The 55,011-nt window shown below is 69.6% G+C and carries 37 protein-coding genes (1 of these 37 only partly in view); 23 read left to right on the top strand and 14 right to left on the bottom strand.

What is annotated here, in order from left to right:
• The coding region (locus TSH20_RS15375) for a tetratricopeptide repeat protein (protein ID WP_247874476.1) at nt 1-1,675 on the bottom strand (1,675 nt) is incomplete at its 3' end.
• 185 nt (nt 1,676-1,860) lie between these two features.
• Here TSH20_RS15375 and lptF point away from each other — a divergent pair.
• The 3 genes from lptF to TSH20_RS15360 all read left to right on the top strand — a co-directional run bounded on the left by lptF (nt 1,861) and on the right by TSH20_RS15360 (nt 4,661).
• The gene (gene lptF, locus TSH20_RS15370; protein WP_109075560.1) at nt 1,861-3,018 is read left to right on the top strand and encodes an LPS export ABC transporter permease LptF; all 1,158 of its coding nucleotides are present in this window, start codon (nt 1,861-1,863) and stop codon (nt 3,016-3,018) included.
• Nucleotides 3,015-4,025 (top strand): glycosyltransferase family 9 protein, encoded by a 1,011-nt coding sequence (locus TSH20_RS15365; RefSeq protein WP_109075559.1) that lies wholly within the window; start codon nt 3,015-3,017, stop codon nt 4,023-4,025. Before lptF ends, TSH20_RS15365 begins: the two co-directional genes overlap by 4 nt.
• Before the next feature lie 87 nt (nt 4,026-4,112).
• A complete protein-coding gene (locus TSH20_RS15360) occupies nt 4,113-4,661 on the top strand; it encodes a flagellar biosynthesis regulator FlaF (RefSeq protein ID WP_109075558.1) in 549 nt (182 codons plus the stop codon).
• 152 nt (nt 4,662-4,813) lie between these two features.
• Here the strand turns inward: TSH20_RS15360 and TSH20_RS15355 are convergent, their stop codons facing one another.
• Nucleotides 4,814-6,859, bottom strand: coding sequence for an NAD(+) synthase (locus TSH20_RS15355; RefSeq protein ID WP_109075557.1), 2,046 nt, complete (start codon nt 6,857-6,859; stop codon nt 4,814-4,816).
• Nucleotides 6,860-7,301: 442 nt separating this feature from the next.
• Between TSH20_RS15355 and TSH20_RS15350 the strand changes: the two genes are divergently transcribed.
• From TSH20_RS15350 to TSH20_RS15335, 4 genes are all read left to right on the top strand, one after another.
• Complete coding sequence (locus tag TSH20_RS15350) at nt 7,302-10,241, top strand: chemotaxis protein CheB (protein ID WP_109075556.1); 2,940 nt, start codon at nt 7,302-7,304, stop codon at nt 10,239-10,241.
• Nucleotides 10,238-12,835 (top strand): PAS domain S-box protein, encoded by a 2,598-nt coding sequence (locus tag TSH20_RS15345; RefSeq protein WP_109075555.1) that lies wholly within the window; start codon nt 10,238-10,240, stop codon nt 12,833-12,835. Before TSH20_RS15350 ends, TSH20_RS15345 begins: the two co-directional genes overlap by 4 nt.
• Nucleotides 12,836-12,983: 148 nt before the next feature.
• The gene (locus TSH20_RS15340) at nt 12,984-14,312 is read left to right on the top strand and encodes a CHASE3 domain-containing protein (RefSeq protein ID WP_109075554.1); all 1,329 of its coding nucleotides are present in this window, start codon (nt 12,984-12,986) and stop codon (nt 14,310-14,312) included.
• Nucleotides 14,313-14,349: 37 nt separating this feature from the next.
• Nucleotides 14,350-14,748, top strand: a complete 399-nt coding sequence (locus tag TSH20_RS15335) for a response regulator (protein WP_109075553.1) — start codon at nt 14,350-14,352, stop codon at nt 14,746-14,748.
• 12 nt (nt 14,749-14,760) lie between these two features.
• On the opposite strand, the gene TSH20_RS15330 is transcribed toward TSH20_RS15335, so the two are convergent.
• From TSH20_RS15330 to TSH20_RS15320, 3 genes are read right to left on the bottom strand one after another with little or no spacing between them, the layout of a single operon-like run.
• Nucleotides 14,761-15,447, bottom strand: coding sequence for a nitroreductase (locus TSH20_RS15330; protein WP_109075552.1), 687 nt, complete (start codon nt 15,445-15,447; stop codon nt 14,761-14,763).
• Nucleotides 15,444-15,920, bottom strand: a complete 477-nt coding sequence (locus TSH20_RS15325) for an OsmC family protein (RefSeq protein WP_109075551.1) — start codon at nt 15,918-15,920, stop codon at nt 15,444-15,446. Before TSH20_RS15325 ends, TSH20_RS15330 begins: the two co-directional genes overlap by 4 nt.
• A gap of 15 nt (nt 15,921-15,935) precedes the next feature.
• Complete coding sequence (locus TSH20_RS15320; RefSeq protein ID WP_247871221.1) at nt 15,936-16,886, bottom strand: AEC family transporter; 951 nt, start codon at nt 16,884-16,886, stop codon at nt 15,936-15,938.
• Between the two features lie 285 nt (nt 16,887-17,171).
• Between TSH20_RS15320 and bcsA the strand changes: the two genes are divergently transcribed.
• From bcsA to TSH20_RS15290, 6 genes are read left to right on the top strand one after another with little or no spacing between them, the layout of a single operon-like run.
• Nucleotides 17,172-19,457 (top strand): UDP-forming cellulose synthase catalytic subunit, encoded by a 2,286-nt coding sequence (gene bcsA / locus TSH20_RS15315; protein WP_109075550.1) that lies wholly within the window; start codon nt 17,172-17,174, stop codon nt 19,455-19,457.
• A 14-nt stretch (nt 19,458-19,471) separates the two neighbouring features.
• A complete protein-coding gene (locus tag TSH20_RS15310) occupies nt 19,472-22,027 on the top strand; it encodes a cellulose biosynthesis cyclic di-GMP-binding regulatory protein BcsB (protein ID WP_247871223.1) in 2,556 nt (851 codons plus the stop codon).
• Nucleotides 22,024-23,070: a glycosyl hydrolase family 8 gene (locus TSH20_RS15305; RefSeq protein WP_109075548.1), complete on the top strand. Its 1,047-nt coding sequence runs from the start codon at nt 22,024-22,026 to the stop codon at nt 23,068-23,070. Before TSH20_RS15310 ends, TSH20_RS15305 begins: the two co-directional genes overlap by 4 nt.
• Entirely contained in the window at nt 23,067-24,866 is a 1,800-nt protein-coding gene (locus TSH20_RS15300; RefSeq protein WP_109075547.1) for a hypothetical protein, read from the top strand. Before TSH20_RS15305 ends, TSH20_RS15300 begins: the two co-directional genes overlap by 4 nt.
• 25 nt (nt 24,867-24,891) lie before the next feature.
• Nucleotides 24,892-25,602, top strand: coding sequence for a cellulose biosynthesis protein BcsN (gene bcsN, locus TSH20_RS15295; protein ID WP_247871224.1), 711 nt, complete (start codon nt 24,892-24,894; stop codon nt 25,600-25,602).
• A gap of 51 nt (nt 25,603-25,653) precedes the next feature.
• Nucleotides 25,654-27,330 carry a tetratricopeptide repeat protein gene (locus tag TSH20_RS15290; protein ID WP_109075545.1) on the top strand — a complete coding sequence of 559 codons (1,677 nt, stop codon included), beginning with the start codon at nt 25,654-25,656 and terminating at the stop codon, nt 27,328-27,330.
• A gap of 21 nt (nt 27,331-27,351) precedes the next feature.
• Here the strand turns inward: TSH20_RS15290 and TSH20_RS15285 are convergent, their stop codons facing one another.
• The 4 genes from TSH20_RS15285 to TSH20_RS15270 all read right to left on the bottom strand — a co-directional run bounded on the left by TSH20_RS15285 (nt 27,352) and on the right by TSH20_RS15270 (nt 36,184).
• Nucleotides 27,352-30,828 (bottom strand): indolepyruvate ferredoxin oxidoreductase family protein, encoded by a 3,477-nt coding sequence (locus TSH20_RS15285; protein ID WP_247871225.1) that lies wholly within the window; start codon nt 30,826-30,828, stop codon nt 27,352-27,354.
• A 173-nt stretch (nt 30,829-31,001) separates the two neighbouring features.
• Nucleotides 31,002-32,639: a GMC family oxidoreductase N-terminal domain-containing protein gene (locus TSH20_RS15280; RefSeq protein WP_109075543.1), complete on the bottom strand. Its 1,638-nt coding sequence runs from the start codon at nt 32,637-32,639 to the stop codon at nt 31,002-31,004.
• A gap of 122 nt (nt 32,640-32,761) precedes the next feature.
• Nucleotides 32,762-33,643, bottom strand: a complete 882-nt coding sequence (locus tag TSH20_RS15275; protein WP_109075542.1) for a DMT family transporter — start codon at nt 33,641-33,643, stop codon at nt 32,762-32,764.
• 24 nt (nt 33,644-33,667) lie between these two features.
• Complete coding sequence (locus tag TSH20_RS15270; protein WP_109075541.1) at nt 33,668-36,184, bottom strand: cation:proton antiporter; 2,517 nt, start codon at nt 36,182-36,184, stop codon at nt 33,668-33,670.
• Nucleotides 36,185-36,424: 240 nt separating this feature from the next.
• Here TSH20_RS15270 and TSH20_RS15265 point away from each other — a divergent pair, with 240 nt between their 5' ends.
• Nucleotides 36,425-37,054, top strand: a complete 630-nt coding sequence (locus TSH20_RS15265; protein ID WP_109075540.1) for an OmpA family protein — start codon at nt 36,425-36,427, stop codon at nt 37,052-37,054.
• Between the two features lie 8 nt (nt 37,055-37,062).
• On the opposite strand, the gene TSH20_RS15260 is transcribed toward TSH20_RS15265, so the two are convergent.
• The 3 genes from TSH20_RS15260 to TSH20_RS15250 all read right to left on the bottom strand — a co-directional run bounded on the left by TSH20_RS15260 (nt 37,063) and on the right by TSH20_RS15250 (nt 38,957).
• A complete protein-coding gene (locus TSH20_RS15260; RefSeq protein ID WP_109075539.1) occupies nt 37,063-37,977 on the bottom strand; it encodes a LysR substrate-binding domain-containing protein in 915 nt (304 codons plus the stop codon).
• A gap of 101 nt (nt 37,978-38,078) precedes the next feature.
• Nucleotides 38,079-38,702, bottom strand: a complete 624-nt coding sequence (locus tag TSH20_RS15255) for a hypothetical protein (protein ID WP_109075538.1) — start codon at nt 38,700-38,702, stop codon at nt 38,079-38,081.
• A gap of 9 nt (nt 38,703-38,711) precedes the next feature.
• A complete protein-coding gene (locus TSH20_RS15250) occupies nt 38,712-38,957 on the bottom strand; it encodes a hypothetical protein (RefSeq protein ID WP_199231923.1) in 246 nt (81 codons plus the stop codon).
• 311 nt (nt 38,958-39,268) lie between these two features.
• Here TSH20_RS15250 and clpB point away from each other — a divergent pair, with 311 nt between their 5' ends.
• On the top strand, nt 39,269-41,953 hold the full coding sequence (gene clpB / locus TSH20_RS15245) for an ATP-dependent chaperone ClpB (protein ID WP_109075536.1): 2,685 nt from the start codon (nt 39,269-39,271) through the stop codon (nt 41,951-41,953).
• Between the two features lie 92 nt (nt 41,954-42,045).
• Here the strand turns inward: clpB and TSH20_RS15240 are convergent, their stop codons facing one another.
• Nucleotides 42,046-42,735, bottom strand: a complete 690-nt coding sequence (locus tag TSH20_RS15240) for a hypothetical protein (RefSeq protein WP_247871226.1) — start codon at nt 42,733-42,735, stop codon at nt 42,046-42,048.
• Nucleotides 42,736-42,912: 177 nt separating this feature from the next.
• Between TSH20_RS15240 and TSH20_RS15235 the strand changes: the two genes are divergently transcribed.
• From TSH20_RS15235 to TSH20_RS15220, 4 genes are read left to right on the top strand one after another with little or no spacing between them, the layout of a single operon-like run.
• Nucleotides 42,913-43,698, top strand: a complete 786-nt coding sequence (locus TSH20_RS15235) for an SDR family oxidoreductase (RefSeq protein ID WP_109075535.1) — start codon at nt 42,913-42,915, stop codon at nt 43,696-43,698.
• Between the two features lie 23 nt (nt 43,699-43,721).
• Nucleotides 43,722-45,101, top strand: a complete 1,380-nt coding sequence (pabB, locus tag TSH20_RS15230; protein WP_109075534.1) for an aminodeoxychorismate synthase component I — start codon at nt 43,722-43,724, stop codon at nt 45,099-45,101.
• A complete protein-coding gene (locus TSH20_RS15225; RefSeq protein WP_109075533.1) occupies nt 45,098-45,904 on the top strand; it encodes an aminotransferase class IV in 807 nt (268 codons plus the stop codon). The genes pabB and TSH20_RS15225 overlap by 4 nt, the downstream gene beginning before the upstream one ends.
• Nucleotides 45,905-45,949: 45 nt before the next feature.
• Nucleotides 45,950-46,393, top strand: a complete 444-nt coding sequence (locus TSH20_RS15220) for a GyrI-like domain-containing protein (RefSeq protein ID WP_109075565.1) — start codon at nt 45,950-45,952, stop codon at nt 46,391-46,393.
• 18 nt (nt 46,394-46,411) lie between these two features.
• Here the strand turns inward: TSH20_RS15220 and TSH20_RS15215 are convergent, their stop codons facing one another.
• The gene (locus tag TSH20_RS15215; protein WP_247871227.1) at nt 46,412-47,959 is read right to left on the bottom strand and encodes a caspase family protein; all 1,548 of its coding nucleotides are present in this window, start codon (nt 47,957-47,959) and stop codon (nt 46,412-46,414) included.
• Nucleotides 47,960-48,276: 317 nt separating this feature from the next.
• Between TSH20_RS15215 and TSH20_RS15210 the strand changes: the two genes are divergently transcribed.
• The 4 genes from TSH20_RS15210 to tssM all read left to right on the top strand — a co-directional run.
• Complete coding sequence (locus TSH20_RS15210; protein ID WP_109075532.1) at nt 48,277-49,098, top strand: YMGG-like glycine zipper-containing protein; 822 nt, start codon at nt 48,277-48,279, stop codon at nt 49,096-49,098.
• 31 nt (nt 49,099-49,129) lie between these two features.
• Nucleotides 49,130-52,579 carry a caspase family protein gene (locus tag TSH20_RS15205; RefSeq protein WP_247871228.1) on the top strand — a complete coding sequence of 1,150 codons (3,450 nt, stop codon included), beginning with the start codon at nt 49,130-49,132 and terminating at the stop codon, nt 52,577-52,579.
• A 163-nt stretch (nt 52,580-52,742) separates the two neighbouring features.
• A complete protein-coding gene (gene tssL / locus TSH20_RS15200) occupies nt 52,743-54,134 on the top strand; it encodes a type VI secretion system protein TssL, long form (protein ID WP_109075531.1) in 1,392 nt (463 codons plus the stop codon).
• Between the two features lie 92 nt (nt 54,135-54,226).
• On the top strand, nt 54,227-55,011 hold the 5' end (the start) of the coding sequence (tssM, locus tag TSH20_RS15195; RefSeq protein ID WP_109075530.1) for a type VI secretion system membrane subunit TssM. Its footprint extends 2,725 nt past the window's final position; only the first 785 of its 3,510 coding nucleotides appear in the window; it begins with the start codon at nt 54,227-54,229; the stop codon falls past the right edge of the window.

The following is a 55,011-nucleotide window of genomic DNA, read 5'->3' as shown; positions in this document are numbered from 1 at the left end:
CCCGCCGCAGGATGGCGGCCCAGGCCGCCAGCACATCGTCGTTCAGCTTGGTCAGGATGTTGAAGCTGCCGAAGGTGACCGGCCCGCCCGACAGGCAGGGCGGCGGCGTCAGCGGAAGCTCCGTATCATCGCCGGGCGGATCATAGGCGATGAAGGCGTCGGGCATGCGCAGCACCCGCTCCGTATAGAAGGCCTCCATCCCGTCGGGCACATGGTGGCGGTCGGCGACCAGCGCATCCATGGCGGCGAGCCCGGTGGTCGCCATATAGCCGGACCACGCGACCTGCACCGGCGCCGGCTTGCGCGCGAAGACGCCGGGCCGGCCGCGGGCGTTGTGGCCGGCGAGGTCGATCAGCACGTCCGGCCGGTCATGGCGGATCCGGCTCGCCACCTCGGCGTCCGGCAGCCCGGCGACCGGGACCCACCGCGCCGCCGCCTTGCGGAAGCGGTCGGTCACGTCGTCGGACTCGGTCTGGTTGGCGTAGAGCAGCAGGCGGATGTCGTGGGCGGGCAGCGCCTCCACCGTGCGGACGGCGAACAGGCCGGCGGGGTGGCGGCGGAAATCGCCGGACAGGATGGCCACCGTCAGCGGCCCCTTGCCGGAGGTCGCCTTGCCGGGCTTGACCCAGCGCCCGCGATGGGGCGCGCCATGGACTCGGTCCCAGTCCCGATGCGCCTCAAGCACCGCCGCCGCCGTCACCCCTGGCCGGAACAGCAGGAGATAGGCTTGGTTGGAGCGCACGTCGGCCAGCGACGGATCGAGCGCCAGCGCCCGCCGGTTGCCCAGTTCCGCCGCGTCGAGCAGCCCCTGGCCCTGCCGCACCAGCGCGAGGTTGGCATGCGCCTCCGCCAGGGCCGGGTTCAGCGCCAGCGCCGTGCGGTAAGCGTCGGCCGCCGCGCCCAGCCGGTCGGCGCGCTGGCGCACCTCGCCCAGGCGCAGCAGGCAGTCGGCCAGATCCGGGCGGGATGCAATGGCATGGCGGGCGGCGCTTTCCGCGCAATCGCGGTCGCCCAGCGCCAGACGGGCGGCGGCGAGGTTGGACAGGGCCGGGGCATGGTCGGGGCGCAGGGCCAGCGCGCGGGTCAATGCCGCCGCCGCGTCCTGCGGCCGGTCCAGCGCCAGCAGCAGCGACCCTCGGTTGGCGTGCGCCTCGACGAAGGTCGGATCGTCGGCCAGGGCGGCGCGATAGGCGTCGTCGGCGTCGGCCCGCTGGCCGAGGGCGGCCAGCACGTTGCCCAGGTTGAAGCGGGCGCGGGCGTAGCCGGGACGGCGCGCCGCCGCCTGCCGGAAGGCGGTCGCCGCCTCCTCCAGCCGGCCGAGCGCCTCCAGCGCGTTCCCCAGATTGTAGAGCGCTTGGGCGAATTCCGGCCGCAGGCGGACCGCCTGCCGGTGGGCCGCCACCGCCTCCTCCAGCCGGCCGAGCGCCTTCAGCGCGCTGCCCAAATTGTCGTGATAGTCGGCGACCCGATGATTCTGCTGGATGGCGCCGCGGATCAGGGTGACGGCGCGCTCGGGCTGGCCCGACTGCAGATGGACGACCCCCAGCAGGTGGGCGGCGTCGGCATGGCCGGGCATGGCGTCGAGCACGGCATGGTAGAGGGCCGCCGCCTGGGCAAGCCGGCCGGCCTGATGATGCGCCACCGCGGCCGCCATCGCTTCCTGGATCGTCGCCATGACGACCGTCATACCGGTTGGCGGGGGCCGGTGCCAGCCCTTTCCCGGTATAGTGTGCCAAGGTGTGATGGGGGCGGGATGGCGGCGGATGGACCACCCGTATCGCCGCCGCCGGTTTTCAACACTTGACCCGGCGGGCCGGGGCGGTCAGCTTGCCGGCCTTATACAGATCTCGGCCGATCTCCATGAACCGACTGCAACGGTACCTGTTCCGCAACCTGCTGATCGCCACGCTCTATTCGACCGCCGGCCTGACGCTGACCATCTGGCTCAGCCAGTCGCTGCGCCTGATCGAGATCGTGGTCAGCGCCGGCGCGCCGATGGGCATGTTCCTGTGGCTGCTGCTGCTGACCGTGCCGACCTTCCTCGGCATCGTGCTGCCGCTGGCGCTGGTCGGGGCCGTCCTGTTCACCTACAACAAGATGGCGACGGACAGCGAGCTGGTGGTGATGCGCGCGGCCGGCGTCGGTCCCTTCTCGCTGTCGAAGCCGGCGCTGGTGCTGGCGGTGGGGGTGATGGCCGTCGTCTTCACGCTGAACATCTGGATCACCCCGGCCGCCCACCGCGAGCTGGTTCGGATGGAATACACGGTGCGCAGCGACTATTCGCAGCTGTTCCTGCGCGAAGGCGTGTTCAACGAGGTCGGCGACCGTTTCAGCGTCTTCCTGCGCGACCGCGACGCCGACGGCAACCTGCACAAGGTGCTGATCCATGACGGCCGCCAGCCGGACAAGCCGGTGACGATCATGGGCGACCGCGCGGTGATGCAGACCGGGCCGGAGGGCACGCGCTTCGTCGTCTATGACGGCAACCGGCAGGAGCTGGACCGCAAGACCAACCGGCTGTCCCAGCTGTTCTTCGACCGCTATGCCGTCGACCTGAAGGCGGTGGCTCCCCAGGCGGCGGAGCGCTGGCCGGACGCCCGCGAACGCACCACGGCGGAACTGATGGACGGCAACGTCCCGGCCCAGGACGACCGCATGCGCCGCGGCCTGATCGCCGAGCTGCACCATCGCTTCTCCTCGCCGCTGCTGGCCCTGACCTATGCGCTGGTGGCGCTGTCGGCGCTGCTGTCGGGCGAGTTCAACCGGCGCGGCCAGTCGTCCCGCGTCACCATCGCCGTGCTGCTGGTGATGGGGTTGCAGGCGGCGGCGCTGGGGCTGACCAGCCTCGCCGGCAAGGCGACGGTCTTCGTGCCGCTGATGTACGCCATGCCGCTGGTGGCGCTGCTGCCGGCCCTGTGGGTGATGTCGCGCGGCCTGAGCCTGCGGCCCGGTCGGCGGAACGGCGCACCGGATGGGACCACTTCCGGAAACGATGCGGCGGCCGGACCCGCGTCATGAGCCGCATCCTCTTCATCACCTCCAACCGTCTGGGCGACGCGGTGCTGTCGACCGGACTGCTCGACCATCTGACCCGGACCTATCCGGAGGCCCGGCTGACCATCGCCTGCGGGCCGCTGCCGGCGCCGCTGTTCCGCGCCGTGCCGGGGCTGGAGCGGCTGATCCCGCTGGCCAAACGCTCCTACGCCCGGCATTGGCTGCGGCTGTGGCTGGAGTGCGTGGGCACGCGCTGGGATCTGGTGGTCGATCTGCGCAACTCGGCGGTCGGGCGGCTGGTGCCGGCCCGGCGCCGCGCCTTCCACGCCAAGGCCGCCCGCCCGATGCACAAGGTGGAGGAGAATGCCGCCGTGCTGGGCCTGTCGCCGCCGCCGGCCCCGCGTCTGTGGATCGACGCGGCGGCGAGGGAGCAGGCCGACGCCCTGATCCCCGCCGGCACCGGCCCCTTCCTCGCCATCGGGCCGACGGCCAACTGGCTGGGCAAGGAATGGCCGGCCGACCGCTTCGCCCGGCTGGCGCTGCGCCTGACCGGGGAGGGCGGGCCGCTGGCCGGTGCCCGGGTGGCGGTGCTGGCCGCTCCGCCGGAGCGCGAGCGGGCGCGGCCGGTGCTGGACGCGCTGGGATCGAAGGCCATCGACCTGACCGGCCGCACCGACCCGATGGCTGCCGCCGCCTGCCTGGAGCGGGCGGCGCTCTATGTCGGCAACGACAGCGGGCTGATGCACATCGCGGCGGCGGCGGGCGTGCCGACCGTCGGGCTGTTCGGCCCCGGCTATCCCGCCATCTACGGTCCTTGGGGCCCGCGCGGCCGGGTGGTGACCAGCAGCGTGCCGCAGGCGGATTTGCTGGCCCGGGTGGCCGCCGACCCCGACGACCGCGGCCTGATGGACGGCATCGGCGAGGAGCGGGTGGTGGAAACCGCAATCGAACTCCTGTCCGAAGCGCATAAGACTTGTGACCAGTTTGCGGCAAGGGCCTGCGGACCGGCCGAAGTACCCCCGTTGCGTTGACAAAGCCCGTCGGATAACCGACACTTCCGCGACGAAGCAAAGGGGCAGGTCCGCCCCACCGGATGGGTTTTCCCCCGAGGGTTTGGAATGAAGCCGACTCCCACCTACGCCAACAAGCCGACCTCGGACAATCCGCGCGACGTCGAGGCTTGGGCCCTGGCGGAAGCGGCGCGCCGTATCATCGCCGCCAGCCATGCCAAGGACGAAAAGGCCTTTCGCGAGGCTCTTCAGCTGAATCAGCGCCTGTGGACGATCTTCCAGGCCGCGATCACCGAAGAGGATTGCGGCCATCCGCCGGAGGTCCGTACGAACATCGCGGCCCTGTCGCTGCTGGTCGACCGCGAGACGACCAACCGTCTGGTCGACCTGGATTTCGCCAAGATCGACACGTTGGTCAACATCAACCGCAACGTCGCCAGCGGCCTGACCGCCCAGGGGCAGTTCATCGCCGCCCAGCAGGCGACCCAGCCGCATCCGGAAACGCCGCAGACCGCCGCTCTGCAGGCGCCTGCCGCCCAGGCCGCTCCGGCGCCGGGCCAGCCGCCCGCCGCCATGCGCCCGGCCGTGCCGCCGCGCCCGATGACGGCCCCCGATGCCGCCCCGGTCAACCGCGAGTCCCTGCGCATTTCGATCTGAGCGGTATCGGGATCGACAAGAGAAAGGCCGGCGCTCCGATGGGGCGCCGGCCTTTTTGATTCTTTCCAGACTTCTGAAGCATCAGAGCGTTTTTCGGCCGTCATCCCCGCGAAGGCGGGGATGACGGCCGAGGAGAGGGGTGGGAACTGCCCTCACTCCGCCGGAACCTCGCGTTCCAGTTCCTCCAGCCAGATGCGGGCGTTGCCGTCGGACGGGGCGCGCCAGTCGCCGCGGGGCGACAGCGAGCCGCCGGCCGACACCTTCGGGCCGTTCGGCATGGCGGAGCGCTTGAACTGGCTGAAGCCGAAGAAGCGGCGCAGGAACACGCGCAGCCAGTCGCGAATCTCGGCCGGGCTGTAGGCGCGGCGTTTCTCCAGCGGATAACCCTCCGGCCAGTCGCCCTTGGCGACGTCGCCCCAGGCATGGCGGGCCAGGAAGGCGATCTTCGACGGGCGGAAGCCGTAGCGCAGCACGTAGAACAGGTTGAAATCCTGCAGATCATACGGCCCGACCACGGATTCGGAGCTTTGCAGCGCCTTGTCCGACCCGGCCGGCACCAGTTCCGGCGAGATCTCCGTCTTCAGGATGGCGTCCAGCGTCTCCGACACCTCCTGCTGGAACTGGCCGGTGCGGCTGACCCAGCGGATCAGGTGCTGGATCAGCGTCTTGGGCACGCCGGCATTGACGTTGTAGTGGGACATCTGGTCGCCGACGCCATAGGTGCACCAGCCCAGCGCCAGTTCCGACAGGTCGCCGGTGCCGAGCACGAGGCCGTTGTTGTGGTTGGCGAGGCGGAACAGGTAATCGGTGCGCAGGCCGGCCTGGACATTCTCGAAGGTAACGTCATACACCGCCTCGCCGCGGGCGAAGGGATGCTCCATGTCCTTCAGCATCTGGTTGGCGGCCGGCCGGATGTCGAGTTCCTTGGCCGTCACCCCCAGCGCCGTCATCAGCCGCCAGGCGTTGGACTTGGTGCCCTCGCTGGTGCCGAAGCCGGGCATGGTGTAGGCGAGGATGCCCGAGCGCGGCAGGCCCAGCCGGTCCATGGCGCGGGCGGCGACGATCAGGGCGTGGGTGCTGTCCAGACCGCCCGACACGCCGATCACCACCGTGCCGATGCCGGTGGCGCGCAGCCGCTGTACCAGCCCGGCGACCTGGATGTTGTAGGCCTCGTAGCAGTCCTGCTCCAGCCGTTCGGCGGCGGCCGGAACGAAGGGCAGGCGCGGCACCACGCGCAACAGCCCGACATCCGCCTCCGGCGCGTCCAGGCGGAAGGCGACCGTGCGGAAGCCTCCGGACGCTTCGCCGAACAGGCGCCGGTTGTCGTCGAAGGTGCCCTGGCGCAGCCGTTCCTGGCGCAGCAGGTCGAGATCGACATCGGCCACCGCCATCTGGGCGCCGTCCGGGAAGCGGTCGGTCTCCGCCAGCATCTCGCCGTTCTCGAAGATCGAGGTCTGGCCGTCCCAGGCAAGGTCGGTGGTCGATTCGCCGGTCCCGGCCGACGAATAGAGATAGGCGGCGAGGCAGCGCGCCGATTGCGACTTGGCCAGCAGGCGGCGGGTGTCGGACTTGCCGATGGTGATGTTGCTGGCCGACAAATTGGCCAGCACGGTGGCGCCGGCGAGCGCGGCCATGGTGCTGGGCGGCGCCGGGACCCACAGATCCTCGCAGATCTCGGCATGGACGACCAGACCGGGCTGATCCTCGGCGGAGAACAGCAGGTCGGGTCCGAAGGGGGCGGTCAGGTCGCCGATGCGGATCGTCCCGCCTTCGGTGCCGGCGCCGGAGGCGAATTGCCGCCGCTCGTAGAATTCGCGGTAGTTCGGCAAATGCTGCTTCGGCACCACGCCCAGCAGCTCGCCGCGCTGGATCGCCACCGCCGTGTTGTAGAGCCGCCCGTCATAGAGCAGCGGCGCGCCGACCAGCAGCAGCGGCATCAGCCCGGTCGAAGCCTGGACCAGATCGAGGATCGCCTGTTCCACTGCGTCGATCAGCGGGTCCTGCATCAGCAAATCGTCGATGGCATAGCCGGACAGCGCCAGTTCGGGAAACAGGGCCACCGCCACCGACTTGTCGTGGCAGGTGCGCGCGGCCTCCAGCACGGCGGCGGCGTTGGCCGACGGATCGGCCGGGGTGCAGCGCGTGGTACAGGCGGCAACCCGCGCGAATCCGTGGCGATAGATCGAGGTGAAGCTCATGACCCGTTCCTGCTGCCTTGCATGCCCGTGACGCTCCCGGATGTGGCGCCCCGGATGTGGTGCCTGGGGAAGCAAACATAGCAGGAATTTCGCGCGCGTCAGGTCTCCCGTCCCGATGGTGCGCGGCTTTCGGTCCAATCGGACGCCGCCGGCTTGGCCTTCCGCACAAGATGCTTCAGACACGATACATTCGTTATAAAACCAAAGTCAAATCGATACCTCATAGGATGCATTCCAATTAAAATGATGACGGTGGAGGAGAAGACCTGCGACAGCCAAGTTGACCAAACCAAGTGCGGCGGATATAGCCAAAGGCTCGCCTGCGCCAATAACCGACGGCCCACCCTGGAAGGACTTGTTTATCGCCGTGTCGACGGAAACACCGGTCACGCAACCCGACGTGAACAAAACAACACCGCAGGAGAATGCGGAGGTTGCGATCATGCCGGCGGAAAATGGCGCGCCGCCGGAGCAGGCCTGCTGTATCGTCGGCATCGGTGCCTCGGCTGGCGGGCTGGAGGCGTTGCAGCGTTTCTTCGATGCGGTGCCGGGCGACAGCGACCTCGCCTATGTCGTGGTCCAGCACCTGTCGCCGGTGCACAAGAGCCTGATGGTCGATCTGCTCGCCAAGCACACCGAGATGGAGGTTGTGCAGGCGACCGACGGCGTGCCGGTCCAGCGCAACACCGTCTATCTGTTGCCGCCGGGCAAGCATTTGACCATCGACGACGGCCGCCTGCGGCTGACCACCAAGGATGCCGGCAGCGGCATGAGCCTGCCGATCGACATCTTCCTGACCGCGCTCGCCCGCGACCAGGGGCCGTTCGCCATCGGGCTGATCCTGTCGGGCACTGGGTCGGACGGCACGCGCGGCCTGATGGCGATCAAGTCGGCGGGCGGCTTCACCGCGGTCCAGCAGCCGGAGACGGCGCAGTTCGACGGCATGCCGCGCAGCGCGCTCGCCACCGGGCAGATCGACGCCACTTTGCCGCCGGAAGACCTGCCGGCCCGGCTGATCGAGCATGCGCGCAAGGCACTGACCCGCGCCCGTCCCATGCCCGCCCGCCAGCGGCGCGAGGACGGCGACGATCCGCTTGCCCAGATCATCGCGGTCATCCGCTCCGTCACCGGGGTCGATTTCTCGCATTACAAGCTGGCGACGCTGCTGCGGCGGATCGAACGGCGCATGCAGGGCGCCGGGCTGGAGTCGATGGAGGAGTATGCCGCCCTGCTGCGGCGGAACAGTGCCGAAGCGGTCAATCTCTACAAGGAGATGCTGATCGGCGTTACCCGCTTCTTCCGCGACGACGCGGCCTTCCGCGTCCTGGCCGACCGGGTGATCCCCGGCCTGCTCGCAAACCGCAGCCCGACCGACATGGTCCGCGTCTGGGTCTGCGGCTGCGCCAGCGGGGAGGAGGCCTATTCCCTCGCCATCCTGTTCGCCGAGGCGCAGGAACGGCTGGGACGCAGTTTCGACGTCAAGATCTTCGCCACCGACATCGACCAGGACAGCATCGAGGCGGCGAGCCTGGGCGAGTATCCGCGCGCCATCGCCGAAGACGTGTCGCAGGAACGGCTCGCCCGCTTCTTCACCGCGCAGGGCGAGAGCTATGTGGTGGCGCGCGACATCCGCCGCATGGTGGTGTTCGCCGCCCACAACATCATGCGCGACCCGCCCTTCACCAAGATCGACCTGCTGAGCTGCCGCAACCTGCTGATCTATATGGACCAGCCGCTGCAGCGCAAGGTGCTCAGCCTGTTCCAGTACGCGCTGCGCCAGGGCGGTTTCCTGTTTCTGGGCACCAGCGAGACGCTGGGCGACCTGCAAGGCGATTTCCACACGGTGGACAGCCGCAACAAGGTCTTCCAGAGCCTGCGCGCCGGGTCGTTCCGGCTGTCGCGGCTGCTGGTGCCCACCGTTTCGGCCCCGCTGGCGCGGCATGGCGAGGACGGCGGATCCCACGCGATGGAGGAGGGGGCCGCCATCGACGAGGCGATGGCCGCGCTGATGAAGGCCTATGTGCCGCCCTGCCTGCTGGTCAACGAACAGATGACGATCATGCATGTGTTCGGCGACGCCTCCTCGCTGCTGAAGGTGCCGCCGGGCGAGGCGACGCTGAACGTGCTGAAGCTGCTGCCGTCGTCGGTCGCCATGGTGACGGGCACCGCGCTGAACCGCGCCTTCCGCTCCGGCGAGGAGTTCGCGCTGTCCAACATCCCGGTGAAGGACCGCGAAGGCGTGGCGGCGATCAGCCTGCGCGTCCAGCCCTATGTCGCGCGCAAGACCGGGCGCCGCTTTGCCCTGGTGGTGCTGGACCGCGCCAACCTGCGGCCGCTGTCGGTGCCGGATTCCGACTTCGACCTGAATGCCGACGCCGCCGAACGCATCCGCGGGCTGGAGCAGGAGCTGCTGTCGCGCGGCGAGAACCTGCAGGCGACCATTGAGGAGCTTGAAACCGCCAACGAGGAACTGCAGGCGACGAACGAGGAACTGCTGGCCTCCAACGAGGAATTGCAGAGCACCAACGAGGAACTGCAGTCGGTCAACGAGGAGCTTTACTCCGTCAACGCCGAATATCAGGCGAAGGTGGAGGAGCTGACGGAGATCACCAACGACCTGGACAATCTGCTGCGCTCGACCGAGATCGGCACGGTGTTCCTGGACGGCGACTTCGTCATCCGCCGCTTCACCCCGGCGGCGGCCGGCTTCATCAACATCATCCCGCGCGACATCGGCCGCTCCATCGCGCACCTGTCGACCAACATCGACTATCCGAACTTTCTGGGCGACATCCGCAAGGTGTTCGACGGGCACGAGGCGATGGAGCGCCATGTCCGCGTCCATGACGGCCGCTGGGTGCTGACCCGCATCCTGCCCTACCTGACCGACAAGAATCAGGTCGGCGGCGTGGTGGTGACCTTCGTCGACGTGACCGACACCAAGCTGGCGGAAGAGCGGCTGCAGAAGGTGCTGGACAGCCTGCCGGAGCATATCGCCGTCACCGACCGCGAGGGCCGGATCGTCATGGTGAACGCCGCGTGGCAGAGCTTCGCCCAGCGCAACGGCGCCCCGGCGATGGAGCGTTGCGGCGTCGGCAGCAACTATCTCGACGTCTGCCTCACTCCGGAGGAGCGGGAAAAGGACGGCATCGGCCGCGCGGTGCATGACGGTCTGCGCCGCATCCTGGACGGCGAAGCCGACCACTTCACCATCGAATATCCCTGCCATTCGCCCGACGAGCAACGCTGGTTCCTGATGCACGCCACCCGCCTGAACGACCATGGCGGCGGCATCGTCGTCAGCCACATCAACATCACCAACCGCAGGCTGATGGAGTTGCAACTGGACGGGGCCGGTAAGGCCGGCGGAGGCGAGAAATGAGCGAGGACTCCTCCGGCCGCCTGCGGCGCCGTGCCGAAACCATCCTCAGCGGCGGAAATTTCGAGGCGGCGGACGTCACCGCCACCTCGATGAAGGAACTGCTGCACGAACTGTACGTCCATCAGGCCGAACTGGAGATCCAGAACGAGGAGTTGCGCGGCGCCCAGCAGGCGCTGGAGGCGTCGCGCCTGCAATATCTCCAGCTTTTCCAGTCGGTGCCGCTGGCCTGTCTGGCCGTCAACGCCGCCGGCATCGTCGGTGAGGCCAACGGTGCCGCCGAACGGCAGTTCGGCCTGCCGATGCTGCGGCTGAAGGGGCGGCCGCTGACGCTGCTGGTCGACAGTGTCGATCATGGCCGGCTGTTCACCGCCCTCGGCCGGCTGCGCGACGGCGGCGAGTGGATCCGGCAGGAGTTCCGCTTCCTCGGGCCGCAGGGCACGATCATGGACGGGCTGACCGACGCCCGCCGGGTCACGCTGGACGACAGCGACCGCGGCGACGTGCTGTTGACCATCACCGACCTGACCGAGCGCAACGCCTGGCTGCGCGAGGTGCAGCAGGCCCGCGACGACGCCGAGCGGGCGCGCGCCGACTATCACCACATCCTGCAATCGGTCGGCGACGGCATCCTGGGGGTCGACGCCGACGGCCGCATCCGTTTCGTCAACGCTGCGGCGACGGCGATGACCGGGCATCTCGATCTCGACCTGATCGGCCGGCCGCCGTCGGACCTGCTGGCCGGCCCGGCGCCGGAGACCGAGGCAGGGTTGCCGGTCGGGGAGGGCGACGCGGTTCCGACCGGCGGGGCGGCCCGCGCGCTGGCTCTGTCGCTGACCGATGGCCGGCCCCGCCGGGTCGCCTGTGAAAAGCTGCGTCGCGAGGATGGCGGCACGCTGCTGGTGGAAATCTCCATCTCGCCGATGCTGGCGTCGGGCAAGCGCCTCGCCCCGATGGAGGAGCGCATCCAGGGCGCCGTCGTCGCCTTCCGCGACGTCACCGCGCGACGGACGGCGGAAGCGGCGCTGAACCTCAGCGAACGGCGGCACCGGGTGCTGGTGCAGTCGCTGCACGACGCGCTGGCGATGACCGCTGCCGACGGCCGCAACCTGCTGGCGAATGCCATGGCGGAGCGGCTGCTGGACGGCCCGGCCCGCGCGCTGCTCGACCCCACCGCGTCCGCCTATGACGCGGCGGACGGGCAGCCGGCGCCGACCACCGCCGGCCGCCGCTTCATCGACGCCAACGGCAACCGCCTGCACGGGCTTCCTCCCGCGGCGGAGGCGGCGCGCAGCGGCAAGCCGGTGGTCGAACGCATCATCGGCGTGGTCGAGGGGGAGGAGGCGACCGCGCCCACCCGCTGGCTGCGGGTGTCGAGCCATCCCGTCGCCGATCAGGCCGGCGGGGTGGAGGCCGTGGTGTCCAGCGTCGCCGACATCACCGCGGTGAAGGCGCTGGAGCGCGACCTGAACGTGGCGCTGGACGCCCGCGAACGCTTCCTGGCGGCGGCGAGCCACGATCTGCGCCAGCCGGTGCAGGCCTTGCTGCTGCTGTCCGACCTGCTGCTGAGGGAAAGCCTTCCCACCGGGGCACGGCGGATGGCGGAGCAGATCCAGTCGTCGCTTGGCGGACTGGGCGGCATGCTGGACGGGATGCTCGACATCTCCAAGCTGGAAGCCGGGCTGGTGGCCCCCAATCCGGAACCCGTCGACATCGCCGCCCTGCTGGCCCGGCTGCATGGCGAATTCGCTCACGCGGCCGAAAAGGGCGGGCAGAGCCTGCGTCTGGTGGCTCCGCCGCTGACGACGCGGACCGATCCGGGACTGCTGGAGCGGGTGCTGCGCAACCTGCTGACCAACGCGCTGCGCTACGCCCCCGGCGGCCGGGTGCTGCTCGGCGCCCGTCGGCGCGGCGACCGCCTGCAGATCGAGGTGTGGGACAACGGCATCGGCATCGCCGACCAGCATATCGGCCGGATCTTCCAGGACTTCTTCCAGGTCGGCAACGCCGCCCGCGACCGGCGGGAAGGGCTGGGGCTGGGGCTGAGCATCGCCCGGCGGCTGGTCACCATGCTGGGCGGGGTCATCGACGTGACCTCCTCGCTCGGCCGCGGCAGCCGCTTCACCGTCAGCCTGCCGCTGACGGAACCCAAGGCGGAAGGCAGGGAGTGGGCCGATGCCGAGGGGAGCGCTGCGGACAGCCTCGCCGGCGACGGCACCGACCGTCTGGTCATGCTGGTGGAGGACGACGCCGTCATCCGCATGGCGCTGGTCCTGATGCTGGAGGATTGGGGCTATCGCGTGTTGGAGGCGGGCAGCGGGGCGGAGGCGGAACAGCTTCTGGACAGCCTGATCGACGCGGGCGAAACGCCCGACCTGATCCTCGCCGACTATCGCCTGCCGGAAGGGACCACGGGGCTGATGGTGATGGACATGGTCCGCCGCCGCCTGTCGCGCGACGTTCCCGGCGTTCTGCTGACCGGCGACACCTCGGCCGACCGTCTGCGCGAAGCGGCCGGCGCGCAGTGCGCTCTGCTGCACAAGCCGATCCAGCCCGCCCGCCTGCAGGACACGCTGGCGTCGGCGCTGGGCCGGTGACGGTGGAGTCCTGTCATATTGGGGGTAGTGCCCATAGCCTTTTTCCAGCGCCGTTTCATTTGACTCACGTCAATGCCGCCACTGCGAGAAGATACAGACTGCTCGGGCTACGGATCGGGCAGTCGTCGGCGTGAAGCGGGAACGGGCCATGTCCATCAACACGGATGCCAGCATTGCGCGCCGGATGGTGCGCGCCCGTGCCGCCAGAGTATCGGCATTGCTGCTCGGCGGCCTGTTCGTCGGCTTCCTGCTGCTTGTCACCGTGTTCATCGAGTATCGGCGCGCCATCGACTGGGTCGACCACACCCGCGAGGTGATCTCTGCCGTCGAGGCTTTGCAATCCGCTCTCTCGGACACGGAATCCGGCGAGCGGGGATACCTGCTGCTGCGGGACCCTGGTCATCTCGCCGCCTACGAGGAGGCGAGGGAGCACAGCCGTCGATTGTTGGACAGCGTCGGGTCGCTGACCGCCGACAACCCGGTTCAGCAGGACACGTTGAAGGCCTTGCGTGCCCTGACCGCCCAAAGGCTGGACCAGATCGGCGAGGTGCTGCGGCAGGCCGCCGAAAGCGGGCTGGAGCAGGCACTGGCGACCATCCGTGAGGGGAAGGGCGCCAGCACGATGGCCGAGATTCGCCGCCTGACCGCCACCATGCGGGCGGAGGAGGACATGCTGCTCGCCCGCCGCAGCCGCCACGCCACCATCCTCGAACTGCTGATGATCGCCTATGGGCTGCTGTTCGTGACGGTCACCGGCTGGCTCGGCTACACGACCGTCCGGCGGCTGGAGCTGGACTATCAGGCGGAACGGGCGGAGGGGCAGGCGCTGGCCCTGGCGCTGCAGGAGAACCGCATCTTGCTGGACGAGGTGAACCACCGGGTGAAGAACTCGCTGCAGATCGTCGCCAACCTGCTGCGGACACAGGCGCTCCGTCATCGCAGCCAGGAGGTGCGGCAGGAATTGCTGGACAGCAGCAGCCGCGTGCTGGCGATCGCCGAGGTCCATCGCCGCCTCTACGGCGACGGTGCGGTGTATGACACGGTCGAACTGTCGGACCTGATCCGCAGCATCGCCGAGAACGCGGTCCCGTCCAGCGGCGCTGGCGGCGGCGAGCCGGCGATGAGTGTGGCGGTGGGCACGCCGCTGGCGGCGCCGGTCGACACCGCGGTCCCGGTGGCGCTGATCGTCAACGAACTGCTGACCAACAGCTACAAGCACGCCTTCCCCGATGGGCGGACCGGCACCGTCAGGCTGGACATGGAGGTGGAGGGGAACGAGGTCCGCATCGACGTCGCCGACGACGGCATCGGCCTGCCCGACGAGGTCGCCAGCAGCAGCGGTGGTGGCTTCGGGCTCAACACGGTCCGCAATCTGACGCGGCAGATAAGGGGGCGGCTGGAGATCGAACGTTTGACTCCGGGCACGCGCTTCCTTTTAACTTTCCCCATGAAGCCGGGAACGCCAACCCAGGCGTGACGTTTCCGGACATTGTGCAAAAATTACAAGAAAAACAATGAAGATACTGATCATAGAAGACGAATTTCTGATCGCCGAGGGCGTGGCGCTGACGCTTCAGTCCGCCGGCCACGAGGTGACGGGGATCGCCGAGGATCTGCCCTCCGCCCTCGCCCTGGCCGGGAAGGAGAGGCCCGACATGGCCTTCGTCGACATCAAGCTGGCCAACGGATCGAACGGGCTGGACGTCGCCCGCGAACTGAAGGCGCTGGGGATTCCGTGCGTCTTCGCCACCGGGAACCCGCCCAGCAAGGCCCAGGCCGGCGGCATCGGGCTCGGCTATATCGCCAAGCCGTTCTCGCCGCGCGTCCTGGTGCAGACCGCCGCCTTCGTCTCCCGGCTGCTGTCGCCCTGCGCCCCGTCGGCGGCGGCGCCCAGCGGGTTCGTCACCCTCTAAGAAGCGACGTTTTCAGAAGCCGGTGAAGCGGGTGAACGCCTCGGCCGGTTCCCGCTCGGTCGGGAAGTTGTTTTCCGGGGCCGACCAGTTGGCGAAGCCCAGCGCCATGCCGCTGGCGATGATTTCCGTGTCGGGCAGCCCCAGATGGCGGGCGGTGATGGCGTGGCGGTAGCAGAAGGCCGCCTGCGGGCAGGTCTCCAGCCCGAAGCCGCGGGCGACGATCATGACATTCTGCATGAACATGCCGAGATCGAGCCAGGCACCCTTGCCCATGTCGCGGTCGATGGAGAAGAACAGGCCAACCGGCGCGCCGAAGAACAGCCAGTTGCGGCCATGCTGACGCGCCATCCGCTCGCGGTCGCCCTTGCCGATGCCGATCGAACCGTAGAGCGCCCATCCCACCGCCCGGCGGCGGCCGAGATAGGGCTCCCGCCAGTTCTCCGGGTAATAGGGATATTCCGGCACCTCCGGCTCCCCCGCTTCATGGGCGGCCAGCAGGTCCGCCGACAGGGCGGCGCGCGCCTCCCCGGCGATGGCATGGACCTTCCAGGGCTGGATGTTGGAACCGCTCGGCGCGCGGGCGGCGAGGTCGAGGATGCGCAGCACCGTCTCCCGCTCCACCGGCGTTGGCAGGAAGGCGCGGATGCTGCGCCGGCCGGCGACGGCATCGAGTGCGGAGAGGGGAGGGGCGTCGCTCATCCCTCGATCTCCACCGTCGGCTCGTGCCGGACCGGGAAGTTGACGGAGCGGGCGATGAAGCATTTCTGCGCGGCGTCATGGTGCAGGGCCAGCGCCTTGCCGGCATCCGATCCCGGCGCCAGGGTCACCCGCGGCCGCAGCACGACGGTGGTGAACTGGCCGGCGCCGTCGGCCTCCTCTTCCATCACCCCCTCGGCATCGTCGCTGTAGGCGGTGACGACGATTCCGGCGACCGAGCAGAGATGCAGGTACCAGAGCTGATGGCATGAGGACAGGGCGCCGACCAGCATCTCCTCCGGGTTCCAGCGCGCCGGATCGCCGCGGAAGGCCGGATCGGAGGTGGCGGGAATGGCCGGCTTGGTCCCGGCGGTCAGCTCGTGGTCGCGGCTGTAGGCTTTGTAGGCAGAGGTGCCGGTGCCGAGATTGCCGGTCCAGCCCAGCCGGACGGCATAGCGGTGTTGCCTGTTCGCCATGAACTTCCTCCCTTCCTACTGCATCACGATCATCAGAAGCGCCGGCAGTCCGACGAAGGCCATGGCGGTGGACCCCAGCACCATGCCGGCGACATCCTCCGGCGAATTGCCGTAGCGCAGCGCCCATAGATAGTTGAAGACCGCCACCGGCATCGAGCTTTGCACCAGCACCACGCCGCGCGTCGTCCCGGTCAGCCCCAGCGCCCAGGCCACCAGCAGCCCCATGGCGAAGCCCACAGCCAGCCGGAAGGCCGACATCGACAGCGCCCGCACCGCCCCCGACAGCCGCAGCTTCGACAGCGCCACCCCCAGCGAGAACAGCATCAGCGGCACGGCGCAGTTGCCCAGCAGCGTGGTGGTGTTGCCGATCCACACCGGCAGCGGCAGCCCGGCCAGCTGGATCGCCACCGCCAGCGCCACCGCGTAGATCGTCGGCGTGCGCGCCATCTGCCCCAGGTCGAACCGCCCGGCGGCCAGCGCCGGCCCCAGCGTGAACTGGCCGACCGCCATCACCGCATAGAACAGCACGGCAAGGCTGAGGCCGTTCTCGCCGAAGGCGAACAGGCAGACCGGCAACCCAAGGTTGCCGGCGTTGGGAAAGGCCATCGCCGGCACATAGACCCGCAGCGACAGCCCGCTCGCCAGCAGCACCGGGATCGACGCCAGCGCGGTCAGCGCCATGCAGGCGGTCGCCGCCAGCGCCATCTCCCCCATCACGTCGGCCGACAGGTGCAGCCGGGTCAGGGCGGAAAAGACCAGGCAGGGCGACGACACGTTGATCGCGAAGGTGGTGATGAAGGCGCTGTCGTAGGGAAGCTTTCGACGGGTCCAGCCATAGCCCAGCGCCGCCACAAGGAAGACCGGGGCCAGCACCGCGAAGGCGTCGGACAGAAGGGCGAAGGCGGGCATGGAGGCGGTCGGGATCCCGTGCTGCAACCGGTGGGTGGACGAATTGTCCGTCACCATGGCGGCATTCCCGCGCTGCGTCATCCCCCCAAGCCCAAGCCGCCGCGCAAGGCAGCCGCGCAAAGGATCAGTTTGCGCGTCGGGGCCGGTGTCCATCCCGAGTCGTGACACTGTGGGCGGGCGATGGCGGCGTCCCTCACGGCCGGAAGGGGTGTCGGGAAGGCCCCGGCCGGACAAGCATGGCTTTTGAGCAACCTTTATCACGAGTCAGTAACGATTTGTAACGAAGCTTGAGCCATAAGGGGGCACCCACTAAGGTGGAATGGCCCCATTCCGCGGATCCGCATGACAACTTCGTCCGGCGCCAAGACCGTTGTTCGCCCTCTGAACAATAAGGCGCAGCAAGCCAAACGACAGTCGAGCCTGAAGAGTCGCCGGTTCTCGCTGCGGTCGGTTCTGCTCTGGATTCTGTTGTTGCTGTCGGCGGGTTTGTTTCTTGCGCTGGCGGCCCTGCCCGTTGGAAGATTTGCCAGTGCCGCCATTTCCGCCGGCGTGGTTGCGGCGGCCTTCGTGCTGGGGCGCTTCGCCCAGCGCTTCTGGCATGCCCGCACGCTGACCGTGCTGCTGCTGGCCTTCGTCACCTTCCGCTATTTCTTCTGGCGGCTGACCGGCACGATGCCGCCGGTGGACGATCTGGTGAACTTCATCCCCGGCGTGACGCTGTTCGCGGCCGAGGCGCTGTCCTTCGTGCTGTTCCTGACCTCGCTGTTCGTCATCATCGATCCAGTCGCCCGCGAACCGTCGGAGCCGACGGGCGATCCCGCCCTCTGGCCCAGCGTCGACGTCTACATCCCCTCCTACAACGAGGAGCCGGAGCTGCTGGAGACGACGCTGGCCGCCGCGGTCTGCATCGACTACCCGCGCGACAAGCTGCACGTCTATCTGCTGGACGACGGCGGCACCGACCAGAAGCTGGCCCACGCCAACCCGGAACAGGCCGCAGCCGCCAAGGCGCGGCGCGAGACGTTGCAGGCGCTGTGCGAGCGGCTGCAGGTCACCTACATGACCCGGCCGCGCAACGAGCATGCCAAGGCCGGCAACATCAACCACGCCTTTCACAAGACGTCGGGCGACCTGCTGCTGATCCTGGATGCCGACCATGTGCCGACGGTCGGCATCCTGAAAGCGACGGTGGGATTCTTCCAGCAGGACGCCGGCCTGTTCCTGGTGCAGACGCCGCATTTCTTCGTCAATCCCGACCCGGTCGAATACAACCTCGGCACCTTCGAGCGGATGCCGAGCGAGAACGAGATGTTCTATTACTCGATCCAGCCAGGGCTCGACCGCTGGAACGGCTCCTTCTTCTGCGGGTCGGCCGCCATCCTGCGCCGCGCCGCGCTGGAGGAGGTCGGCGGCTTCAGCGGCGACACGGTGACGGAGGATTGCGAGACCGCGCTGGAGCTGCATTCGCGCGGCTGGCGCAGCGTCTATCTGCCGCGCCCGCTGATCGCCGGGCTGCAGCCGGAAACCTTCGACAGCTTCATCGCCCAGCGCTCGCGCTGGACCCAGGGCATGATCCAGCTGTTCCTGCTGAAGAACCCGCTGTTCAAGCGCGGGCTGACCATGTCGCAGCGGCTCTGCTACACCAGCACCATGCTTTACTGGTTCTTCTGGTTCTGGCGGCCGATCTTCCTGCTGTCGCCGCTGTGCTACGCGCTGTTCGGGCTGGAGATCTACCGCATCAACCTGCCGGACTTCGCCTGCTTCGTCATTCCGCACGTCTTCGCCGCCGCCTTCCTGTCGCAGTTTCTGCACGGGCGGATGCGCTGGCCGCTGTTCTCGGAACTGTACGAATACCTGCAGTCCTTCCACGTCTCCCGCGCGGCGCTGGCGACGATGATCCGGCCGCGCGACCCGGTGTTCAAGGTGACCGCAAAGGGCCAGTCGGTGGACGAGGACGGCTTCTCGCCGCTCGCCACGCCCTTCATCGTCACCACGCTGCTGCTGGCCGCCGGTCTGGGCGCCTGCGCCTGGCGCTATTCGATCTTCCCGGAACACCGCGCCGCCATCGTGCCGGTGGCGGTGTGGTGTTCGCTGAGCTTCCTGCTGGCGCTGGGCGGCCTCGCCGTCGTCTATGAGCGCAAGCGCGTCCGCCGGCAGGAGCGTTTCACCGTCGACCGCCCGGCGGCGCTGAAATTCGAGGACGGGACCAGCATCGACCTGACGGTCGCCGACGTGTCGGCCGGCGGCGTCGGGCTGGTGGTCGATCCGCAATGGCGCGATCTGCTGGCCCAGCCCGACCGCACGCCGGTCCTGACCATCGCCGCGACGGAGACGGAGGCGGCGACCACCACCGGCGTGCGCATTTTCCGCATCGAGATGCGCGGCGGCGAGCTGGCGGTCGGCGCCGGATTCGCCCCGCGCGACCGCCAGGACATCGTGGAGATGGCGCGCTTCGTCTTCGGCAACAGCGTCGGCTGGGACATCTTCCTGGACCGCAAGCGGGTGGCCGCGCCGACCTTCTTCGGCGGGTTGCTCTTCTTCGCCACTCGGGTGGTGCCGCGGCTGGGGCATGTGCTGCTGGCTCTGCCCGGCGCGCTGCGGCGTATCGTGACCTTCCAGGCTCCGTAACGGCGATGGCGGGCATGCGCAATCATACCGGTGTTCGCCGGGCCGGCTGGATGCTGCTGGCTCTGCTGTCCCTGTGGATCGGCTGGGCGCCGCCGGTGCTGGCGGCTGACAAGCGGGTGATCCCGCTGTCGAACCTGCGCGACGACCAGCCGGACGTCACCCTCAACGGCGAGACGGAGACGGTGGTCCTGCGCGCCGTCCTGCCGCCGGTGGTCGGGCTGACCTCCGCCGTGCTGGCGCTGACCTACGAGAACGGCATCGACATCCTGCCCGAGAAGGGGGCGATGTCGGTCTTCATCAACGGCTCGCCGGTGGCCGACCTGCCGCTTTCCGCCTTCCGGGGACCGGTCAACGCCTCCATCACCCTGCCGGGCAGCCTGATTCGTCCCGGCGAGAACCAGATCGTCTTCCAGACCAGCGCCCAGCACCGCGCCATCTGCACGGTCCGCGGCACCTACGACCTGTGGGCGCGGGTCAATCTGGCGGCGTCCTCACTGACCCTCCTGTCGGACGGCGGCGTGCCGGAACCGGACCTCGCGATGATGCGCCAGCTGCTGGCCTCCGTCGACCGGGCGCGCGAACCGCTGGCGATCCTCTATCCCGGCAGCGAGATCGACGCCGACCATCTCGGCTGGGGCTCCATGGTGGCGCAGTCCTATGGCCTGCTGCTGGGCGACCGGACCCCGCGCGTTGTGGCGGTGCCGGTGCCGGCCAAGCCCGCCGGCGGTGCGGCGCCGACGCTGGAAAGCCTGCCGCTGCCCGGCGGCAAGAACATCCTGATCGGCACCCGCGACCGCATCGCGCCGATCCTGGGGGAAGCGCGCGCCGCCGCCATCACCGGCCCGTTCCTGGCGGTCTATCCCCTGCCGGCCGCAGGCGACGGGACCGGCGGCGGCTTCGTCGCCGTCGCGTCGGGCCGGACGCAGCAGGAGGTCGATCAGGCGGTGATGCGGCTGTCCGACGTCACCCGGCCGCTGCCGACCCAGACCGCGATGATCGTCGCCGACGCGCCCGCGCCCGCGCCCGCCGCCCCGCCGCCCGCGCCGGTGCAGGCGGAGGGGCGCTATCGCCTGTCGGAGCTGGGCTTCCAGACGGTGCAGCACAGCGGCTACCGCTACACCGGCCATTTCGGCCTGACGCTGCCGGCCGGCTTCGCCCCGGTCAGCGACCGTTCCATCCTGTTCCACGTCAATGGCGCCTTCGAAGGCAATCTCGGGCCGGGTGCGGTGCTGAACGTCCGGGTGAACGGCAAGTCGGCCGGCGCCATGGAGGTCGACAAGCGGTCCAGCGGCGTGATCGAGAATGGCGAGATGCCGCTGGCGATGGCGCTGTTCCGCCCCGGTCCCAACCTGATCGAGGTGGAGGCGGAACTGCCGCCGGCCGGCGGCACCGACTGCGTCTTCGCGGTGCGGCGCCCGACCTTCACCCTGCTGGACAGCTCCAGCATCGAGATCCCCGGCTTCGCCCGTCTGGTCACCCTGCCCAACCTGCGCGGCTTCGCCAGCACCGCCTACCCCTATGGCGGCGTCGCCGGGGGCGAGCCGGCGCCGCCCTTCGACCTCGTGGTCGTCGGGCGCGATCCCGCCTGGTCCGGCGCCGCCTGGAGCCTGACCGCCAAGCTGGCGCAAAGGGCGGGCGACCTGATGGCGGTGGTGCCCTACACCGGCTGGGACGGCGCGCCGAACGACAACGCGCTGATCGTCGGCCCGGTCGCGGCGCTGCCGCAGGCGGTCTTCGCCACCGCGCCGCTTCCCGCCGACCGTCTGGCCGGACTGCTGGAGGCGGGATCGCTGATCGCCCAGGCCAAGGCGCGGGGCGAGCCGATGGCGGCGGCCGACCGCCGTGCCTTGGCCGACCGGCTGCGGCTGGGCTGGTCGGGCAACGCCGCCCGCACCGGTGCGGCACGGCCGGGAGCAACGGCGCAGACGTCGGGGCAGATCGGCCTGATGGGGTCGGCGATGGCGGCAGACGGCGGAACGGCGAACCGCTGGCAGCGGATGGCCGGCGACGCCAGGGAACCGGCCGCCGGACATGGCTGGCTGCCCGATTGGGCGCGGCGGGTGGTGGCGGCCGCCGCGCGCTACATCAACCACTGGACGGTGGAGGATGCCCCGGTCGACGTCGTGGCGCTGACCGAGACCGCCGAGACGCTGCCGGAGGCGGCCCTGCTGCAATACCGGGCTCCCGGCAACGATCCGCTGACCTGGACCCTGCTGACCGCTTCGGACCCGCGCGCCATCGACCGCGCCATGCGCAGCCTGGGCGAGGCGGGCCAGGGGGAGAAGCAGTGGGACAAGCTGCGCGGCGGCGGGGCGCTGTGGAGCAGCGCGGCGCCGGCCGTCACCACGCTGGAGGCGTCGCGCCCCTACCAGATCATTCTCAATCCCTTTGACATCGGCAACCTGATCCTGATTCTGGCCCGCAACCTGTCGCAGCGGATCGAGGTCCTGTTCGCCCTGCTGCTGGGCACGGCGGTGGTGCTGACGGTCAGCATGCGCCTGCTGCTGAAGGGCGGGCATCGTGAACGCAGCGGGGGCGAAAGCAGCGTGGGGGAGGGAAGCGGATCATGACGGCATCGCGGCGCGACCTGCTGATCGGATCGGCCGCCCTCGGGCTGGCGGCGGCCTTGCCGGGAAACCTGCGCGCGGCGCCCTTCGACGCGGCGGCGTGGCGCCGCTATGCCGAGCGCTTCCTGCTGCCGGAAGGTCGGATCGTCGACACCGGCAACAAGGGCATCAGCCATTCCGAAGGGCAGGGCTACGGCATGCTGCTGGCGGTGGCGGCGGGTGACCGCGCCGCCTTCGACCGGCTGTGGGGCTGGACCCAGCGCGTGCTGATGGTGCGCGGCGACGGGCTGGCCGCCTGGCGCTGGACGCCCGACGGCGGCGTTGCCGATCGCAACAACGCGTCGGACGGCGACATGCTGATCGCCTGGGCGCTGCTGCGCGCCGCCGAGGTCTGGCAGGCGGAGGCCTACCGCACCGCCGCCGCCGCCATCGTCAAGGCGCTGGCCTCCGGCCTGCTGGTGGAGCAGGCCGGGCTGACCGTGCTGCTGCCGGGACGCGACGGCTTCCGCAAGGGCGACACGCTGGTCCTCAACCCCAGCTACTGGATCTTTCCGGCCATCCGCGCCTTCGCCGCCCTTCCCGGCGGAGAACGCTGGAGCAAGCTGTCGGATGCCGGGCTGGTGCTGCTGTCGAAGGCGCGCTTCGGCGGGTTCCAACTGCCGCCGGACTGGATGACGCTGGATGCCGCCGGGGCGGTGGGCATCGCCGACGGATTCAAGAAACAGTACGGCTACGACGCCGTGCGGGTGCCGCTCTATCTGGCGTGGGACGGCTACCGCGATCCCTATTATTTCCGGCCCTTCGCGACGCTGGCGACGAAATACGGCGGCGCGACGGTGCCCGCCACCGTCTCGCTTCCGGGCGGCACCACCACACAGGTGGCGGCATCGGTCGGCATGCTGGCGGTCTACCGCTTGGCCTGCCGTCTTGCCGGCGCGGGTGATCCTGTGACGGTGCCGCCGCTGGCGCCTGACGAAGACTATTACTCCACCACCTTGGCCCATCTGTCCGCGCTGGCGGCGCAAAGCCTGGGGATCGATCCGTGACCCGTCCTGTCCTTCTTTCGGCCCTTCTTCTCGCCGGCATCGCCACCGCCGCTGCCGGAACCGGTGCATGGGCGCAGTCGAACGGCGGCGGCCGCGCGCTCGCCCCCGGCGTGAAGGTGGAGGTGGCGCCGGCTCCCGGCAGCGGCTCGGCCCCCGCCGCCGGCAAGGTGGACGAGACGGCGCTGCGCTATTACGCCCGCATCGGCGACGGCGAGCGGCTGGAGGCCGAGATCGCCCGGCTGCGCGCGCTCGACCCGGGCTGGGAACCGCCCAAGGACCTGTTCGCGCCGCAGCCGACCACCCCGGGCGTCGACGAGACGCCGTTCTGGAACCTGATGTCCGCCGGCAAGGTGGCGGAGGCGCGGGCGGCCATCGCCGAGCAGCGGCGCAAGTCGCCGTCCTGGCAGCCGTCGGACAAGCTTCTGCAGGAACTCGACACCGCCGAAAGCGCCGGCCGCATCCGCTCGGCCAGCGACACCAAGCGCTGGCAGGAGGTGGTCGATGCCGCCGCCGCCCATCCGGAGGCGGTGGCCTGCAACCGGCTGGACAATGCGTGGCGGCTGGCCGAGGCCTATGCCGAGCTGAAGCAGGCCGACCGCGCCTTCGACACCTACCGGACCATCGTCAGCACCTGCCCCAAGGCGAAGGAGCGGCGCGACACCATCTTCAAGGCGTCGCGCTATCTCAGCCCGGACCAGCTGCGCGAACTGACCGCGCTGGGCGCCACCGCCAACCCGGCGAAGGGGGAGGATTACTCCACCGTCCGCACCGCGGAGGCCGAGCTTGAGACCGGCCGGCTGCTGGAGCGTCTCGGCAATGCCAAGCCCGGCGCGCTGACGGCGGGTGACCTGTCGCGCATCCAGGGCATCGTCCGCGACAAGCAGGACGCCGACGGCGCCATCGCGCTCGGCTGGTATTTCCAGAAGCAGAAGAACTTCGCCGAGGCGCAGAGCTGGTTCTCGCAGGCCAACGGCTGGGTGCCGTCCGACAAGGCGGCGGAAGGGCTGGTGCTGGCCTACAACGGCTTGGGTGAGAAGGCGCAGGCCCGCGCCGCCGCCGCACCGTGGAAGGGCAAGTCGAGCCGGATCGATCAGGCGCTAAAGGCGGTGGATCCGCCGCGCGGGGCCGGCGGCGGGCGCAGCGGCCCGCAGGGGCCGAGCGAGCTTGACCGGGCGCTGGCCCGCCAGGACTTCGCCGAGTGCCTCAGCATCATCCGCAACAGCATCGCCAAAAGCGGTCCGACCGCCGCCCTTCTGCAGCAGCGCGGCTGGTGCCTGCTGGAGATGAAGCGCCCGTCGGAGGCCGAGGCCGCCTTCGCCGAGGCGCAGGCGATGGCCGCGCGCGAACCGGCGAAGGGCGGCGCATCCACCGGGACGACGCGCACGCCGGCAGCGGCCGGCCTGCCGCAGAAGGCGACGCTGGCGCAGGAGAACGCCTATGGTCAGGCGGTGGCGCGGCTGGCCACCGGCGACACGGTCGGCCTGACCCGTGACCTGCCGCGCGCCAACATGACCCCGGCGCAGAAGGCGGAAATCCGCGCGTCGCTGATGGCGACGGAGGCGAACCGGGCGCTGGAGGACAAGCGCTACAACGACGTGCTGCGCCTGCTCGACGCCCGCAAGGAGCTGACGCCGGAGCCGCGGAACCTCGGGATCCTGCGCGGCTGGGCGCTCTACAACCTGATGCGCTTCGACGAGGCCTATGCCCAGTTCAAGTCCGTAGACGACCGGCTGAGCACCGAGGAATCACGCGAAGGCGTGAGCATCACCTGGAAGACCATTTATCATGACTGGTAAGGGCATGACTGGTAAGGGAGCCCTGATGCCCGAGAGTCAAATTTCCGACACTTCGATTTCCGGTATGGCCCGGACCGGCTGGAAGCGCGCGGCGCTGTTGGCTGCTTTGGCGGCGGCGACGCTGCTGACCTCCGGCTGCGCCGGCTGGGTCCGCGACAACCTGACCCAGGCGCCCACCCCGTGGCGGCGCGTGCAGCCGACTGCGCTGCCGGTGACCATGCCGGACAGCCGCGACTTCCCCATCGTTGCCGCCCGCATGCGCGACACCGGCGCCGTCTACAAATCCTACATCGTCGTGCTGGGCAACCCGACGGTTCTGCCGGGGGAGAACCGCCTGACCGTCGACGTGCAGACCCTGCCCGACAGCCTGTTCGGCGCCCTGGTCCAGCCGCCGCGCGTCTTCCCGGTGCCGCTCTACACCATGGAAACGCTGCTGGCGACGACCAGGCGCGAGTTCCCGGAGATGACCGTCAAGGTCGCCGACGCCGCCCGCCGCAACCGCTACGGCGACTACGACTATGTCACCGCCCAGGATGGGGAGAACAGCTGCGTCCTGGCGTGGCAGCTGATCACCGACCACAAGCGGATGCTGCCGGAACGGATCGAGGCGGTGCGCCTGGAATACCGGGCCTGCGGCGTCGGCTCCAACGTCCGCGCCTTGCTGGCACCCTTCGACGGGCTGTCGCTGACCTTGCCGGAAACGGTGCTGGAGGCGCAGGATCTGGGCGCGATGTAGCCCAAAGATCCCCTCTCCGACGAAAGATCCCACATCGGAAGTCCGCCCGCCATGACCACCGTATCCGAAGCGCTGCGCATGGCCGTCGGGCTGCACCAGGGCAATCGCCTGGCCGAGGCGGCGGACATCTACCGGAAGATCATCCAGACGGCCCCCGAGGTCGCTGATGCGTGGCACCTGCTGGGCGTGCTGCATCACCAGTCCGGCCAGTCCGCCGAAGCCGTGCGGCTGATCGGCGAGGCGATCCGGCGGGATACCCTCTGCGCCGCCTATCACGACAATCTCGGATCGGCGCTGCGGGCGGCGGGTCAGGCGGATCGGGCCGCCGCTCATCACCGGGTGGCGACCGCCATCGATCCGGGGTGGGTCAAACCCTTCGGCAATCTGGCCGGCGCCCTGACCGATCTGGACGACGGCGCCGGTGCCGCCGTCGCGCTGCGCCGGGCCTTGCGGCTGGCGCCCGAGTCCGACGCCTATCTGCTGCGGCTCGGCGATTGCCTCTATGCCCAGGAGCGGACGGACGAGGCGGAGGAGTGTTACCGGCGGTTGGACGCGCTCTATCCCGGCCGGGCCGACTGCCGGTACCGGCTGGGCCTGTGCCGGCTGGCGGCGAGCCGGCTGATGGCGGCGGTGCTCGCCACCGCCGGAAAGACCGTCGACCGGATCGCCCTGGGGGAGGCGGTCGCCGCCTTCGCCGATGCCGCGGCGGACGGCCATGCCGATGCCGTGAAGAACCTGTTCGGCACAGCGGTGGTGGCGATTCAGACCGGGGTGATGGACGACGCGATGCTGGACCGGATCACCGCCGCGGCGCGTCGGCGGCTGATGGCGGAGCCGCGGGACAGCGTCGCCCTGTCGGTGGTCTGCTATCGCCTGTATCGCCGGGGTCGGCTCGACCTCGCCAGCCGCTATTTCCGCAAACACGCCCGCCATTGGACGCCGCAGGACATCTCCGCCGATTTCGAGATGCTGCTGTGGTCGATGGTGCGCGGCGAGCCGGCCTTCTTCGACGGTCTGGCCGCCGAACCCCCTGCATGCTTTGGGCGCGCCGTCCGCCGCATGCCGGTCCCGCCTAACGCCGATGGCCGGCCGATCCTGCTGGTGGGCTGCGACGAGACCTATTGGCGCCGCTTCGGCGCCGGCTTCCTCGCCACCCGGCTGGAGAAGGCGCCGTCCTGCGCCCTGCATGTCCATGTCGTCAACCCGTCGGACGACACCGAGGCGGAGCTGATGCGGCTGGCCGCCGACGGCGACGCCCCGCTCTCCGTCTCCTTCGAGACCATCGACCTCGCCGCCCTGCCGGACCCGGTGCGGCTGACCTATTTCGCCTCCGCCCGTTTCGCGGTGACGCAGCAGCTTCTGCGGCAGGGCACCGGGCCGGTGATCCAGGTCGATGTCGATGCGCTGCTGCTCAGCGATCCGGGGCTTGCGATGGCCGATTGGCAGGCGTGGGACGTGGCGGTGATGCAGGACCGGCGGGGGCGCGGCCCGACCCGTGATTTCCTCGCCGGCTTCCTGGCCTTCAACCGTACGCCGGCGGCCCAGCGATACCTCGACTTCGTCGTCGCCTATATCGGCCGGCATTTCGACGAGGGCCGGGCTTTCTGGGGGCTGGATCAGGCGGCGCCCTACTGCACATACGACCATCTGGTCCGCAGCGGCGGGGCGCCGGCCCTGATCCGTTTCGACTTCGAAGCCTTCCCCTTCCTTCACTTCCTGGCGAAGTGAGGCCGCCTCACGCCGTCTCCCTCACGCCGCCTGAGCAGTCCGCTCCCGCAACCGCTGTTCCAGCGCCCGCCAGCGCGGCTCGACCGCCTCCAGCGCGCGGTGCTTGACCGGGCCGAAGCCGCGGATTTCCTGCGGCAAGGCCGCCAGCTCCACCGCGGTGGCAAGCCGGTCGGCCGACAGCCGCTCGGCGATCTCCGCCACCGTCGCCTCATAACGGGCGATCAGGGCGCGTTCCATCTTCCGCTCCGCCGTGTAGCCGAACGGGTCGAGCGCGGTGCCGCGCAGCTTCTTCATCGCCGACAGACCGCGGAACACCGGCAGGATCCAGGCACCCAGCGCCATCTTGCGCGGCTCGCCATAGCCGTTGGTGTCGCGCGACAGCAGAGGCGGGGCGAGGTGGAAGAGCGGCTTCCAGTCGCCTTCGAAGCGCTCCTCCAGGCTTTTGCGGAAGGCCGGGTCGCTGTGCAGGCGGGCGACCTCATACTCGTCCTTGTAGGCCATCAGCTTGAAGGCGCTGCGCGCCACCGCTTCGGCCAGGGCGGTGGAGCCGGGGGCAACGCGGGCCTCCGCCTGCCGCGCCCGCTCCACCAGCGCGCGGTAGCGGTCGGCATAGGCGCGGTCCTGATAGTCGGCGAGGAAGGCGGCGCGGCGCTCGACGATGGTAGCGAGATCTGTCGCGGGCGCTTCCTCCTCCGCCCCCAGCGTCGCCAGCAACTCCGGCCGGTGCGCGGCGAGGCGGCCGAAGGCGAAGGCGCGCAGGTTGGCGGCGACGCCGGTGCCGTTCAGTTCGATGGCGCGGGTCAGCGCCTCCAACCCGACCGGCAGCAGCCCCTTCTGGAAGGCGACGCCCATCAGGAACACGTTGGCGAGGATGCTGTCGCCGAACAGGGCGGTGACCACCCGGTTGGCGTCCACCACCTCCACCCGGTCGGGTCCGGCGGCGCGGCGCAGGCTCCGCAGCAGCCCGCCGGCATCGGGCAGTTTGGTGCCGTCGCGGGTGAAGGCGCCGGTCGGGGCGACATGGGCGTTCGCCACCACCCGCGTCCGGCCCAGCCGTACCGTCTTCAGCGCGTCGGGCGAGGCGGCGACCACCGTGTCGCAAGCCAGCACCAGCTGCGCCTGCTTCGGGTCGATCCGCGCCTGATTGAGCCGCGTCGCATCGCCGGCCACGCGGAGGTAGCTGTAGACTGCGCCGCCCTTCTGCGCGAAGCCCATGAAGTCGAGCACGGAGGACGCCTTGCCCTCCAGATGAGCGGCCATCGCCAGCACCGCGCCGACGGTGACGACGCCGGTGCCGCCGACGCCGACGATCAGGATTTCAGCCGGATCCTCCGCCGCACTGTAATGCGGCAGCGGCAATGCCGCCAGATCGTCGGCGAAGCGGGCGGCGACCTTGTCCGGATTCGGCCTGCGCAAGGATCCGCCCATCACCGAGACAAAGCTGGGGCAGAAGCCGTCGGCGCAGGAATAATCCTTGTTGCAGCTGGACTGGTCGATCTGCCGCTTCACGCCGAATTCGGTCTGCTTTGGCTGCACCGACAGGCAGTTCGACTTCTTCCCGCAATCGCCGCAGCCTTCGCAGACCAGATCGTTGATGACCATGCGGCGGGCCGGGTCGTCCATGGTGCCGCGCTTGCGCCGGCGGCGCTTCTCGGCGGCGCAGGTCTGCTCATAGACGATGGCGGTGACGCCGGGGATCTCGCGCATCTCGCGCTGGACGGCGTCGAGATCCTCACGGTGATGCACGGTGGTGAAGGGAGCCAAGCCTGACCGGCTGTCATACTTCTCCGGCGCGTCGCTGACCACGGCGATGCGGGTGATGCCCTCCGCCGCCAGCTGGCGGGTGATGGCGTCGACGGAGATCGGCCCGTCGACCGGCTGGCCGCCGGTCATGGCGACGGCATCGTTGAACAGGATCTTGTAGGTGATGTTGACCTTGGCGGCCACCGCCTGCCGGATCGCCAGCAGCCCGGAATGGAAATAGGTGCCCTCGCCCAGATTCTGGAAGATGTGCGGGCGCTTGCTGTAGCGCGACTGCCCGATCCAGCTGACGCCCTCGCCGCCCATCTGGCTGAGGCCCACCGTGTCGCGGTCCATCCACGACGCCATGAAATGGCAGCCGATGCCGGCCATCGCCTTGCTGCCCTCCGGCACCTTGGTGGAGCTGCTGTGCGGGCAGCCGGAGCAGAAATAGGGGGTGCGGGGCAGGGCGGGGGCGGCGGGGGCTTCGGCCGGCAGCAGGTCGGCCAGACGATTGGCGAAGTCACGCTCCGGGAAGCGGTGGCGGATGCGCTCCACCAGGGCCTTGGCGACGATCCAGGGGCGCAGTTCCCCGGTGGCGGGCAGGAGATGGGCGCCGAACTCGTCGGTCTTGCCGACCACGGCGCGCGGACGCTCGCCGGCCGGCAGGTGGAACAGCAGGTCCTTCAACTGGCCCTCGACGACGGGAGCCTTTTCCTCGACCACCAGGATCTCCTCGGCACCGCGGGCGGCGGTCAAGGCGAAGTCGGGTTCCAGCGGCCAGGACAGGCCGATCTTGTGGACCGACAACCCGATCTCCGCCGCCTCCACCGGGCCGATGCCCAGCAGGCGCAGAGCCTCCATCAGGTCGAGATGCGCCTTGCCGGTTGTAACGATGCGCAGCCAGCCGCCCCGGCCAAGAACGGTGCGGTCGATGCGGTTGACGCGCGCGAAGGCTTTCACCGCCGCGACCTTGGCGGCAAGACGTTCCTCGATGGCGAGGCTGGGCAGGTCGGGCCAGCGGTAATGCAAGCCCCCCGGCGGCGGATCGAACTCCACCGGCAGGAAGCCGCGGTCGAGCGACGGCAGCCGCACGGTGGCGGAGCTTTCCACCGATTCCGAGATCGCCTTGAACCCGACCCAGGCGCCGGAAAAGCGCGACAGCGCGTATCCGTACAGGCCGAAATCGAGGAACTCGCGCACGCCCGACGGGTTCAGCACCGGCATCGACCACGCGATCATCGCAAGGTCGCTCTGGTGCGGCATGCTGGAGGACACGCAGCCATGGTCGTCGCCGGCCACCGCCAGAACGCCACCGCGCGGCGAACTGCCATAGGCGTTGGCATGGTTCAGCACGTCGCCGGAGCGGTCCACCCCCGGCCCCTTGCCGTACCACAGGCCGAACACGCCATCGACGGTGCCCTCGCCGGAGGATTCGACCTGCTGGGTGCCCATCACGGCGGTGGCGCCCAGATCCTCGTTCACGCCGGGGACGAAGCTGATGGCATGGGCGTCGAGATGCCGGCTGGCCTGCCACAGCGCCTGATCCAGCCCGCCCAGCGGCGAGCCGCGATAGCCGCTGACGAAGCCGGCGGTGTTCAGCCCTGCCCGCCGGTCGCTTTCCGCCTGGAGCAGCAGAAGCCTGACCAGCGCCTGGGTGCCGGACAGATAGACTTGGCCCTCGGCCCGGCTGTAGCGGTCGTCCAGGCGATAGCTCCGGTCGATCTCCGCCCGTTCCGCCCGCAGGCCTTTCGGCATGCCGTCCATCTCTCGTCCCCTCGGATTTCTATCGTTGGGGACAAGTCTGCACCTTTCGCAGGCAAATGATTTTGCGGGTTGGCCGTGGATTGGGGGTGATCGGAAAATCCCATTGCGGATTGTTGGGCCGCCGAGCGAAATTTTTGCGCTGTCGGCGGCGCTTTTCGGACGGATTACCCTTTCAGGGTGGCGCGGCGGTCGGCCCGCATCAGGGCGGCGCCGCGTTCGGCGATCATCACCGTCGGCGTATTGGTGTTGCCGGAGGTCAGCGTCGGCATCACCGAGGCGTCGATCACCCGCAAGCCGCGCACGCCGCGCACCCGCATCTCCGCATCGGTGACGGCGGTGGCGTCGTCCTTGCCGCCCATCCGGCAGGTACCGACGGGGTGGAAGATGGTGGTGCCGATGTCGCCGGCGGCCTTGGCAAGCTCCTCTTCGGTCTGGAAGCTGGGGCCGGGCTTGTATTCCTGCGGGTGGTAGGGGGCCAGCGCCGGCTGCGCCACGATGCGGCGGGTCAGCGCCAGCGCCTTGGCCGCCTTCGCCTTGTCGGCCGGATCGGACAGGTAGCAGGGGGCGATGGCCGGATTCTCGCGATGGTCGGCGGTGGTGATGCGGGTCCAGCCGCGCGAGGCCGGGCGCAGGTCGCAGACGCTGGCGGTGAAGGCCGGGAAAGCGTGCAGCGGATCGCCGAACTTCTCCAGCGACAGCGGCTGCACATGGTATTCCAGATCGGCGGTCGCGACCTCAGCTGAGGATTTGGCGAAGACGCCGAGCTGGCTGGGCGCCATGGTCAGCGGTCCCTTGCGGAACAGCGCGTACTCCAGCCCCATCATCGCCTTGCCGAACAGGCTGCCGGCCCGCTTGTTCAGCGTGACGATGCCGTCGACCTTGTAGATCATGCGCAGTTGCAGATGGTCCTGCAGGTTGGCGCCGACGTCCGGAGCGTCCAGCACCACGGGTATTCCCAGCTTCCTCAGATGCTCCGCCGGGCCGATGCCGGAGCGCTGGAGGATCGCCGGGCTGCCGATGGCGCCTGCCGCCAGCACCGTCTCGATCTTCGAGGTTGCCCGTGCCGGCTCCCCCTTGACGGTGAAGCGGATGCCGGTGACGCGGCCGTCGGCGATCTCCACCTTGTCGATGGCCGCCTCGATGGCGAGCTTCAGGTTGGGCCGATCGAGAGCGGGGCGCAGGAAGGCCTTGGCCGCGCTCCAGCGGATGCCGCCCTTCTGGTTCACCTCGAAACTGCCGACGCCGAAATTGTCGCCGCGGTTGAAATCGTCGTTTCGCGGGATGCCTGCCTGCTGCGCCGCCTCGGCGAAGCGGTCGAGCAGGTCCCAGCGCAACCGCTGCCGCTCCACCCGCCATTCGCCGCCGGCACCGTGCATCTCGTCGGCGCCGCGCCAATAATCCTCGCTGCCCTTGAAGACCGGCAGCACCTCCTTCCAGCTCCAGCGCGAATCACCGGTGATGGCCGCCCATTCGTCGTAATCGCGCGCCTGCCCGCGCATGGCGATCATGCCGTTGATCGACGAACAGCCGCCCAGCACCTTGCCGCGGGCGTAATGGATGCTGCGGCCGTTCAGCCCCGGCTCGGCCTCCGTCTTGAAACACCAGTCGGTGCGCGGATTGCCGATGCAGAACAGATAGCCGGCGGGAATGTGAAGCCACACCCAGCTGTCCTTGCCGCCCGCCTCCAGCAGCAGGACCGAGACGTCCGGATCGGCCGACAGCCGGTTGGCCAGCACGCAGCCGGCCGTGCCGCCGCCCGCGATGATGTAGTCGAAGCTGCCGAAGTCCAACACGTCCGCCATCGCGTCCCTCCCCAGGGGATTATTGATTTGTCAGACATATTAGATTGCTGAGCGGGCGGACGATCCAGCGAAATCTTACCGCGGCCGGCGCCTTCGCCCGGCGGCTCACCCGGCCCCTTCGCCTACTTCCGGTTCACCAGCGCCACGCCGCAGACCGCCACCGCCATGCCGGCCAATGCCACGAGGCCCAGCTTCTCGCCGAACAGGAGCCAGGCGATCAGCGCGGTGACCGGCGGGGTCAGGTAGAACAGGCTGGCGACCTTTGCCGCAGCACCGCGGCGGATCAGGGCGAACAGCAGGAAGATGGCGCCGACCGACAGCACGAAGCACAGCCACAGCAGGGCGAAGACGAACTCCCCGGTCCATTGCACCTGCATCGTCTCGGTCAGCGGGGCGGCGACGGCCAGGGCGAGCGCGGTGGCGCCGTATTGGATGGCGGTGCCGCTGCGCAGATCCATGCCGCCGCCATGGCGCTTCTGGTACAGCGTGCCCAGCGTGATGCCGACCAGCGCCACCAGCGCATAGCCGAACGGGACCAGATGCGCGGCGTCGATGGACAGCTTCTCCCGCACCACCAGCCCGACGCCGGCAAGGCCCAGCAGCAGTCCGGCCCATTGGCGTCCGGTCACCCGTTCTCCCAGCAGCGGGCCGGACAATGCTGCGGTCAGCAGCGGCTGGATGCCGACGACCAGCGCGGTCACCCCTGCCGGCAGGCCCTGTGAGATGGCGATGAAGATGCCGCTGAGATAGACGCCGTGGACCAGCAGCCCGGCCAGCGCGATCCGCCCGGCGGTTGGCCAGTCCCTGGGCCAGGGCGCGCGGCTGACCAGCGCCACCAGCGCCAGCACCACGGCGACCAGCCCCAGCCGGATCAGCAGGAAGGTCAGCGGCTCCACGTAAGGCAGGCCGTATTTCGCGCCGATGAAGCCGGTACTCCACAGCAGCACGAAAAGGCCCGGCATCAGGCGCAGCCAGGGTTGGCCGCCCGTCGCGGTTCCGCTCATCCTTGAAATCCCTTCCCCGTCCGGTCAGCTTACCGCCGGAACGGCCGGAGACGACTGGGTCGGCTGGCGGCGCGCTTCGGCGACCGCCTGGATGTGGGACTGCAAATCCGCGTCCTTCTGCACCAGCCGGCGGAAATCCTTCTCATCCAACACCAGCAATTGGCAATAGCCCAGCGCCCGCACGTCTGCATTGCGCCGCTGGCGGGACAAGAGGGCCATCTCGCCGAAGAAGTCGCCGGTGCCCAGCTTCACCGGCTCCGCCAGCATCGGCACCAGCACCTCCACGGCACCCGACGCGATGAAGAACATGGCGTCGCCGCGCTCGCCCTTGCGCACGATGGTCTCGCCCGGCAGCGCCAGCTGGGCGCGCAGCAGGGTGGCGATGGTCGCCACCCGCTCCGACGGCAGGCCGGCGAACAGCGGCACCCGGCGCACCAACTCGGCCACGTCGAATCGCACATCCAGCTTCGGCAAGCGTTCCAGCACGCGGCGGCGCTGTTCCAGATCGCGTTCCAGATCGGTCAGCACCTCCTGGCTGATGATCGATTCGGCGTGCATGGCGCGGTATTCGGCATGCTCCAGCCGCAGCGCGGCGCGGCCGACGTAGCGGCTCTGCAGCACCACCGCATAGTCGGGATATTGCAGTTTCAGCGCCGACAGCGCCTGTTCGACGATGCCGAGCCGGCCGACCAGCATGCCCTCCAGCTCGAACGCCACCTCCTGGCCGAGCACGCGGGCCAGCCGGTCGCGGGTGAAGGCCAGCAGCTCGCGCAGCACGGTGCGCACCGCCACCAGCACCTCGAACCGCATCGACAGGCGCCGGGCCAGCGGCCGGTGGATGCCGAAGCGGCGCTGCAGCCAGCTCGCCGCCCGCATCCAGGGGGAGAAGGCGATGAAGGGCTCCTCGAAGGCGCGATAGCCGTTGCGCCCCTGGCTCTTGACCGCGTCGAGCAGCCGGCCGCTGCGGCCGGCCAGCATCTCCATCACCGCGCGCGACACCACCCCTTCGGAGAAGTGGGCGTAATAGAGTTCCTCCTCGCGGTTCACCAGGATGACGAGGCCGATGGTGACGCGGTCCTCGCCGGTCAGCTGAGCCTCCTCCTGGCGGTCCTGGTCGATCTGCTTCCGCCGCTCCTCATAGCGGGCGACCATCACGTCCTTGACGACTCCGTCGACCTCATAGGTCTCGGCCACCGCGGCGACGCGGTCGCGGATGCTGTCGGTGGACAGCGCCAGCGCGCGGTTGCGCATGGCGCGCTCGACCGGCGTCAGCTCGTCCAGCTTCAGCAGGCGGATCAGCCAGCGCAGCGTCGTACCGTTGACGAACAGGGTGACGAAGACGAAGCCGGTGACCATCACCGCAACGAAGCTCTGCACCCGGTCGGGCACCCGGAAATTCTCGGTCACCGCCAGGGCCAGCGTCAGCGACACCGCCCCGCGCATGCCGCCCCACAGCATCACCGCCTTGTAGGAATTGCTGACCTTCTGCGCCAGCCCGGCCCAGGACAGGATCGGCAGCAGCCCGAACAGCACCACCGCGCGGGCGGCGAAGGCGGCCAGCACGACGACCAGCACCAGCCCGACCTCCGCCCAGCCGGCGTCGGCCATCAGCCGCGGCACCAGGATGGCGGTCAGCAGGAAGATCAGGGAGTTGGCCCAGAAGCCCAGCTGCTGCCAGACATGCTCCATGGCGCCCCAGGTGGCGGGGGAGATGCGGGTGCGCCCGACCGATCCGATGACCAGCGCCGACGCTACCACCGCCACCACGCCGGACGCGCCGACATAATGTTCGGCCAGCACATAGGACAGATAGGCCAGCGCCACCGTCAGCGTGATCTCCGCCATCGGCTGGTTGCGCACCGGCTCCACCAGCATGCAGACGATGCGGCCGCAGATGTAGCCGGTGACGACGCCGCCGGAGAAATCGCGCAGGAAGTCCAGCGCCGCCGCCCCGGCCCCGCCGGTGGCCTTGCGCGTCAGCATGTCGAGCAGCAGCGTGAACAGGGCGATGGCCGCTGCGTCGTTCAGCAGGCTTTCGCCTTCCACCAGCGTGGTCAGCCGGCGCGGCGCGCCCAGGTCGCGGAAGATGCCGATCACCGCCGCCGGGTCGGTGGAGGCGACGATGGAGCCCAGCAGCAGGCAGGCGACCAGCGGCATCGGGGTGAACAGATTGACCGCATAGCCGACGGCGAAGGTGCAGACGAACACCGCCACCACCGCCATCAGCAGGATCGGTCCCAGATCGTCGAACAGCCGGCGCACATCGACCGCCAGAGCGGTTTCGAACAGCAGGATCGGCAGGAAGATGTGCAGCAGCACGTCGGAGGAAACGTCCAGCTCCGCCAGAGACGCGAGGAAGTCGTGGAACGGTCCCTTGCCCGGCATGCCGGCGAAGGTCTGGATCACTGCACCCAGCGCCACGCCGACGCCGGCCAGCAGCACCGTGTAGGGCACCTGGAAGCGGGCGGCCAGCGGCGGCAGGAAACTGACGAGGGCGAGAAGCCCGGCAACGCCCAGGACTTGAATGACGATATCGTGCATGTTTCCACGGAACGGCTGCGGCGTGGGCTGCACGGTATCGCCGCACTCTTGCCGGGGCAAGACCGGGAACCGTCCGGTCCTGCGGCAAAAATGGTCCGCAGCGATGCGCGCGGCTCCACCCCGCCGCCGGGCTGAATCGGGGCGCCGGGTCACAACCCCGCGGGCCGGCGCTGGCGGCGGGACACGCATTTGGCTAGGATGGCCGAAGCTTGGTCGTGATATGGAAGCGGGGGTGCGGGAATGGATGCGGTCGGGATGTTGCGGCCGGCGCTGGCCGGCCTGGGTCTGCTGCTGTCGGTGAGCGGTTCGGCACTGGCTACCGATCCGGCTGCCGCACCGACCACGTCGGAGGATTTCATCCGCGCGCTGAAGCCGGACCGGCCGCAGGGCGACGAGAAGCCGCGGACCCGCGGTCTGGCGCTGGGAACCGGCGACACCACTGCGGCGCCGACTACCGCTCCTGCTCCCGCCCCGGCACCGGCAACTGCACCGAGCTACGGCAGCCCCGCTCCCCAGCCGAAGGCGGCGCCGCGGATCAGCTTCCAGGTGGAGTTCGCCTTCAATTCGGCGGAGCTGACGCCGAAGGCGACCGGCATCCTGAACGAGCTGGGCCGCGCCCTGACCTCGCCGGATCTCGCCGCCTACCGCTTTCAGTTGACCGGCCACACCGACGGCGTCGGCAACCCAGACTACAACCTCGCCCTGTCGAAGCGGCGCGCCGCCTCGGTTCGCGATTACCTGACCCGGACCTTCGGCGTGTCGTCGGGCCGGCTGGTCGCCGTCGGCCGCGGTTCCCAGCAGCTTCTCGACCCGGCGAACCCGGCCAGCGACGCCAACCGGCGGGTGGAGATCGTCAACCTAGGCTCCTGACTGGCAGCTCACCGCCACCCGCCGTCCTGCGTCAGGCCGGCCAGGATGCCGCCGAGGATGCCGTGCGTCGCGCGGGCGGCGGCCGACATCGGCCGGCCGGCGGCATGGGCCAGCAGGATGGTCCGGTCGATCTGCGGATCGACGATGGGCAGGCCGGTCAGCCGCTCCGCCGCCGCGCCATGCCGCGCCACCCGGTCCGACAGGACGGTATAGCCGCAGCCTTCCGCCACCAGCGCCTTGATCTGCTCCAGGGCGTCGATCTCCAGCGCGACGGTGACGCCGGCCCGCGCCAGCAGGGCGGCGTGCTCCACCTCCTCGCGCACGCCGTGCGGGCGGCCGGGCAGGATCAACGGCAGGGACAGCGCCTCGGCGAAGGGAATCGCGCCGCGGCCGCGCAGCAGCGGGTCGTCGGCCGGCCCGACCAGATGCAGCCGTTCCCGCGCCACCAGCTCGGTTTCCAGCCCGCCCATCTCCTTGGTGCCGAACACCAGCGCAAGGTCGAGCTGCCCCGACAGCACCCATTCCAGCATATGGCCGGACAGTCCCTCCACCACCCTCAGCCGGATCTGCGGATGGGTGCGGCGCACCGCCAGCGCCAGCGGCACCGTCAGCACCGGCCCGAGCGAGGTCGGGATGCCGACGGTCGCCGGCCCGGCCGGCACCGCTTCCACCGCGCGCACCTCGTCGCGCAGCCCGTCCATCTGATCGATCAGCGCCGCCGCCCGCTGAGCCAGCCGCCGCCCGCTTTCCGTCGGCACCACGCCGCGCGCCGTGCGCAGCACCAACTGGCAGCCGAAATCCTCTTCCATCCGCTTCAAATGCAGGCTGAGCGCCGGCTGCGCCACCCGTAACGTCTCCGCCGCGCGGGAAATCGAGCCATGCTCGACGATGCCCAGGAAATAGCGAAGCTGCCGAACGTCCATCCCACCGGACCCCTTGTTGTCCATATCGTGACGCTATGAAAGGGGCGGTGGGGATCGCGTGTCAATATGGCGCCTTGCCCTCTGGCGTCTAACCTTGTGGCTCAGGAAGCGACGGCGGCGAGCATCCTGAGCGTCTTCAGCCCCTTTGGCTTCTCCGGGGCAACGATGTCCTTGTGGATGCAGCCGATCACGGACTTGATGACATCCGTCTTGTTGAGCGCCGTGACCTCGACGACGGCCTCCAGATCACGCGACATGGTCGGGGTGATCTTCATCGACAGACGCCGCCTTGCCGAACCATTCACGGCCTTCGGCGCGTCTTCGAAAAAGGCCTTGGTCTCGATGAGGCTGTCGGCCAACTGCCGTGACAGGCTCCGGTCGGCGGCGTACCGGTTGATGTAGTACATCAGCAGCGGCTTGCGGAATTCGGTCGTCAGGCCCGGGTCGATGCGATACGCCGCAAGATCGAGAGCGTCGGTGTAGACCGACGGCAGGTTGGCTTCGATGGAGATCGTGGCCCTGTCGTAGGCGGCCTTGATGGCCGGCGTCGATTGCGGCGGAGTGGCGACGACCGCACCGCACTTGTCGCATACGGCGACCAGGATGTTCTGCGCCACGCCTTTGCCGTCTTTGAACGGGACGTCGCGCAGGGCGAAGGTGGTCGTCGTCAGTCCGTCCGTCTCGCACACGGCCTTGCTCTTGTCGCCTTCACGGTAGATCTTCACGACGACACCTCATTGATGAACGCTGATAAAGATCGTGTCAGGATCTACGAAGTAAAACTTAATGTACCAGCCCTGACGCTTTACGATGTTGACCTCGATGCCTGGATCCCTGTGGTGAGGGCTGACGCTGTGATCGTTGCCTCTGGCGTTCTTCAATAGCTGAATGACGTCATCAGCGGTAACGGCTCCCATCTGCAGCAAGTTCTTGGTATCGATCGCATTTCGGGCTTCGTGCTGAAACGTCCCGTCCTTCAAGGCCCGAATGACCTTGGGCTTTACCGTCGACCACCCCACCGGCAACCCCCACAATATACGATGAATCTCGTATTCTTCAAGCTGGCCGGAGTTACCGGTGCGGCCGAAGGATCGAACTGTTGAGCTTCAGTTGCAAGCCCGGTTCCGGGCAACGGGTGCAGCCGGCGCCCTCATAACTCCCCCCTCTTGATCGCCGCAAATCCGTTAACCATTTACCCATCAGGCGCCGGGCGATCGCGCATTTTGCGGATCGTGGACGCGCCGTCCCGCGCCGGATGGCTGGGCGGGAGACCATGGAAACGGAGTGCCGAATGGACTTCGGTCAATTCACCGATCGTGCGCGTGGCGTCATTCAGGCCGCGCAGATCGCCGCCCTTGCCGAGCGGCACCAACAGCTTCTCCCCGAACATCTGCTGAAGGCCCTGATCGACGACACCAGCGGCGTCGCCGCGCGTCTGGTGCGCGACACCGGCGGCGATCCCGATCTGCTGAAGTCCGCGACCGAGGAACAACTGTCCCGCGCTCCGGTCCAGCCGGGCGCCAACGAAGGCCCGCAGCCGCTCTACATGTCGCCGGCGCTGGCCGCCGTGCTGCAGGGCGCCGTCGCCTCGGCGCGCAACGGCGGCGACCGCTTCGTCACCGCCGAACGGCTGCTGGAGAGCCTCGCCCGCCAGAGCGGCCCGCTGCGCGCGCTGTTCCGCCGCGCCGGTGTCGATGCCGACGCGCTGGCCGCCGCCGCCGATGCCCAGCGCAAGGACCATCCCGCCGACGCCGAGACCGAAACCACCTCCGGCGAGGCGCTGGCCCGCTACACCCGCGACCTGACGGACGAGGCGCGGCAGGGCCGGCTCGATCCGGTGATCGGCCGCGACGACGAAATCCGCCGCACCATCCAGGTGCTGGCGCGCCGGACCAAGAACAACCCCGTCCTGATCGGCGACCCCGGCGTCGGCAAGACCGCCGTGGTCGAGGGGCTGGCCCAGCGACTGGCCTCCGGCGATGTGCCGGAAGGGCTGAAGGACCGGCGCGTGCTGGCGCTCGACCTCACCGCCCTGCTGGCCGGTGCCAAGTTCCGCGGCGAGTTCGAGGAGCGGCTGAAATCGGTCCTGGCCGAGGTGCAGGAGGCCAACGGCCGCATCATCCTGTTCATCGACGAGCTGCACACCCTGATCGGCGCCGGGCGCACCGATGGGGCGATGGACGCCGCCAACATGCTGAAGCCCGCGCTGGCGCGTGGCGAGCTGCGCTGCGTCGGCGCCACCACGCCGGACGAATACCGCAAATACATCGAAAAGGACGCGGCGCTGGCCCGCCGCTTCCAGCCGGTGACGGTGGACGAGCCGTCGGTGGACGACGCCGTGTCGATCCTGCGCGGCATCAAGGGCAAGTACGAGGTGCACCATGGCGTGCGCATCGCCGACGCGGCGGTGGTCGCGGCGGTCAGCCTGTCCTCGCGCTACATCGGCGACCGCCGGCTGCCCGACAAGGCCATCGACCTCGTCGACGAGGCGGCGAGCCGCCTGCGCATGGCCATCGACAGCAAGCCGGAGGCGCTCGACGCCGTCGACCGCCGCGTCGCCCAGCTGAAGATCGAGCGCGAAGCGCTGAAGGCCGAGCCGGACGCCGCCTCGCAGGAACGCCTGCACGCCCTGGAAGGCGAGTTGGCCGAGGCGGAGGCCCGCCAGACCTCGATGGAAGAGGAATGGCGCGCCTCGCAGTCCCGCCGCACCGAGGGGCGCCGCCTGAAGGAGGAGCTGGACCAGGCCCGGACCAAGCTGGAGCGCGCCCAGCGCGACGGCGACTGGGCCAAGGCCGGCGAGCTTGCCTATGGCGTGGTGCCCGATCTGGAGAAGCGTCTGGCCGAGGCCGAATCGCGTGCCAGCACGGAGCGTGACGAGGTGACGGCCAAGGACATCGGCGCCGTCGTCACCCGCTGGACCGGCATTCCGGTCGAACGGATGCTGGAGGGCGAGCGTCAGCGGCTGAAGGGCATGGAGGACAAGCTGGCGGAGCGCGTCGTCGGCCAGAAGGAGGCGGTGCGTGCGGTGTCCAAGGCGGTGCGGCGTGCCCGTGCCGGCCTGAAGGACCCCAGCCGCCCGACCGGCTCCTTCCTGTTCCTGGGTCCGACCGGCGTCGGCAAGACCGAACTGGCCAAGGCCTTGGCCGCCTTCCTGTTCGACGACGAGACGGCGATCACCCGGCTCGACATGTCGGAGTACATGGAGAAGCACGCGGTCAGCCGCATGATCGGCTCTCCGCCGGGCTATGTCGGCTATGACGATGGCGGTTCGCTGGCGGAACGCATCCGGCGCCGGCCCTATCAGGTCGTGCTGCTGGACGAGGTGGAGAAGGCGCATCCCGACGTGCTGAACGTCCTGCTGCAGGCGCTCGACGACGGGCGGCTGACCGACGGGCAGGGCCGGACCGCCGATTTCCGCCACGCCATCCTCATCATGACCTCCAACCTGGGGGCCGAGGCGCTGAGCGCCTTGGGCGATGACGAGGATATGGCCGGTGCGACGGTGGAGGTGATGGACGCGGTTCGCAAGGCCTTCCGGCCGGAGTTCCTCAACCGGCTGGACGATGTCCTGATCTTCCGCCGGCTGGGCCGGGACAAGATGTCGCGGATCGTCGACATCCAGCTCGCCCGCGTCAACGAGCGGCTGGCCGAGCGCGGCGTCACCCTGGTGGCGGATGCGGCGGCCAAGCGGCGGCTGGGCGATCTGGGCTGGGATCCGGCCTTCGGCGCCCGTCCGTTGAAGCGCGCCATCCAGGGCCTTGTCGAGGACCCGATCGCCGAGCGTCTGCTCGACGAGGAGGTGGAGGGCAAGACCACCATGACCCTGTCGGTGGTCGACGGCCGGCTGGCGCTGGACGGCGTGGTGGTGGAGGAGGACCGGGCGCACGGCTTCAAGGCGCCGGAGCGTCCGCCCTTGGGCTTCGCCCTACCGCCGGTGGCGAGCGCCGCCGCGGCGCGGGAGGCGTCGGTCCACTGACGGTGATGCGGTAACGGAAAGGCTTCGGATGCTCCGGCATCCGAAGCCTTTTTCCTATGCCGCCGGCCTGCTCCGATCCGTCCGGCGCGCCGTTACCATTTCGATTTCAGCTTCTTGGCGCCGTCGCTCGACCAGATGATGGCGACGGCGTCGACCACCAGCGCGGCATCCGCCTTTTCGTTCTGCTTCCACTCGCCGCACAGCATCATGATTGAGGCGATCGCGCACAGGCAGCCGCCGCGCGCCCCCTCGATCATGCTGATGCAGACATTCTCCTTCGGGCTGTCCTTCCGGAAGGACTTGCGGATCGACCAGATGCGGTCGGCGATGAAGGGAAGCCCGGCGGTGAAGACGCTGACCGCCTTGATCGCCGTGTTGTTCTCCTTGCGGTCGATCACGTAGGTCAGGTTGGCCTTGCACTTGCCGCAGCTGCACGGATAGCCGTTGCTGCGCGTGGCGGCGGTGCGGAGATCGTGCAGGGCGAAGATGCCGTTCGCGGTGATGCCGATGGCCAGCGCCACCAGCCACGGCCCCAGCGCCGCCCCCAGCGGGAACAGGGCGATCGAGCCGATCCCGACATTGACGGTCGTGGTCGCCACTCCGCTGAGTGCGGTGACGCCGGTCTGCAGACCGCTCTGCGCAACGCCGATCAGCGCCATCTTGGAGTATTTCGCCAGCTTGGTCCGTGTTTCGCTGAACGGCTCGAAACTGTCGGCGGCCGGCGCGTTGGTCGCGAACATCGTCGCGAGTTCGCGAAGCTTGTCGGGAGGAGGAAGCGGCATGGCCGGAACTCTCGCGGTGGGACGGCGGGCAGAAGCGGATATGCAAGAAAGTGGTAGCCAGGCAACAATCGGTCGGCAAGCGCCTGCCGCATCGAGGGTGCCAATGGGCGGACCGGTCTGCTACATCTCGGCGGCGCCGATTGGGCGCGGGCGGTGCTGCAACAGCCGGAGACAGACATGGCCGCGACGATCCCACCCTATCTGTCGACCTTCTCGCTCGCCGGGCAGGTGGCGCTCGTCACCGGGTCGGGCCGTGGACTGGGGTTGGAGATCGCACGGGCGCTGGCCGGATCGGGCGCGCATGTGCTGCTGAACGGCCGCGACGCCGCGACGCTGGAGGCCCGCGTCGCCGAAATCGAAGCCGCCGGCGGGTCGGCTTCGGTGCTGGCCTTCGATGTCTCCGACCGGGCGGCGGTGCGCGATGCCTTCGCACGGATCGCAGGGGAGCATGGACGCCTCGATGTGCTGGTCCAGAATGTCGGGCAGCGCAACCGCAAGCCGCTGGCCGATCTGACGGACGACGAGATCGTCACCCTTCTCGACGTCGATCTGGCTTCCTCCCTCATTCTGGCGCGGGAAGCGGCGCGGCTGATGCTGCCGCGGGGCAGCGGACGGCTGATCGCCGTCACCTCCGTCGCCGGGCAGATTTCGCGGGCCAACGACAGCGTCTATGCCGCGGCGAAATCGGGGCTGAACGGCATGGTGCGGGCGCTGGCCGCCGAATATGGACCGATGGGACTGACCAGCAACGCCATCGCTCCCGGCTTTTTCGCAACCGAAACGAATGCGGCCATCACGGGAGACCCGGAGCGCTCCGCCTATTTCGCCAACCGCACGCCGATGCGGCGCTGGGGCCGGCCGGAGGAGATCGCCGGGGCGGCGGTGTTCCTGGCCTCGGCGGCGGCGTCCTATGTCAATGGTCACGTCTTGGTCGTCGATGGCGGCGCCACCATCTTGATGTAAGCCGACGGCCGACTGTCCCCGCCATGCTGACAATTCCCATTTCCTGCGGCGATCCCGCCGCCCTGTTCCGCCCCTGGAGTGCCGAGCCCTGGGCGATGCTGCTCGACAGCGCCGCGTACCATCCGCGGAACGGACGGCATTCCTATATCGTTGCGGAACCGTTCCAAACTGTCGAAGCCATCGGCGGCCAGACACTGATCGATGGCCGCCCGGTCGGCGGCAGCCCCTTCGACGCGCTGGAACGGGCGCTGGCTGCTCATCCGCGTCCATCCGACGGCCCGGTTCCCTTCACCGGAGGCGCCGTGGGCTTCATCGGTTACGAAGCCGGAACGGCTTTGGAGGGGTTGCGCTCCCGCCATGGCAATCCGGGCGGGCAGCCGGACTTCGCCTTCGGCCTGTACGACGTCGTTGCGGCCTTCGACCGGCAGGAACGGCGCGCCTGGGTCATCGCCGCCCGGCCGGAGGCGGAGGACCGCGCCCGGCGCATGGCGGTGCGGCTGTCCGTTCCGCCTCCGGAACAATCGGCCGGGCCTGCGCCGATGCGCTGGCGGTCGGAGCTGTCGCGTCCCGACTACCTCGACCGGGTCGGGCGGGTTCTGGAGTATATCCGCGCCGGCGACATCTATCAGGCCAACTTCACCCAGCGTTTCCTGGCCGATGCCAGGCCGGACACCGACGCCTATGCGCTGTACGAGCGGCTGCGCCGGTTCAGCCCGGCGCCATTCGCCGCTTTCCTGAACTGCGGCCCCCGGCTGCGTCTGGCCGGAGCGTCGCCGGAGCGCTTCATCCGGCTGGGCGCCGACCGGACGATCGAGACGCGGCCGATCAAGGGCACCCGACCCCGTCACGCCGACCCGGCCGCCGACGCGGCGGCGGCGGCGGCGCTGTCGGCCAGCATCAAGGACCGGGCGGAAAACCTGATGATCACCGACCTGCTGCGCAACGATCTGGCGCGGGTGTCGGAGGTCGGCAGCGTCAAGGTGCCGGTGCTGTTCGGGCTGGAGAGCTTTGCCACCGTCCATCATCTGGTGTCGGTGGTGACGTCCCGCCTGCTGCCGGGGCTGGGGCCGGTGGACCTGCTGCGCGCCGCCTGTCCCGGCGGGTCGATCACCGGGGCGCCGAAGATTCGTGCCATGCAGATCATCGACGAGTTGGAGGTGGCGCGGCGCGGCGCCTATTGCGGGTCTGTGGCCTGGATCGGCTTCGACGGCGCCATGGACAGCAACATCGTGATCCGCACCTTGTCGGTGACGCAGGATCATGTGATCGCCCAGGCCGGCGGCGGCATCGTCGCCGATTCCGATCCGGCGGACGAGCATGAGGAGATGCTGGTCAAGGCCCGCGCCCAACTGCGCGCCGCAGGATATCCGGTGGTGGAGTGGGTAGGGGAGAGGTTGCAATGACAATCTGGCTGAACGGACGGTTGGTGCCCGCCGCGGAGGCGCGGATCGACCCGGCCGACCGCGGCTTCACCCTTGGCGACGGGTTGTTCGAGACGATCCGGGTCAAGGACGGCGCTCCGCGCCACCTGCCGCGCCATCTCGACCGGCTGGGCGTGGGGGCGGAGTTGCTCCGCCTGCCGGTGCCCTATGACGCCGCGGATCTGACCGGTGCCATGGCGGCGCTGATCGAGGCGGTGGGCCTGACCGACGGCGTCCTGCGCCTGACCCTGTCGCGCGGCACCGGCGCCCGCGGCGTGCTGCCGCCGTCCGACGCCCGTCCGACCCTGCTGATGACGGCGGCGCCGGCCGCCCACATGACGTCGCCGGTCGCCGCGATCATCGCCGGCTGCACCCGCCGCAACGAGCATTCGCCGCTGTCGCGGCTAAAGTCGCTGAACTACCTGGATTCCATCCTGGCCCGGCAGGAGGCGGCGGAGCGGGGCGCCGACGAGGCGCTGCTGCTGAACGGCGCCGGCCGGCTGGCGGAATCGAGCGTCGCCAATCTGTTCCTGTCCATCGGCGGCCGATTGCTGACCCCGCCCGTCGCCGACGGCGCGCTGCCCGGCATCCGCCGCGCCCTAATCCTGGAGCGCCTTGGCGCGGAGGAGGCGCCGCTCACCCCCGACGACCTCGCCCGCGCCGACGAGGCCATCCTGACCAACAGCCTGGGCTTGCGCCCGCTGGTTGCCGTCGACGGCCGGCCGGTCGGTTCCGGTGCCGCAGGCCCGGTGCTGGCCCGTCTGCTGGCCGATGCGGACCTGTAAACCACCATCCAAGTGGCCATCCAAGGGGCCATCCAAGGGATCCTGATGATCGAGACAGTGACCTTCCCCGAACTGACCATCATCGGCTGCATGGTCGAGGCCGGTCGCGACGACCTGCCCGCCGCCGTCGCCGCCGCGTGGGAGCGCGTGTTCGCCGCCGACACCGGAACGGCCGCTTTCGCCGCCGTGTCGCTGCCGGAGGAGAATGGGCTGCAGCGCCGGCTGGTCGGCTTCATGGCGGCGAAGGCGAGCGAGATCCCGGCCGGCATGGTCCGCGTCGACCTCGACGCCGGCCGCTATCTGCGCACCGTTCAGGACGGACCGGCGGCGGGGATCGCCGATGGCTTCGCCCGCCTGCAGGCCCATGCCGAGGCGAACGGGCTGACGCTGTCCGGCATCGCCCTCGATTTCGGTTACCGGCCGGGGCTGCCGGACGGGCGCCACGAGCTGCATCTGGCGCTCGCCCCGCAACTGCCGGCGCTGGCCTGACCCCGCGTCCGGCGCCGCTCAGCGTGCGGTGCTGTAGACGCCGTGGATGCCGAACTCCACCGGCTGTCCGGTCAGGTGACGCGTCAGCAGGGTGGCGACCTCCGCGGCGGCCGGCTTGCCGTCGAGCGCCGCGAGATCGCGCTGCAGCGCCGTCATCGGCTTCGGCGAGGCGATGGCGAGGAAATGGTCGGCGCCGAAGGGCGGCTCCACCGTCAGAGCCAGCCGGTAGGGGCCGCCGTGCGGGATCTGCGCCGGGTCGTTGCGCTCCGCCAGCGGGTAGAGGTAGTTGACCGTGCCGTCGGCGGCGAGGTTGATCAGGGTGAAATAGGTCCCGCTGTTGCCGCCGATGTCGAGCGAGACCGTCTCCCCCTTGCGGTAATCGCGGTCGCCCGGCTCCACCGCCAGGGTCAGCGAGCGGTCCTGCGCCGCCGCCTTCACCCGCACCACCAGCGACCATTTGTCGACCACCCCCTGCACCCGCCGCCGGGTTTCCGGGTCCGCCGGGTCGCCGGGGATGCTGGCCAGCACGTCGCCCATCGAGCTGACCACCTCGCCGGTGGCGCTGTCCCAGACCAGGGCGGGATCGTCCTTGCCGGCGAGTTCGATCCCGGTGAAGCCCGCCGCCAGCTTCTTCACCGCCGCCGGCTTGCCCAGGATGCGCAGCGGGATCGGCCCGGCGTCCGGCAGCAGGGACGGCGGCTTCGGCTTGGTGGCAACCGGGTCGATCAGCGGAATCTCGCCACGGCCGCGCGGCTGCACCTGCGGATGCTGCCGCCCCTCCAGCGCCATGCGCACGGCGCCGCGGACATGCGCCTCCAGTTCCCCCTTGGTGACGATGCCGTCGCCGTCGCGGTCGGCCTGACCGCGCAAGGCATTGGCGAACGCCCAGCTGAGCGCGCCGCGCGGCTTTTGGTCGATCATCACCTCCGGCGCCAGCTCGTGGTCGGCCACCGCGGCGAAGAAGGTGACGTTCGGCTGGTCCTCCGCCTCCGCCTGCAGGGCGGCGCGGGTGGGCAGGGGAAGGGCGTCGTCCTCTATATGGTCGACCGGAACGCCGTCGATCTTCGCCGCCCGCGTGCCCAGCATGCCGGCGCGGTCGTCGAAGGCGCGGGTCATCGTACCGGAATGGCACGAATCGGAGATGAAGATCACCCGGCGCGGAGCGGCCTCCTTCAGCAGAACGGCGATCTCATCGTCGGTCAGACGCTGGGCGGTGCCGGGGCCGCGCGGGGCGAAATCGGCCAGCACCAGGAACTCGTCCATGCCGTCGGCCTCGCTGCCGGGCACACGCTCCGGTTGCTGGGCGCCATGGCCGGCGAAGGTCAGCACCAGCGTCGAGTCGGGGGCGGTCTCGGCGATCAGCTGCCGCCACGCGGCGATGATCCGGCTGCGCTCCGCCTCCCCGTCGATGAACAGGCGCAGCTTGCGGACGCCCAGCCCCTTCAGCGCGCCGGCGATGTCGCGGGCGTCGTTCACCGCGCCCTGCAGCGGGTTGACCTGGGTATATCGATCGATTCCGATGACCAGGGCGGCGATTTCCGCCCGCGCCGGCATGGCCGCGAGCACAAGTCCCGCTGCGGCGGCGACCGTGACGAAGCCTCCCAAAATTGCGCCGGCGGCTGTGCCCTGGCGTCGCCTTCCTCGAAACATTGCAGTCCCCCAACGATGCCGTGCAGCGCAGGCTACACGCGGATGCCGATGCATAAAAGGCCGCACGAATTGGTGGTAAAGATCACTTCCTTTGCGGTTGTTGCTGTGGCAGCGTTGCAGCCGGACCCGATCGGCAGGGGGGCCGTATCCACTGTGGGGGTGGAACGGCCGGCCGGGACTTCGGGAACGGAACGAATGACGCCGCAAACGGCAGTGCAAACGGGAATAAGCTCATGCGAAGCAACCGCGCCAAGGCAAGCCTCGTCTCCATCACCATCGTCGCCATGGCGCTCAGCGGCTGCGTGACCACGCAGCAGGACCGCATCGGCGCGAATGACGGCACCGACGCCTGCTACCAGTACCGCGTCGCGCTCGATTCGACCGGCGACTATTATGCCGAGGACATGTTGAAGGGCGCCGCCATCGGGGCCGGCGTCGGCGCGCTGACCGGCGCGCTCGCCGGCGGCAACCTGAAGAGCGCACTGATCGGCGCCGCTGCCGGGGCCGCGCTGGGCACGCTCGGTGGTTACTGGAATTCCAAGGCGCAGCAGGGCCGCGATCAGGCGATCCTGGGCGTCATGAACGACCTCGACACCGAAAACCAGAACCTCAACCGTACTCAGATCGCTCTCGACCAGCTGGTGAACTGCCGCCGCGCCGAGATCGCGCGCGTCAAGGCCGACTACAAGGCCAAGCGCATCGGCAAGCCGGAGGCGGAGCAGCGCATGACCCTGATCCGTGCCCAGCTGGACAAGGATTACGCCATCGCCAGCAGCATCAACCAGAACATCGTCAAGCGCCGCGACGAGTATCTGATCGCCGCCGACAACATCGAACCGGGCGCCGCCGAGAGGATCCGCACCAAGACCGCAGTCAAGGAGCAGACCAAGAAGAAGAAGGCGAAGCAGGCCGCCACGACCACCGCCAGCGGTACCCCGGCATCGCAGGTGGTCCAGCGCACCAACACCGCGTTCGAGACATCGGAGCGCATCAACGCCACCACCACCAGCATTCAGCAGATCGCCCAGAAGGAAGCCACCCTCGACGCGGTCTGAGGCCCCACTCTGACCGGAGCGGTCCGGCCGCGTGTCCCCGGAGACCTATGGGGTGCGCGGCCGGGCCGGTCCCGGCGACACAGTGCAAGCGGAACGGATGATGGCCGGCTGTCTCACTCGCCAGATCGCGCGACTTCGGTGCGGCCTTCGGGCCGGCGCCTTTCTGTGGGCTTTCCTCGGCCTCCTGCTGGGCGGGCTCCTGGCAGGCGGGCTGACGGCCCGGCCGGCGCTGGCGGGCGATGCGTCGACCGGGGCCTTCCTGCGGATCGAGACCGGCGGCCACACCGCGCGGGTCAACCGGCTGGCCAGCGATGCGCAGGGCCGGCTGATCGCCAGCGTTTCCAACGACAAGACCCTGCGCCTGTGGAGCCGCGACAGCGGCGAGCCGCTGGGCGTGCTGCGCGTGCCGATGGAGGCGGGGGACGAGGGGGCGCTCTATGCCGTCGCCCTGTCCGCCGACGGCTCGCTGGCCGTCGCCGCGGGGAACACGGGAACCAGCTGGGGCGACGGCGTCACGCTCTACCTGTTCGACGTGAAGGCGCAGCGGCTGAAGGCCCGGCTTCCCGGCCAGCCGCAGGTGCTGAACGATCTGGCCATCTCGCCGGACGGCCGGTTCGTCGCCGGGGCCTTCGGCGGCACCGCTGGCCTCCGCGTGTGGGACAGCGCCAGCTTCCGCATGGTCGCGGAGGATGCGGGATACGGGGCGCGGGTCTCGGCCCTCGCCTTCTCCCCCGACGGACGGCTCGCCACCGCCTCCTTCGATGGCAATGTCCGGCTCTATGACGCCGGCTTCAAGCAGAAGGCCAAGCGCAATCCGGGCAAGGGGCTTCCCTATTCGGTCGCCTTTTCCCACGACGGGTCGCTGCTGGCGGTCGGCTATGCCGATCAGACGCGGGTCGACGTGCTGTCCGGCGCCGACCTGAAGACGCGCTATTCGCCCAAGACCACCGGCATCGCCGGAGGCAGCTTCGCCGCCGTCGCCTGGGACGGCACCACCCTGGTCGCCGCCGGCACCGCGACCCAGGACGGCACGCGCAACGTGGTGCGCCGCTGGGCCGAGGCGGGGAAGGGCGCCTTCACCGACGTGGCGGCGGCGCGCGATTCCGTGACCCACCTTTTGGCCCTGCCGGGCGGCGGCGTGGCATTCGCCGCCGCCGATCCCGGTTGGGGCGTGATCGATCCGGCCGGCCGGCTGCAGTTCGCCCGCATGGGAGACGTCGCCGATTACCGTGACATCCATCTCGGCCGTTTCGGCCTGTCCGACGACGGTCTGGTGCTGGAATTCGGCATGGAGCAGGGCGGCCAGCGGCCGATGCGCTTCGACGTTCTGGCCCGCAGCCTGACCCCGGCGGCGGAACCGCTGCCGGGTCTGAACCGTCCGGTCGCCGAAGGGCCGGGGATCGGTGTGGCGGACTGGCGCAACAGCCGCGCGCCGAAGGTCAATGGCCAGCCGGTGAAGCTGGACAGCGGCGAGTGGGCGCGCAGCGTCACCGTGCTGGGGGCGCAGCGCCGTGTGCTTATGGGCGGCGAATTCAGCCTGCGCCTTCTCGATTCGGCCGGGGCCGAGCTTGCCCGCGCCGAGGTGCCGGCCGCCGTGTGGGGAGTCGTCGCCTCCGCCGATGGCCGCGTCGCCGTGGCGGCGCTGGGCGACGGCACGCTGCGCTGGTACGCGCTGTCCGGCGGCGCCCGCCCGCTGGAGGAACTGGCGGCGCTGTTCCCGCACCGCGACGGCCGCCGCTGGGTGCTGTGGACGCCGGAGGCCTTCTTCGACCATTCGGAAAGTGGTGGCGAGACGCTGGTCGGCTTCCACCTGAACGACCCGAAGAAGAAGGGCAGCCAGTGGATCGAGTTCAAGCAGGTCTACCGCGTCTTCGATGCGCCCGAACTGGTGCGCGCCAAGCTGCAGCAGACCGGGCAGGCGGACATCGCGGCGCGGCTCGCCGCCATCGGTGACATCCGCCTGCTGACCCAGCGCCGTCCGCAGGTGACCCTGCTGGATTATTGCACCGTGCCGGCCGCCGCCCGCGGACTGGCGCTCGGCACCGGCGCCGCCGAGGCGCCCGCGCCGACGGCAAGTCCGGCCCCCGCGCCGGCCGCTCCGGCTGCGGCGGCGGATGCCGAAACCTGTCACCCGCTGGACATGACGCCGGTCAGCCGCGCCTTCGCCCGCGCAAAGGAGCCGGCACCTTCGCCGGCGGCACCGCCGAAGCCGCCGGCGCAGAGCGGATCTCCGGCGGGCTCGCAGGGGGTCGATCTGGACGTCGCGGCGGAGGAACCGCGCCTGACCGTCGCGTTGCCGGAGGGGATCGGTTCCGTTCGCCTGCGCTACCGTCTGGCCGATACCGGTGGCGGCATCGGCACGGTCGACCTGTTCCGCAACGGCCGCAACGTCAGCGGCCAGGACAAGTCCCGCGCCTTCGCCCGCGCCAAGGAGCCGGCGCCCCAACCCGCAACTGCGGCGCAATCGTCCACCGCTGCGCAACCCTCTGTCGCTCCGCCCAAGGACCAGCCACCGGTGCCGGAGGAGCGGGTCAGCACCATCCGGCTCGATCCCGGCAGCAACCGGGTGCAGATCCGCGCCTACAACGGCTCCGATGCGATCTACGAACGCTCGGCCCTGGTCGATTTTGTGCTGCCGAAGCCTGCCGCGGTGGCCGACGCCGTGGCGGACGACGGCAAGGGGCAGCGCGCGGTGCCGGACCGGCCACGGCTGATCACCTTCGTCGTCGGCATCGACAAGTACCGGCCGGAGGGGTCGCAGCTGCGCTTCGCCCGCGCCGACGCCACCGCCTTCGCCGACGCGCTGCGCGGCCGGATTCCCGCCGGCTATGACCGGGACCAGTCGTTGGCTCTGTCCAAGACGCTTTATGACGAGGAGGCGAGCCGCGAGGCCGTGGTCGCCGGGCTGGAGGCGCTCGCCGCCAATGCGCGGGAGGAGGACACGGTCGTCCTTTACCTAGCCGGCCATGGCGTGATCGTGCCGTCGCCGAAGGACCCGTCGGTCAAGCTCTATCACTTCATCACCCAGGACGTGACCGCCGCCACCGCCGAGGCGATCGGCCGGGAGGGCCTGTCGGAGAAGGAGCTGAACCGGCTGGTCAGCGCGATTTCCGCCCGCAACGTATTGGTGATGCTCGACACCTGCCATTCGGGCGCGGTGTCGGCCGGCACGGTCGACAAGCTGTACCAGGACATGGGACAGCGCTACCTGCTGGCCGCCTCGTCGGAGCAGGAGGAGGCGCTGGACAGCTATGACGGCCGCAACGGCATCTTTGCCCACGCGGTGCTGGAAGGGCTGAAGGGCAAGGCGCTGCTGCCGGGGGATGAGGCGGTCTACAACCTGACGCTCGGCCAGTATGTGAACCGTGCTGTGCCGCGTCTGGCGCGGGAAAAGCGTTGGCACCAGTCCGCGATCTTCAAGACCGGCGGCAACGAGCTGAACCCGTTCCCGCTGGCCGCGCCGGAGGCTGGAACGCCATAAGGCGGGTGGGGCGGGGGCGGAACGCCGCCACGGGGCCGACCGTTGCGACGCCGCCCAAAATCCCCAGCCAGAAATGGGTAGATTAACGTCGATTGGTTCGTTCACAGTGTTTGGAAATGATGGACCGGTCCGTTTCGGGAGCGGCGCGGGGATTGGGGTGGACATGCAAGGCGGCGATCAGTTTGGCGGCACGCCCGGACCGGAATCGGAACGCACGGTCCTGATGCCGACGCCGGGCGGCCGGCGGCCGGCCGCGTCGGACGGTTCAGCCGGCGGGGAGGCGGTTTTCGCGTCGCGGGCGTCAGCGGTCGGGGTTTCCGGCCCGGCGCTGGCGGCGATCTTCGCCGCGCGCTCGCCGCTGGCCGCCGCCGCCTCGTCGGTGCTGCTTCTGGCGGCGCGGCTGAACGACATCGGCGGCGTGCCGGACCTTGAGTCGCTGCGCCAGCGCGTGATCGGCGCCCTCGGCGACTTCAAGAAATGGGTGACCGCGTCCGGCATGGATGGGGCGACCCAGGCGACGGCGCACTATGTGCTCTGCGCGCTGATCGACGACATCGTGCTGAATTCCCCCTGGGGCAGCCAAAGTTCCTGGACGCGCCAGAACGTCACCAGCATGTTCCACAAGAACGTCGTCGGCGGTGAGCAGTTCTATGAGCGTCTCGCCTCCGCCCGCCAGGATCCGGGCAAGTACGGCGATCTGCTGGAGTTGATGTATCTCTGCCTGTCGCTGGGCTTCCGCGGCCGCTACCGCGTCGGCGGGCGCCAGGACACCGAGCACGCCCGCATCCGCGAAGACGTCTACAACATCCTGGTCAAGCAACGCGGCTACGCCGACCGCATTCTCTGCCCGAACGCGGCGGCGATGGCGATGGAATACCGGCCGCCGCGCAGTTCGCTGCCGGTCTGGGTGACCGGCGCCGGCACGGCGCTGTTCCTGCTGCTGCTGTTCCTGGCCCTCAGCTTCCTGCTGAACGGCGCGTCCGACCGGCTGTTCGCCGGCTTGGCCGGGCTGCCGCCGCACGGCGGCGTGGTGATCGAGGCGCCCGCCCCGGTCAAGCTGGCGGAAGAGGCGCCGCCCCCGCCGCAGATCGCCCCGCCGCCCCCGCCGCCGACGACCCAGGTCCAGCGTGTGCGCAAATTCCTGGAGCCGGAGATCGCCGAGGGACTGGTCGAGGTGACGGAGGACGCGCTGTCGGTCACCGTGCGCATGCGCGGCACCACCCTGTTCGCCAGCGGCAGCGCCACTTTGAACGACAAGGTGCGGGGATCGGTCCTGCGCGTCGGCCGCGCCGTCGCGGAGGAGCCGGGCGCGGTGTTGATCACCGGCCACACCGACAATGTTCCGATGACCGGCGGCGGACGTCTGCGCTTCCCCTCGAACTGGCACCTGTCGAAGGCCCGCGCCGAATCGGTGATGGCGGAATTCGATCCGCTGTTCGCCGACAAGTCCCGCCTGAAGGCGGAGGGCAAGTCCGATACCGAGCCGGTGGCGTCCAACGACACGCCCGAGGGCCGGGCGGCGAACCGCCGGATCGACATCATCCTCAAGAAATGAGCGGAACCGCCCCGCCGGGGGCGGTGCCAGCGGCCGGCAGAGGCGCCGAAAGGCGATGACGCCGCAAGAAGATCAGGGACAGGGGTATCGGAATGAGTCGGCTGACCGCCATCTTGCTCTCCCGCGCAGTGTTGGGCCTCATCGGCGCGGTGATCGCCGCGGCGCTGATCGCGCTGCTGGCGCCGCTCGCCGGTCTGGACATGCCCTGGCTAGCGGTCGCCGCGGCCGTGCCCTTCCCGATCCTCGCCATCGTGCTGATCCTGCTGAAACGCCGCGACGCCAAGGCCGAGGAGCGGATGACGGCGGAGCTGACGGGCGGTGCCGACGCGGCACGCATGGCGGCGGTGGACCAGGCCGACGAGGTCGCCGGCCTGCGCAAGACCTTCGCCGAATCCCTCGCCCTGCTGAAGGCCGGACGCAAGCAGCGGGGCCTGGGCGACGGCTATCTCTACAGCACCCCCTGGTACGTCATCATCGGCCCGCCGGGCGCCGGCAAGACCACGGCGCTGCTGAAGAGCGGCCTGAACTTTCCGCTGGCCGACGAGACCGGGGGCAAGCCGCTGAAGGGTGTCGGCGGCACCCGGCAATGCGACTGGTGGTTCGCCGACGAGGCGATCTTCCTCGACACCGCCGGGCGCTACACCACCCAGGACAGCCACGAGACCGTGGACCAGACCGGCTGGGGCGCCTTCCTGAAGCTGCTGAAGGATGCGCGCTCGCGCCAGCCGATCAACGGCGTGCTGGTGGCGATGGCGGTCCCCGACCTCGCCGCCGCCGGGCCGGAGGAGCGGGCGCAGCATGCGGCCGCCATCCGCCGCCGCCTGCGCGAGCTGTACGAGACGCTGAAGGTCGAGGCGCCGGTCTATCTGCTGCTGAC

This window comes from Azospirillum sp. TSH20 (genome assembly GCF_003115935.1).
Classification (GTDB): Bacteria; Pseudomonadota; Alphaproteobacteria; order Azospirillales; family Azospirillaceae; genus Azospirillum.
This window is presented reverse-complemented; position numbering and strand designations above follow the sequence as displayed.

Coding starts and splice junctions, on each gene's coding strand:
- TSH20_RS15280 (WP_109075543.1), bottom strand. CDS start 32,639: ATGGCGGACGTGTTGGACTTCGGCAGCTTCGACTACATCATCGCGGGC.
- TSH20_RS15330 (WP_109075552.1), bottom strand. CDS start 15,447: ATGAGCGACGCCCCTCCCCTCTCCGCACTCGATGCCGTCGCCGGCCGG.
- lptF (WP_109075560.1), top strand. CDS start 1,861: ATGAACCGACTGCAACGGTACCTGTTCCGCAACCTGCTGATCGCCACG.
- clpB (WP_109075536.1), top strand. CDS start 39,269: ATGGACTTCGGTCAATTCACCGATCGTGCGCGTGGCGTCATTCAGGCC.
- TSH20_RS15290 (WP_109075545.1), top strand. CDS start 25,654: ATGACCACCGTATCCGAAGCGCTGCGCATGGCCGTCGGGCTGCACCAG.
- TSH20_RS15320 (WP_247871221.1), bottom strand. CDS start 16,886: ATGGTGACGGACAATTCGTCCACCCACCGGTTGCAGCACGGGATCCCG.
- TSH20_RS15220 (WP_109075565.1), top strand. CDS start 45,950: ATGATCGAGACAGTGACCTTCCCCGAACTGACCATCATCGGCTGCATG.
- TSH20_RS15270 (WP_109075541.1), bottom strand. CDS start 36,184: ATGCACGATATCGTCATTCAAGTCCTGGGCGTTGCCGGGCTTCTCGCC.
- TSH20_RS15335 (WP_109075553.1), top strand. CDS start 14,350: ATGAAGATACTGATCATAGAAGACGAATTTCTGATCGCCGAGGGCGTG.
- pabB (WP_109075534.1), top strand. CDS start 43,722: ATGCTGACAATTCCCATTTCCTGCGGCGATCCCGCCGCCCTGTTCCGC.
- bcsA (WP_109075550.1), top strand. CDS start 17,172: ATGACAACTTCGTCCGGCGCCAAGACCGTTGTTCGCCCTCTGAACAAT.
- TSH20_RS15240 (WP_247871226.1), bottom strand. CDS start 42,735: ATGCCGCTTCCTCCTCCCGACAAGCTTCGCGAACTCGCGACGATGTTC.
- TSH20_RS15235 (WP_109075535.1), top strand. CDS start 42,913: ATGGCCGCGACGATCCCACCCTATCTGTCGACCTTCTCGCTCGCCGGG.
- TSH20_RS15345 (WP_109075555.1), top strand. CDS start 10,238: ATGAGCGAGGACTCCTCCGGCCGCCTGCGGCGCCGTGCCGAAACCATC.
- TSH20_RS15275 (WP_109075542.1), bottom strand. CDS start 33,643: ATGAGCGGAACCGCGACGGGCGGCCAACCCTGGCTGCGCCTGATGCCG.
- TSH20_RS15260 (WP_109075539.1), bottom strand. CDS start 37,977: ATGGACGTTCGGCAGCTTCGCTATTTCCTGGGCATCGTCGAGCATGGC.
- TSH20_RS15340 (WP_109075554.1), top strand. CDS start 12,984: ATGTCCATCAACACGGATGCCAGCATTGCGCGCCGGATGGTGCGCGCC.
- TSH20_RS15225 (WP_109075533.1), top strand. CDS start 45,098: ATGACAATCTGGCTGAACGGACGGTTGGTGCCCGCCGCGGAGGCGCGG.
- TSH20_RS15365 (WP_109075559.1), top strand. CDS start 3,015: ATGAGCCGCATCCTCTTCATCACCTCCAACCGTCTGGGCGACGCGGTG.
- TSH20_RS15305 (WP_109075548.1), top strand. CDS start 22,024: ATGACGGCATCGCGGCGCGACCTGCTGATCGGATCGGCCGCCCTCGGG.
- TSH20_RS15265 (WP_109075540.1), top strand. CDS start 36,425: ATGGATGCGGTCGGGATGTTGCGGCCGGCGCTGGCCGGCCTGGGTCTG.
- TSH20_RS15355 (WP_109075557.1), bottom strand. CDS start 6,859: ATGAGCTTCACCTCGATCTATCGCCACGGATTCGCGCGGGTTGCCGCC.
- TSH20_RS15210 (WP_109075532.1), top strand. CDS start 48,277: ATGCGAAGCAACCGCGCCAAGGCAAGCCTCGTCTCCATCACCATCGTC.
- tssL (WP_109075531.1), top strand. CDS start 52,743: ATGCAAGGCGGCGATCAGTTTGGCGGCACGCCCGGACCGGAATCGGAA.
- bcsN (WP_247871224.1), top strand. CDS start 24,892: ATGCCCGAGAGTCAAATTTCCGACACTTCGATTTCCGGTATGGCCCGG.
- TSH20_RS15310 (WP_247871223.1), top strand. CDS start 19,472: ATGCGCAATCATACCGGTGTTCGCCGGGCCGGCTGGATGCTGCTGGCT.
- TSH20_RS15285 (WP_247871225.1), bottom strand. CDS start 30,828: ATGCCGAAAGGCCTGCGGGCGGAACGGGCGGAGATCGACCGGAGCTAT.
- TSH20_RS15360 (WP_109075558.1), top strand. CDS start 4,113: ATGAAGCCGACTCCCACCTACGCCAACAAGCCGACCTCGGACAATCCG.
- TSH20_RS15350 (WP_109075556.1), top strand. CDS start 7,302: ATGCCGGCGGAAAATGGCGCGCCGCCGGAGCAGGCCTGCTGTATCGTC.
- TSH20_RS15325 (WP_109075551.1), bottom strand. CDS start 15,920: ATGGCGAACAGGCAACACCGCTATGCCGTCCGGCTGGGCTGGACCGGC.